This window comes from Actinomyces respiraculi, assembly GCF_014595995.2.
Taxonomy (GTDB): Bacteria; Actinomycetota; Actinomycetes; order Actinomycetales; family Actinomycetaceae; genus Actinomyces; species Actinomyces respiraculi.
The window spans coordinates 861,804-919,474 of sequence record NZ_CP063989.1 but is presented as its reverse complement, the minus strand read 5'-3'; the positions used below and the strand labels follow the sequence as shown (position 1 = coordinate 919,474).

The following is a 57,671-nucleotide window of genomic DNA, read 5'->3' as shown; positions in this document are numbered from 1 at the left end:
GCGGAAAGCACGTTCAGACGCCAGGACCGCAGGAGGCATCACCTCACAACCTCCACCAGCGGCAGCCAAGAGCGCCGCTCTGCGGTTAAGGGCCAGGGGGCTGGCACAGTACTCCTGCACCGGCTGCACCCCCACCTGCTTAAGCAGCTGCCGCAACCTGGAAACCACCCACGCGCGCCCGTCATCGTCCAGACCCCGCGCAACAAAACGCAGTCCTCGATCCGCGTCAGTGACCTCCACCAGCTGGCGCAGCACCAGCTGCCACACCCACGACCGCACCTGCCCCCCACCGCATTGCCGGGCTGCCGCCAGCCAGGACGGCACATCTGACGCCAAGGTCTGCTGGTAGTCCTCAAAGCGGGAGAAAGGCCTAGGTTCCCCGGGGAAACGCAGGACCACGCCAGGGCCGTCATGGAGCAGCAGCCGGTCACGGTGCGCAGCCAAGTGACGGATCAGCAGGCTAGAACCCGCCGAGTCAGCAGGGTCCCAGGCTGGCAGTCCAGCGTTGGGAACAACGAGCACCGCCCCAGCCAGACCAGAGGTGAACAGGTGCGGCTCAGCGCGCAGGTTAGTGGCGCGACTGCCGTGCATGAAACGCGCTGCCAGCGGGTGGTCGTCAGTTGCCTGGCCGCCACGGCCCGGCTCCGGGGCCCGTAGAAGACGCGTGAACACGGTCCCGGCCCGGCCTGAGCTGGAAAGGGACACCGCAAAACCTGGCTCCAGCTGGTCCCCGGCACGCAGCACCAGCAACCTGCCGCCACGCAACTGAGAGACCACCGAAGGCACCTCCGCAGGCGTCAATACCAGCGCCGTTTCCTGGGCGCCCTCGGCCGCCAGCGAAGCCCTGGTGGCGTCCAGATCCCCGCCGCCGTCGTCAACAACGAGCACCTGCAGGCGAGCGCTGCTCACAGCGACTCCCCAGGCAGCTCACCCTCACCAGGCCCACCCCAGTGCGCAATGCGCCCCGTGGCCAGTACCTCTGCGGAGGAGATACCCCAGGTGTGCCCACCACGGGCCTCACGGCGTTGCACAAAACCAAAGCGTGAAGCCGAGTAAATGCGCCCACCAGCATCAGCCACCGAACGCAGGAAGCCAGTGTCCTCACCGGTGGTGGTCTCCGGGAAACCCACCTGCCGCGCGATGTCCGTGCGGGCCACGATCGTCGGGCCAGCCACGAAAGCCGTGTAGCGGTGCTCCCACTCGGGAAAGCGCAGCACCATCAGATCCCCCGCCTCCAGGTGCATGAAACAGGCGTGCTTGCCCACCACCTCTGCCCGCGAATACTGCGCAGCAACCAGGGAATCAAACAAGTACCAGCGAGAGTAGAGGTCATCGTCATCCATCTTGGCGATGTACTCCGCCTCCGCCCGCTCCAGCATGCGGTTGTAGTTACGCCCCAGCCGGTCTCCCAAATTAGCGCACATCCATTCCACATCCAGGCCCAGATCACGGGCCCGGGCACGCGCCACATCATCCGCCTCAAAGCCATGCGTGAGGATCACCGGGCGCTGCTCCACCTCCTGCTGCATGGCCAAAGTCTCCAGCACCCCCAGCAGCCGCTCCGGGCGGATAGTAGACACCAGCGGCGCCACGGTGGGCCGCTTAGCCGCCTTCTCCCCCATGCCGACGGCGTGCAGCACCTGGTCCACCCGCTCAGAGTAGGTGTGATGGAGCCAGATCTCCCGTTGCGCCAGGAAAACCATGCGGTCACGCAGGTCCGTATTCCCCACTAAAGCCCGTAGAGTGTGCCCGGCCTCCTCACGATCGTTGACCACTGCTAGCGTCCCAGGAGGCAAGAAACGGCTGGTCGCGGGCGAAGGCATGGTGACCACCGGAGTGCCGCAGGCAGTGATCTCAAAGATCCGGCGGGCGAACATGGAAGGGTTGTCCACCACCGAGTTCACGTTCAAGAACACCCGGTAGCCGCGGTAGGCAGCCAGCATCTGCGGGTAGCTGAGTGAGCCGCGCACGTGGCCAGCATAGGGTTCTGGGAACTGGTAGTTCGGATCCGCCCCCAGGTACCGGGAGAAAATGTCAAGGCCCGTGTCCAGCTTGGGCTCAACATCAATAGCTGCTCCCAGCAGTGTTTCCATCTGCTCCCGGCGCTGCGGGTACTTGTGGGCGAAGTACATGCCCGCAAACGCCACATCCCGCAGCTCCTCCGGCTTACCGTCCTCCCCCAGCAGCCGGATCGGGTTGTGGATCGTGGGCTGGGCCGCGAAAGGCAGGCACGCCACGCGGTCATGGCCCAGGTCCTGACGGTAACGGGGCAGGAGGGTCTCGTCAGTGGTGAAGACCCAGTCGAACAGGCGCGCCGCCTCAATGGCCTCCTCATAGTGGGCTGGGTCCTCCTTGTTCCAGAAGACCGTGGGCACTCCCGCAACGCGCAGGCCTTCCACCAGCTCACGCAGGTGGGAGGAGGGGCCCTTGGCCCCAACCACCTGATAGCGCCAGGAATCGCCGTTGCCGTGCCAGGCCGACTCCACGAAAAGCAGATCGATAGGCTGCTCCACCACCTGCTCCCGCCACTGCCCCGGAAGTAAAGGGATCGTCCGCCACTCGTACTGCAGCGCGAGCATAGTGAACTCATCGGCGATGATCCCGACAGTCAGGTCGTGCCGGGGCGCGACTACTGCAGGATCTGGAAGCAGCCAGGGCGGGAAGACGACCTCCCCCTTGCGCCCCCGCCTGCGGCTACCAGGACGCGCCCAAGCCGTAGCACGACGCCTACGCTGGAACTCACGGAGCCCATCTAAGCCACCATGGCGCATATGCCACAGTGCCTTACGCACCGTCACTGCACGTTTGGAGAGTGAGCCGGCCACAATGCCGCCTTTCCACCGGGACGCCGGCTGGGAAATGGGGAGGGGAACCTCAGTGATCATATCGAGTGGCGCAGAATCCGCCACTGGTCAATCACTGGTCACTCAAGCCCCAGTGCCTCGGTGATCCACTCGCGAACCTGCTTAAGCGTCTGCTGGACGGGTTCAGGGTCCGGCACCTGGGCCGGAACTGGAGCCGCCAGGGCCGCCAGCACAGCGTCGGTCAACTCCGCCTGGTTCCGGGAGACAGGCAGTCCCGAATCGTCAGGCCAGCTCCCGTACAGGCCCCGCTCTTGCCGGTACTCCTCCAGGTCCGGCACATGCAGAACGCAGGGCTTGCCAGTCAACGCCCAGTCAAAAACAATGCTTGAGTAATCAGAGACGAGCACGTCCGCCGCCAGCATGAGGCCCTCAGCATTGGGATACTGGCTGACGTCCACCACTCCTACGCCGTCGGCCCTCAGCTCATTCATGTGGTGGCTACGCACCAGCACCGTGACTCCCGTGCTGGCCGCGAGCGCCACCGGATTAAACAAGCTTGGAGCCGAACGAGGCCCATCCCGCAGGGCCTCTCGCCAGGTAGGGGCGTAGAGCACCACCTTGGTGGCGGCATCAATACCCAACGCACGGCGGGCCTGGAGGCGGACCTTCTCGCCACCAAGCAGGCCCACGTTCCGGGGGTACTCCCCCACGAGCACCTTGCCCTCGTAACCCATCGCGGAGCACAGCCGCTGGCCCGCCTGCTCGGTTTGTGCCAGCAGCAGGTCCCACTGGGACACCTGCCTGGCCATCAGGTGCCGGTACGGCAGCGACACAGTTTGACCAGGTGCATCACGGAGCAGGTGCTTAACCGTACTGCCGTGCCAGGTTTGGAGCACATGCTGCCCCGGTTGCTTGCGGAACCAGTAGGGCAGGTTGTCATTAGTGACGATCACGCGCGCCGTACGCAGCGCCCGGAACCATTGGCACGATCCGGTCACCACCGGCACGCTCCCTCGGGGCGCCGCTCCATCCTCCACAGACCACCACAGCGGCACATTCACGCCGTATTCCTTGAAATCCTGGAAGATCGCGCCCGGGTTGTCTGCCGTGGACCTACCCCTGAAGGACTCGAAAAGCACCGCGTCCACCAGTGGGCCAAAAATCTCCTGGACGAGTTGCTGGCGCCCGTAAGCGGACTGCTCAAAGACGGTCAACGGCGCCGTCAAAGTCAGCACCGCCTCGCCGCCTATTGCCGCACGCAGGCGGGCCCCGTGGGTAGTACCCAGCAGTTTGAGCGTAGCCACCTCCAGGTCTGGAGCCGCCTGGCACCAGCCCTGCTGGTCCGCAGTAAGCCAGCGCAAGCGGTGCCCACCACGTGCCAGCCCAGATTCCTGCAGGTCGACAACAGCGCTTAGCGTGCCGCCCTCCTCAGTGAGGGTGAACGGCACCGTGCCTTGAGACGAGACCGCCTCAAGGCCTGTGAGCTGGCCACCATTCGTCTGCAGCATCAGACGTAGCTTGCAACCTAAGAGGCTGGCTCCTGCCACTATGACGCTCAACTCCGCAAGATCTGAGGGCTGTGGCGCCTCAGAGAGGCTGATACAGGTCTCGCCGTCTTCTCCGGGCCACCAGGTCCAGGCAGTCCCGGAGCAAGCCCCAGGGCACCGGCCCACGGCCTGCGGTGGTGCTGGGAGCCAGGTGCTCAGCTCATGGTCTGCTGCTCGCAGCCGCACCCTGATCTGTGCCTCACCCGCGAGGGCATCAACTGGAATCACCGCACGGAACCCAGATTCGGCGTATGAGGTCCAAGGATCGTTCGCATACAGGTCAGCCTGCGGTGCACCACATGGCGACCAATCGAGCACCTGGGCGTCTCCGTGGCCTGAAACAAGTTCCAGTTGCAGCTCAGTGTCCTGTGGTCTCACACCGTACAGGTAGGCCCTACCAGTGACCTCCAAGCCGTCCTCCACAACCCGCAGGCCGTGGGTGGCGGCGAAGGCACACGAGTCCGCCGCCTGCGGTGTCAGGAGAGAGCCGGGCAGCCCCTCAAGGCGCTCAAGCACCGGCAAAGTAACGCGCAGGCGATCTCCGTAAAACCGGAGCGGGACACTGGTGCCTTCCCTGGCGCGAGCAACCAACAACTCTTCCAGATCTACGCGTTCCCGATGGGCCAAGGCGTGCAGCAGCACTCGATCCACCAGGGGCAGCGAGGACAAGGGCTCCTCCGCGCTCGGCGGCACCAGACTCGCCGCCAAGCCTTGTGCTTCTGCCACTAGCTCACTCGGGAGCGAGCCACAGAGCAAAGCCAACTTGATCAAAGGTCCCGCCAGGGTGCGGCCCAGCACCTCTGTTCGATCGGCCTCAGGCAGGAGCTTCAGCACCCTGGCACGATGGCGCAAGCTCCGCAGCAGCTCCTGTGCCTGGGCTTCCTCCTTGGGCTGGGGCCGCTTGCGCGTCTGACAGAGCTCGCGTCCCAGGCGCTCTGGGTGCCGGGCTCGTGCCAGCAGGTCCAGTGAGAGGTCAGGCAGGTATACCCTCTTCCCGCCGGAACTGAAAGTCTGCTCCCATAAGGCCTTTGACGCGATCACCGTAGCTGGGCTCAAATCGTCAAAGGCCGTGCGAGCACTGCCATTGGCGTCACCCACCGCTGTGCCTCGCCGTGCGCCGACGACGGCGTCGCCAATATTGAGCACGACGCGCCCGTCCTTGAGCACGCCACTACTTAACTGGTCCACGGCACCGTCAAGAAGCATGACAGCGTTCGAGCGAGCCCGCTGCAGCACCTCCAACAGTGCAGAGGCCGACACTGAAAGCGCAACCCCGCGCCGGGGTGCGCGCTCCCCATCAAGCGCGAGCACCTGGATCCTGCGATCTCGCGCAGCTAGCGCTTGGCACCCTGCGGCAGCCTGGCTCTGGGACGGCGCCACCACAATGACCTCAAGGTCACGCTCCGGCTGGTTGAGGACCGAACGGACGGTTGGCTCAACCTGATCCGCACCAGCAGCGATCACAATCACGGTGAACGCTGGCCTAACCATGCGTCTGCTTACCCTTGTGAGAAAACCGCGCGCCCCCATCAGCTCAACGCCAGATACCGCGAGTATCGACCGTTTGCTTGCCTTCCAGCAATGAGCGGTCCAGGTTCTTAAACTCCTTGTGGTCCACCAGCAGAACTACCACATCAGCAGCAGCAATCGCACCCATCACAGAGTCCAAGCGCACATTAGGTAATTCAGCCAGTGCGGCTGGTAGCTCCTCAACGTTGGGCTCAACCGCAAGAATCTGCCCCTGCGGCAATGCCTGTGCAAGACGCTTGGTGATCCCCACAGCCGGCGACTCGCGCAAGTCATCAATATCCGCCTTGAAGGCCAGCCCCAGGCAGGCGACCACCGGCTCCTCCGTTCCCGCCACTGTGTCCAAGACGGCACTGAGCACGTGCTCCGGCTTGGAGTCGTTGACCTCTCGTGCCGCCCGGATCAGGCGTGCCTCCTGCGGCAACGCGGACACAATGAACCAAGGATCAACGGCAATGCAGTGCCCACCAACTCCGGGTCCGGGCTGCAGAATGTTGACCCGTGGATGGCGGTTGGCCAAGCCAATGAGCTCCCACACGTCAATACCCAGACGCTCGCACAGGATGGAGAGCTCGTTTGCGAACGCTATGTTCACGTCCCGAAACGAGTTCTCCACCAACTTCGTCATCTCTGCGGTTCGGGCATCCGTGAGCACAAGCTCACCCTCACAGAACAAGGCATACACCTCGCGGGCGAGCTCGCTGGCTCTGGGCGTCAGACCACCAATGATCCTGTCATTGGACACTATCTCCACCATGATCTGGCCAGGCAGCACCCGCTCGGGGCAGTGCGCAAAGTGCACAACCGGCCGACCTCCGCTGCCATCGACAGAGAGGTCTGGACGCTCCTCCAGGACCACCTGGGCCATGCGCTCGGTGGTCCCGGGAGGAGACGTTGACTCCAGCACCACCAGTTCGTCCCCGTTCAACTGCGGTGCGATGCTGCGCGCCGCTGCCTCAATGAAGGACGGGTCTGCCTGGTGGCCCGCGCCTTTGAAGGGGGTGGGCACTGCGACGATGTACACCGAGGCCGGGGGCGTCTGCTGCTGTGCTCGCAAACGACCGCCACGCACGGCGTCAGCAACTACCTCCCCTAGACCAGCCTCCACGAAGGGAAGCTCGCCGCGATTAACCGCCGCCACATGCCGCTCGGACACGTCAACACCCACAACCTCTGCACCAGCACGGGCGAGCACTGCGGCCGTGGGCAGCCCGATATAGCCCAGTCCAATGACTGCAATCTTCATGAAGCACTCATCGCCTTCCTTGGGGAACTAGGGATGCGGCGGGGAGGCCGCACATTAGAACCCTAGCGGTGACCGTGGGTTCCTTCGAGTCCATCACAACGCTCTCAAAAGGACGGATGACCGCCCGCGTATCGTCGGCCCCGGCCGAGTGCTGGGACACCTGCTGAGCCAGGCCTGACAGGAGCATCGCGGTAGCGCTGCCGCGCTCAGGGTTCAGTTCACCGTCGCCGGCAGCAGGCTCACGGCATCGGGGTTGGCGGCGAGGTACTCCTCGACCGTGTCGTTCTGATACGCCTCGAAGAGCGGCGCGGCCGCGACCTCGTCAATGAGAACGATCGACTGGCCGTCCGCACTCGTGCCCGTGCCCGCCGTCGGCACCGTCATGAAGGTGATGTCGGTGGAGTGAATCCCCGACAGGCTCAGCGCCAGTGACTGCATCTCATCGATGGTGAAACCCTCATCGACCGCGAGCGTCCGGGTGACAGTCGTGAGGAAGTCGTAGAGCCGGCCGGGGTCGGACAGCACCCCGTTGTTGAGGACGGATGCCACCATCGCCCGCATCCACGCCTGCTGGCGCTTGACCCGGTCGAAGTCGCCGTTGGGCAGGGACTTGCGCTCACGGGCGAAGGCGAGGGCCTGCTCACCGTTGAGCTGCTGACTTCCGGCCTCGACGTACGTCCCGGCCAGAGTCGTCGGCTCCTTGAGGTTGATGATGACGCCCCCGATGGCGTCCGTGATGTCACTGAAGGACTCGAAGTCCGCGACGACGACGTGGTCGATGCGCACCCCGGTGAGAGTCTCAACCGTCTGGATGGTGAGGCTCGGGCCCCCGAAGGAGAAGGCCGCGTTGATCTTGTTCTCGCCGTAGCCGGGGATCTCCACCCAGGAGTCGCGCGGGATGGACATGACTGACACGTCCTCGCGGTCCCCGCTGATCTGGATGAGCATCATCGCGTCCGTGCGCTGAGCGCCGACCTCCCACTGGCTGGGGTCACCGGCGCTGATCCGCGAGTCAGAGCCGAGGACGAGGACGTTCGTCGCCGGATCCTCACCGGGGGCGACGACCTGGGCGGGAGCGCGGTCCACCTCAGCAATCGGGCTGAAGGGGTCAGCCAGGGTCTCGATGTTGGACGCGAGACGGTGACGTACCCACAGTCCAGCCGCGGCGGTCCCCGCCACGAGGACGAGGGCGATGACCACGACCGACACGAGCGCCACGCGCCACCGACGCCCGCTCCGCCGACCGCCAGACGGCTCCTCAGCCGCAAGCAGGTCGTCTAACAGGGGGGCACGCTCGTCGCTCATAGCCGCATCACAGCATATGAGGCGCAGGGCTGGGGCCGGGTTTCTACAGGGGAAGGGTCACAGTTGCGCCGCTGCCCTCTCCCAGCACCCTCACACGAGGCGGTACATCCACCCGTAGGGGTCCTCAAGTCGGCCGTACTGGATGCCGGTGAGGCGGTCGTGAATCTCGCGGGTGACCTCGGAGCCGGTGATCGCGACGTCGAAGTCCCTGCCCATGAGCCGCCCGAGGGGGACGACGACGGCGGCGGTGCCGCAGGCGAAGACCTCGGTGACCTTGCCGGAACGGATGTCCTGCACGAGGCCGTCAAGGCTGATGGTCTCCTCGACGACGCGGCGGCCGGCGTCGGTCAGCAGGCGGATGATGGCGGAGCGGGTGCCACCCTCGAGAATGGTGCCGGTCAGGCGCGGGGTGCGCACGGTGCCGTCGGCGTCGACAACCATGACGTTCATGCCGCCGAGCTCCTCGAGGTTGGTCTGGGTGACGTCGTCGAGGAAGCACACCTGGTCGCAGCCCTTGGCGGCCGCCTCCTGCTGCGGCAGCAGGGAGGAGGCGTAGTTGCCCCCGGTCTTGGCGAAGCCGGTGCCGCCACGGCCGGCACGGTGGTAGTCCTGGGTGACCCAGATGCTGATCGGGGTCAGGCCGTGGGTGAAGTAGGCGCCGGACGGGGAGGCGATGACGTAGTAGTCGACGACGTCGGCGGCGTGCACGCCCAGGAAGGCCTCGGAGGCGAACATGAAGGGTCGCAGGTAGAGGGACTCCCCCTCACCCGAGGGCACCCAGGCCTCGTCGGCGCGCACGAGGTCAACCAGGGAGGCGACGACGTCCTCCTCGGCCAGCTCGGGCAGGGCCAGGCGCCGTGCGGAGACCTTGAGACGGGCGGCGTTGTAGCGGGGACGGAAGGTCCACACGGAACCGTCGGCGTGGCGGTAGGCCTTGATGCCCTCGAAGACCTCCTGGCCGTAGTGGAGGACGGCTGCGGCCGGGGAGAGGGCGAGGTCGCCGTAGGGCATGACCTGGTGGCCCGACCAGCCCTCGCCACGCGTCCAACGGGTGTGGACCATGTGGTCGGTGAAGACGGAGCCGAAGTGGAGGTCGCTCAGGACCTGGGCGCGCTCATCGTCGGAGGCGGGCCGGGGGCTGCGGGTCAGGGGGAAACGTCCCGCGAGCGCGTCGGCGTCGGGGAGCGGGACCGCGGCTGCCTGTGACAGGGGCGTGGCGAGGGAGTCGGGGGTGGGGGCTGCAGTCTCAGGCATGCGGGCATGCTACCGCCGGGCTTCGCCGGCGGGCCGCGGGTTCTCGCATTGCGACCCCTGAGGAGGGCCGCGGTAGCCTCAGGCCATGCACGCCAGCGGGCCCACCCTCCAGGTCTTCCGGTCGAACGCGCCAGACGGGCGCCGGACCGCGGCCCCCGGGCGCCATCCCGGTGCCAGCAGCGCACCGGTCAGGACGCGCTGGCGTACCGCCATCATGGGGGCTGTCGCAGCCGCCCTGCTGCTGTCGGCGGGATGCGCCGAGGTTGACCTTGACGGGCTCCTCGCCTCCGACCCGACGGCGACCCCCACCGCCATCGCCGTCCCCAGCGGCATGGTGATGCCCTCGGTCCCCCCGACCGCTCAGCCCACGACGCCGAGTGCGGTGACCGTGTCCTTCCCGGATCTGCCCGGCTACGAGATCCAACCTGAGACGGTCGTCTCGCGCTCGGCCGACTCGGACCTTGCCGGGACATCGACCGTCAGGACCTGGGTCTCACGGCAGACCATGTGTACCGTGCGCGCCGAGGTCACCGCGAGTGCTGCCCTGCTCCTGGCCGGCGGGGACGACCGTTTCATCTCCGGGTCCTGGGCCGATGCCGCCGCTGACTCCTACTCCAGTTATGAGCAGACGTCCCGTCGCCGTCTCGAGGCCACCAACGGCGACACGCCGTTCCGCGGCATCGAAACCGCTTTCACCGCACGAGTGGCCGGTTCCCAGGTGACGGGAAGCTCCTTTGTCCGCGTCTGGTCAGCCGACGGCGTCGTCGTCTCCCTCACCGAGTTGTGCCAGTTCGGTCAGTTCGACCAGGACACGTGGATGACCCTGCGCCACGGAGTGAGGATCGAAGGGCTGACGGGTGCCTCGGCGTGGCCGAGCGGCGAGTCTGAGCCGACCGGTGAGCCGACGCCGACGGGTGAGCCGACGCCGACGGCCACAGCCTCTTCCACTACGGCGTGACGAGCGCCTGACGCTCGGCTGGCCTCACGGCGTCGTGCCCTCGCCTCCCTCACCGGGAACCTGCAGGGGCTCAGTAACGACCGGATCGGCAGGCGACTCAGCAGGCGGGTCGGCGGGCGGCTCCTCCGGCGGCGCGGGCGGGGCACCGCCGTCGGCAGGCGGCACGGGCGGGGCACCGCCGCCGGCAGGCGGCCCAAAGAACTGAGTCTCGCCCTCAACGCCCCCTGGTTGCCCAGCGGCGGGCCGGTCCTGCGGCGCTGCCGGCACCTGACCGGGCGCCTCATGCTCCGTCCCCTCCGTGGCGGCGACCTGCCGGGCGGCGACGTGTGTCTCAGCGGTCACGACGGCCAAGGTGTAGGCGATCAGCGCCTTCTTCAGGTCCTCAACGCTTGTGCCCTTCATGGCCTTGTCGTACGCGGCGCGCGCGGTGGCGATCTCGGACAGGTCATCCGCGGTCGCTGAAGCCCTCACGGCATCGGTGCGCCTGCGGAGGTCCTGAGCGGTGGTCTCGGCGTCGGCCTTGGCCTGGGCAAGTCTTTCAGCGGCATCCAGGGAGGCGCGTGACAAGACGATGGCGTCGCGCTGCAGGGATGCCGTCTGCGAGGCGACGGCCAAGGACGCCTCGTCGGCAGCAGCCGACACCTCGGTCGCACCCGTGAGAAAGGCCGAGACCTCGGAGTCGGTGAGCGGGTTGTCCGTCAGGCCGTCCACGCACCCGGTGAGAGACATACTCACCGCGCCGACGACCAGTAGCACGCGCGCGCCACCGATGCTCAGAGGATTCCTCGCCATACCGGCAATGTAGCGGCCAGCGTGGGCGGGGTGAACAGCATCGAGGTGCGATATCCCTCTCCCCCCGCCCCACCTCCTCGGTTTGCGCTCGAGAGTGCGGTGTTGTGCTGTTGTGGTGTCTCAGGGCATCGGTGGCAGTTCTGCCTCAAGGGCATCGGTGACAGTTCCGGGGTTTGTGGGGGGTGGGGTTTCTGGCCGGTCGTGGCGGTGTGCTCCGGCACACCCCGCCGCGCTGAGCCCGTGACGGTTTGAGCCTGGCGCCGGCATCCGTTGTCGGTCGGCTGCTGGCGGGGCTCGGGGCGTGCCCCGCCGGCTGCCGACAGGGGGGCTCGCACGCTCATGTGACAGGTGTTAACGGTTGCACTGGGGTTTGCCGTGGTGGCCCAAGCTCCCATGTGCACGGGCAACCTCCGTGCACATGGGAGCCGACGCACTGGAGAGCACCAGTCGACGAACCCTAGCAATGGCGCTGTTCTCGACGGCTGCCGAAAAGTGTGAGCGTGCAAGCCCCACCGACGTCCTGAGACACCACAACGGCACAACACCGTGACTCTCGAGAACAAACCGAAGAGTTCGAGGGCAGTTGAGCGCGCGGTGCCTCAGAGGGCTGCGGCGATGGCGTCACCGACCTCGCTGGTCGAGCGCACGAGGGGGGCGCCGGCCTGGGCGGCAGTCGCGCGCGCGGCCATGTCGGCGTCGACGGCGGCGGACACGCGGGCGGCAGCCTCCTCGCGGCCCAGGTGGGTCAGGAGCAGGGCGACGGCGGAGATCGTCGCCGTCGGGTCGGCCAGCCCCTGGCCGGCGATGTCCGGGGCGGAGCCGTGGACCGGCTCGAACATCGAGGGGTACTCCCCCGACGGGTTGAGGTTGCCGGAGGCGGACAGGCCGATGCCGCCGGTGACGGCTCCGGCCTCATCGGTGAGGATGTCGCCGAAGAGGTTGTCGGTGACGATGACGTCGAAACGGTCGGGGTCGGTGACCATGTAGATGGTGGCGGCGTCGATGTGGCAGTAGTCGACGCTCACCTCGGGGTATTCCGCCCCGACGGCCTCGACGATGCGGCGCCACATGTGGCCGGCGTGGACAAGGACGTTGTGCTTGTGCACGAGCGTCAGGTGCTTCTTGCGCGAGTTGGCCTGCTCGAAGGCGTAGCGCACGACCCGCTCGACGCCGTAAGCGGTGTTGACGCTCACCTCGGTGGCGATCTCGTGGGGGGTCCCCTGGCGTACGGCGCCGCCGTTGCCGCAGTACAGGCCCTCGGTGCCCTCACGCACGACGACGAAGTCGATGTCGCCGGGCTCGGCGAGCGGGGTGGGCACGCCCGGGTAGTACCGCGAGGGGCGCAGGTTGACGTAGTGGTCGAGCTCGAAGCGCAGCCGCAGCAGCAGCCCGCGCTCGAGGACGCCGGAGGGGACGCTGGGATCACCGACGGCGCCAAGGAGGATGGCGTCGTGCTCCTTGAGGGCGGCAAGGTCCTCGTCGGTGAGGGTCTCGCCGGTGCGGTGCCAGCGCTCGGCGCCGAGGTCGAAGACGGTAGTCTTAACGGTGGTGCCAGTGCCGGCGAGGGCGGCGTCAAGGACCTTGAGCCCCTCGGGGACGACCTCCTTGCCGATGCCGTCTCCGGGGATCACCGCGAGCTTGAGGGTGTGGGGCGCCTGAGTCATGGGCACAGGCTAGGCCCTAGCCACGATGCGAGACACGCAGTCCACATCCTGGCCACGCCGTCGGACAGCCAACGGGGCGGAGGCAGCCAACCGAGGGCGGGCGGAACCACGCCGTCGGACGGCCAATGAGGGCCGCCGGGCGCGGGTCCGAGTGATGAGCGCCCGGCCCACGCCCATGCCCCTGCCCACGCCCCGTGTTCTAGCATGTCTTCAGCACGGCAAACCCATCGTCGTCCAGATCAGGAGTCCACAGATGCAGAACCCTCCCGTCCCCGAGCCGAGCAGCCCCTACCCCGCCGGGGGCTATGACGCCTACCCGTCGGCTCCCGCCGCCGGTGCCCCGGCCCAGCCCTACGCCCCGTCGGCCCCCGCCGCAGGCGCTCCGCCCCAGTCCTACGCCCCGTCGGCCCCCGCCGCGGGCGCCCCGGCCCAGCCCTACGCCCCGGCGGCCTACGGTCAGCCGACGCCCCCGCCGTACGCCTCGGCCCAGTCGCAGGGGGCCGGATTCTTCAAGGCCCTCTTCGACTTCTCCTTCTCCAACTTCATCACCCTGTCCTTCGCCAAGTTCGTCTACATCGCCTTCATCGCGCTGTCCGTCCTCTTCTGGCTGTTCATCGTGATCTCCGGCTTCTCGCAGGACGTCACCGTCGGATTCATCGCCCTCCTCTTCGGCTGGATCCCGGCCTTCATCTACATCATCCTCATCCGGCTGAGCCTCGAGGTCTCCGTCGCCCTGATCCGCACCGCGCAGAACACCTCTGAGCTGGTCTCCCAGGGCAAGTGACGCCGGCGCACCGAGGCGCGCCCCCCTGCACGAACGTCCCCGTGCGGCCACTGATCAGCCGCACGGGGACGTCGTCGTTCGGGGGGGGGTGCTGGGCGCTCAGTCCAGGCCGAGCTTCTGGCGGGCCATCGCGACAAGCGGCTCGATCTGCTCGCGCGAGGAGTGGTCGTAGCCCTCGGCGATGGAGTCCGCGACCGCCACGGCCCACTCGCCGCGGTGGCGGTATCGCTGCACCCGCTTGGAGAACAGCCGCAGCAGCTTCTCCTCCACCAGGTTCAGTCCCTCGTAGCGCACCCCGCCCTCAACGTAGACGAAGGGGTAGCGCTCCTGAGCCAGTTCGACCTTCGTGAAGGTGGCCGCGGGGACCCTCCAGTCCCGGTCGGGATGCTGCGGGGTCCCGCCATTGGCCCACACGAGCACCTTGCCCGACTGCGCCAGCCCCTCCTTCTCCAGCCGACGGCGGAAGGCCGAGAAGCCGCGGATCCGGCTCATGCGCACGCCCGCGCCGTAAATGATGAGGTCATAGCCGTCCAGGGGCATCGTCCGGGCGCGCTCCCAGGGCACGAGATCGGCGCCGATCGCCTCAGCAACCCATCCCCCGTAGGTGTTGGCGAAGCCGGTGACGGAGTTGTAGATGACGATGGCGCGCGGCGCCGAGGAGTGCTCGGCGTCCTTCTTTGGTGACATGGAGTGCTGTCCTTCGCGGTTGTCGGGCTCTGGGCGCCCGACAACGTAGACAGGCCCGACGACGTCGTCCAGGAAGGCAAGCCTACGCAGGCCGTGGGTGCCGAGCCGGACAGGGCCGCGTGGCGCCCGAGCCCGGCAGACCCACGGAGCCCGACGGCCCCGGGTGGACACAGGCCCACACGACGGCGAGGGCGCCGCCTCCCGAAGGAGACGGCGCCCTGGTCCGACAGGAGCGGCTGAGCGGTGCGCTCAGCGGGCCGGGCCGGCTGACCGGCTCAGCGAGCGACAGAGCCCTCGACATAGTCCTTGTCGAGGTCCGCACGCCAGGAGAACATCGAGCGGACCTCACGGCCGACCTTCTCGATCGGGTGGCCCTCGCCCTTGGCCCGCAGCTCTTTGAACTCGGGGCCGCCGGCGGCCTGGTCACCCATGAAGCGCTGGGCGAAGGAGCCGTTCTGGATGTCCGCGAGGACCTCCTTCATGTGCTCCTTGACATCCGGGGTGATGACGCGCGGGCCGGAGACGTAGTCGCCGTACTCGGCGGTGTCGGAGATGGACCAGCGCTGCTTGGAGATGCCGCCCTCGACGATGAGGTCGACGATGAGCTTGAGCTCGTGCAGGACCTCGAAGTAGGCCATCTCCGGCTGGTAGCCGGCCTCGACCAGCGTCTCGAAGCCGTACTGGATGAGCTGGGAGGTGCCTCCGCACAGGACGGCCTGCTCGCCGAAGAGGTCCGTCTCGGTCTCCTCGCGGAACGTGGTCTTGATGGCGCCCGCGCGGGTACCGCCGATGGCCTTGGCGTAGGACAGCGCGGTCTGCCAGGCCTGGCCGCTGGCGTCCTGCTCGACGCACACGAGCACCGGGACACCGCGCCCGCCCTCGAACTCACGGCGCACCGTGTGGCCGGGGCCCTTCGGGGCGACCATGACGACGTCGATGTCCGCGGCCGGCTTGATGTAGCCGAAGTGGATGTTGAACCCGTGGGAGAAGAGCAGGGCCGAGCCGGGCTTGATGTTCGGCTCGATCTGCTCGGTGTACAGCGTCGCCTGGACCTGGTCCGGGGCGAGCACGACGATGACGTCACCCCAGGCGACGGCCTCAGCGACGGGCTTGACCGGCAGTCCGGCCTCCTGCGCCTTGGCGATCGAGGCGGATCCCTCACGCAGGCCGACGACGACCTCGACGCCCGAGTCGCGCAGGTTGAGCGCGTGGGCGTGTCCCTGGGAGCCGTAGCCGATGACCGCGACCTTCTTGGACTGGATGACGGACAGGTCGGCGTCGTCGTCGTAGAACTTCTCAGCTGCCATGGTGGATTCTCACTTTTCCTTGAGTTGATCTGTGATGGAACGGGGGCCACGCGTGATGGCGACGGCGCCGGACTGGACGATCTCCTTGACCCCGTAGGGCCCCAGGGCGTCCAGCAGCGCCCTGACCTTGGACTCCGAGCCCACGGTCTCGATGACCACGGAGGTCGGGCTGACGTCGACGACGTGCGCCCTGAACAGGTCCACGATCTGCAGCACCGCGGTGCGGTTGCCGTCGTCGGCACGGACCTTGATGAGGTAGAGCTCGCGGCCGACGGAGGTCTCGGGGTCGAGCTCGACAATCTTGAGCACGTTGACGAGCTTGTTGAGCTGCTTCGTCACCTGTTCCATGGCCAGGCCCTCGGCGTCGGCGATCACCGTGATGCGCGAGATGTCCTCGTGCTCGGTGGGGCCCACGGCCAGGGAGTGGATGTTGAAGCCGCGTCGGGTGAACAGGGCCGACACGCGCGTGAGCACGCCGGGCTTGTTCTCCACCAGGACAGACAGCGTGCGCTTCTCGCTCACGTCTCTCACTCCTCTTCCCATGTGGGGCTCATGCCCCGGGCGATCTGGATCTCGTCGTTGGACACACCGGCCGCGACCATCGGCCAGACCTGGGAGTCCGCAGACACGATGAAGTCGATGACGACGGGGCGGTCGTTGATCGCGTTGGCCTGGGCGATGACGTCGTCGACGTCCTCCAGGCGTTCGCAGCGCAGTCCGACGGCGCCGTACGCTTCCGCGAGCGTGACGAAGTCGGGGACCCTGACCGTGCCGGCCCCGGTGTGCAGGTCCGTGTTGGAGTAGCGCTGCCCGTAGAAGAGCGTCTGCCACTGGCGCACCATGCCCAGGGACGAGTTGTTGATGATGGCAACCTTGATCGGGATGTCGTTGAGCGCGGCCGTGGCCAGCTCCTGGTTGGTCATCTGGAAGCAGCCGTCGCCGTCGATGAGCCACACCGGCCGCTCGGGCGCCCCGACCTTGGCGCCCATCGCCGCGGGGACGCCGTAGCCCATGGTGCCGGCGCCGGCGGAGGTGAGCCAGGAGCGCGAGCGGTTGAACTTCAGGTAGTGGGCGGACCACATCTGGTGCTGGCCGACGCCGGTGACCCAGATCGTGTCCTCGGGCGCCTTGGCGGCCAGGTGGTTGATGACCTCCTGCGGCTGGAGGAGACCGTCGTCGGTGTCCGTCCACTCGGTGGGGTAGGTCATGCGGATGTGGGTGACCTCGGTGAGCCACTGGTCGACGTCGGCGCGCGGCTCCGCGGCGAACTGCTCGCGGCAGGCGGCGGTCAGGGCCGGGATGACGTCCTTGAGGTCGCCGACGATGGGGACGTCGGCGGTGCGGATCTTGGAGATCTCCGCCGGGTCGACGTCGACGTGAATGACGCTGGCACGTCGGGCGAAGGTGTCGACCTTGCCGGTGACGCGGTCGTCGAAGCGGGCCCCAAGACACACGAGCAGGTCCGCTCGCTGCAGGGCGCCGACGGCGGCGACGGTGCCGTGCATACCCGGCATGCCCAGGTTGAGCGGGTGGTCGGTGGGCATCGCGTCCAGCGCCGTGAGGGTCGTGGTGAAGGGCACGCCGATGAGGTCGACGAGCTCGGTGAGCGCCTCGGTGGAGACCCCGGAGCGGTTGAGGCCGCCGCCCAGGTAGAGCACGGGGCGCTCGGCGCTGGCGATGGCCTCCGCGGCCTGCTGGATGCGGCGCTGGTTGGGCCTGCCGGGCAGGGTGTAGCCGCGAAGGTCGAGCTTCTTGGGAACCCGGTACTCGATGAGGCCCTCCTGGGCGTTCTTCGAGACGTCGATGAGCACGGGGCCCGGGCGGCCGGTGGCGGCGAGGTGGAAGGCCTCGGCAACACGGGCGGGGATCTCCTCGGCGTCGGTGACGAGGTAGGAGTGCTTGACGAAGGGCATCGTCGCGCCGACGATGTCCGCTTCCTGGAAGGCGTCGGTCCCGATCGCACGGGCGCTGACCTGCCCGGTGATGGCCACCATGGGCACCGAGTCCATGTGGGCGTCACCGATGGCGGTGATGAGGTTGGTGGCGCCGGGGCCGGAGGTGGCCACGCACACGCCCACACGCCCGGTGACCATCGCGTAGCCCTGGGCCGCATGGCCTGCACCCTGCTCGTGGCGCACGAGGATGTGGCGGATCTTCTCGCTGGCGAGCAGTGGGTCGTAGAAGGGGAGGATGGCGCCTCCGGGCATGCCGAAGATGTCCGTCACCCCGACGTCCTCAAGAGCGCGTACCAGCGCGGCCGCTCCTGTCATCACCTGCCGGCCGTCGGCCGACGGTGCGTCTGCGCGTGCCATCATGCCCTCCTGTGTGCTGGGGTCGGCGGCCCACCGCTCTCGCTCGGGCCCGTGCCGCCAACGTTATGCCGTCCCACGATCCGAGTCATACCGCGGGCCTCATGTCTCATATCGTGGGACCACGGAGTGTGTGGGGGTGTGCTCGAGCGGCCGCCCGCACAACCGTTCACACCGATGTGTGCGACAGCACGAGCAGCACACCCCGAGGCGGACCGAAGTCCAGTCTCCGCGCACCCGTGCCAATGAGACAATCCCTGCGGTCACCGCACCATTCTCTACCCATGCCCGGATCCACCGTCTGGGCGAACGAAAGGCTGGCGCACCACCGTGGTCCCCGTCCTCAACCACCTGGCGGACAACCCCGTCCTTGTGCTGTTCCTTCTCATCGGTCTCGGCATGCTCGTGGGGCACATCAAAGTCAAGGGCGTGAGCCTCGGCGCGGCGGCCGTACTCTTCGCCGGCATCGCCCTGGCCGCATGGGGCGTGTCCCAGGGCGTCACCATCGAGGTCCCCTCCCCCCTGGGCATTCTCGGCCTGGCGGTCTTCACCTTCGCCATCGGCGTCCAGTCCGGCCCCAACTTCTTCCACGTCATCCGCACCGCGGTCGGGCCCCTGGCGCTCATGCTTCTCGTCTTCATCGCCGCAGCCGCCGCGGGCGTCGGCGTCGGCCGTCTGCTGGGCATGAACTCCGCTCTTATCGCGGGAACCTTCGCCGGGGCGATCACCAACACCCCGTCCCTGGCGGCCGCGGGCAACGCCGCCACGCTGGCGGGCAACCCCAACGGCGCCGCCATCGCCACCGTCGGCTACGCCGTCGCCTACCTCTACGGCGTCATCGGGATGCTCTTCTTCACCCTGCTGGCGCTGCGCTACCGGCGCTCGGACAAGGACAAGCCCTCGCCGCTGACGAACCGCACGATCCGCGTTGAGCGCGACGACTCCCCCATGATCGGCGACATCCTCACCACGGTGTCGGGCGAGCTGCGCTTCTCCCGCCTGCGCCGCGGCGAGACGGGGCCGATCACTCGCCCCGTGGCGGAGGACCGCGTCAACCGCGACGACCTCGTCACGGTCGTCGGGACCCAGGAGGCCGTTGCCCAGGTCATCAAGGCGCTGGGGCACGGCTCCTCCCACTCCCTCATCGAGGACCGCCGCTACCTCGACTTCCGCCGCATCACGGTCTCCGACCCGAAGATCGCGGGCCGCACGATCGCCGACCTCGCCGTCGACCACACCTTCGGCGCGACGATCTCGCGCGTGCGCCGCGGTGACACCGACATGGTCGGCACCCCCGACCTCGTCCTCCAGCTCGGCGACCGCGTGCGCGTCGTCGCCCCGACGGGCCGGATGAAGGACATCTCGGCGTTCTTCGGGGACTCCGCCCGTGGCCTGTCCTCCATCAACCCCGTCGCCCTCGGCCTGGGCATGGCCCTGGGCGTCTTCATCGGTGAGTGGAAGTTCCTGACCCCCACCGGCGCGACCTTCTCCATCGGCTCGGCGGCGGGCACGCTGCTCGTCGGCCTCGTCTTCGGCAAGATCGGCAGGATCAAGGGGCTCGTCACCGCTCTGCCCTTCACGGCGACCGCGGTGCTCTCCGAGCTCGGCCTGCTCATCTTCCTCGCACAGGCCGGCACGAAGGCCGGTGGGCAGATCGCCAACGCCTTCACCGGTGGTGACTGGTGGAAGATCCTGATCACCGGCATCGTCATCACGACCATTGCCGGCCTGGGGATCTATGCCTCCATGCGGTGGATCGTCAAGATGGGCGGCACGCGCCTGTCGGGTCTCCTGGGCGGTGCCCAGACTCAGCCCGCGGTCCTGGCCTTCGCCAACGAGCGCACCGGCGCCGACCCGCGCGTCGCCCTCGGCTACGCCATGGTCTACCCCGTGGCCATGATCGCCAAGATCTTCATCGCCCAGATCCTCGGCGGCCTGTAAGCACCGTCGTCCACCGTCGTCGGCATCACGCGCGCGCACCGCGGCGCCTCGGCCCCCGCGAGTTCGGCAACTGGCCCCAGGTGCTGGCCATTATCGAGCCGTCCTGACGGATCCCCACCCCCGCCCTCGCCGAACTCCTGTCGGATATGTCGTGGGCACCGGCGTCGCGTAGCCCCCACCCCCGCCTCCGCCGAACTCCTCGGTTCGCTCTCGAACGTACGGTGTTGTGCCGTACGTTCGAGAGCAGAGCGAGTGCTTGGGGGCCAGCGGCCCGCTGTAGGCCCGCCGATGGACGAGCTGTGCGCACCAGGACGGGTGTATTCCAGCCCCGCCACACTAGCAGCGCCGCCTGGACGAGCTGTGCGCACCAGGACGGGTGCGTCCCGTCGCGGCGCCCAGAGGACTCGACGACTGGCGTCGATCTCGTTCCCCGGAAGTCGATCTCGTTGCGCAGGTTTTGATCTCGTTGCCCAGGAGTTGATCTCGTTCCTCCAACGAACGAGGTGGAACGCCGGGGAACGAGATGGATGGGCGAGGAACGAGGTGGAGCGCTGGGGAACGAGATGGATGGGCTCGACGTCCTCCAAGCCACCCAGGCCCCAGGCCCGGGCCTAGCCACGATCACGCCAGGCGATCACCGTCGTACGCACCCCCTACCCGCCTAGCGATCTCCTGGGTTGCTCAGGAGTTGATCTCGTTGCGCAGGTTTTGATCTCGTTGCCCAGGTTTTGATCTCGTTCCTCCAACGAACGAGATGGAACGCCGGGGAACGAGATGGATGGACGAGGAACGAGATGGATGGGCGAGGAACGAGATGGATGGGCGAGGAACGAGATGGAACGCTGAGGAACGAGATGGATGGGCTCGACGTCCTCCAAGCCACCCAGGCCCCAGGCCCGGGCCTAGCCACGATCACGCCAGGCGATCACCGTCGTACGCACCCCCTACCCGCCTAGCGATCTCCTGGGTTGCTCAGGAGTTGATCTCGTTGCGCAGGTTTTGATCTCGTTGCCCAGGTTTTGATCTCGTTCCTCCAACGAACGAGATGGAACGCCGGGGAACGAGATGGATGGACGAGGAACGAGATGGATGGGCTCTCTCGTCCTCCAAGCCGCCCAGGCCCCGGGCCTGGCCACGATCACGTCCGGCGATCACCGTCGTACACGGCACCCCCACCCGCCTAGCGATCTTCTGGGTTGCTCAGAAATCGATCTCGTTGCGCAGGTTTTGATCTCGTTGCCCAGGAGTTGATCTCGTTCCTCCAACGAACGAGATGGAACGCTGGGGAACGAGATGGATGGGCGAGGAACGCGATGGAACGCCGGGGAACGAGATGGATGGGCTCGACGTCCTCCAAGCCACCCAGGCCCCAGGCCTGGTCACGCACACGTCCGGCGATCACCGTCGTACACACCCCCACCCGCCTGGCGATCTCCTGGTTCGTCAGTCCCTCGGCAGCCAGCAGCGTGATCCGCCCCCGCCGGGCAAGGCCAGGAGCAGGATGATTGGCCGCAACCCAACGATCCAACCCACGCAACCGTTGAGAAACCAACGACACGCACCAAGACAAGCAATGACATGTTCTCGCGGCGGGGTGTCCACACGGCGGACATGAGCGGCACCCACGCTCAACCTGCCAGGAGGAAACGCCGTGATTCCGGGAAACCCGGCGGCGTCGCCGTCGGGAATCAGCGCCCATGTCCGCCGTGTGGACACGACCACGGCCCACAACCGACGACCGAGCCTGCCGGACTCACCCGAAGAGGACATCCGCGGCCACCCGCATGTGCTGAGACCTGAGGCGAAGAATCAGGCGTCAGCGTGAAAGGTCGGGCCTCAGCGGAGAGGGCTGGGTTCAGGGGCTCAGCGGGCGGGGACGACAAGGGGCACGGAGGTCGGCACGTCGTGCCGCCAGTTGCGGTCGGTGAGGATACGAGCCATCGCCAGCCCAACGCCGATCGCCGTGATGACGAAGAACACCTCCGTGAGGTTGGTGGCGGCGGCGCCGATGGCGACGTGCGCGTCCACCGTCTGGTCGTTGAGGGCCGAGACCGCACGGTAGAAGGGGACCCCGGGGATCATGATGACGACTGCGGGCACCGACAGCGCCACACGTGACAGGGAGGCACGCGACACAAAGGCCTGGGACAACAGGCCAATCGTCACCGCCGCCAGACCGACCGCGAGCTGCCACGGCACACCCATCTCATCGATGAGGACAAGACGGCCAGTGTTAGCGATGGCGCCGACGATGGCCGCCAGGCCGGCCGCCCGGGGGGTGGCGTTGAAGAGGATCGCGAAGCCGTAGGCCGCGACGAAGGAGCACAGCGCTCGCAGCGCGTACAGGAGCAGGCCCTCGGGGACGTAGCTGTAGGTTGCCTCCACCTCCCAGTCGAAGATGAAGGTCACCGTCCACACGGAGACGCCTGCGGCCGCCATGACGAGCAGGACGTAGGAGGCGCGCGAGACGGCGGAGGAGAAGTCCTGACGGGCGAGGTCGAGCATGGCCGTCACCAGCGGGAAGCCGGGGATGAGGAACAGGATCGAGGAGATGATGCCACCCTGGTGGTTGCCGGAGGCCAATCCAACAAGGTCGATGAGGCTGGCGACGCCCATGTAGAGCCCTGAGGCGACGACGCCGCACACGATCCAGGTGAAGAAGTGCTGGAAGTGGCGCTCGAGCATCTGGCGGCGCACCGCCTGGCCAACGGTGGCGGCCAGGAGCACGGCCAGGCACTCGACCCAGCCGCCCTGGTTGAGGAAGCAGAAGCCTGCACAAGCGACGCCGGAGGCCACGGCGTTGGCGACGTCGCCATACAGGGGACGCATCGCCACGATCTCGTCGAGCCGCTCGTCGAGGTGCTCCACGGTCTCGTGCGCACGCAGGTCATGGACGAGGCGGCGAAGAGCCTCGAGGCGTGCAACGTTGACGCCGACCCGGCGAACCTCGGCGGCCTCAGTGCGGAAACGGTCCCCCACGTACGAGGAGGTGACGATCTCCGTCATCGTCACGGTGGCCTCATGCCGATCGAGGCCGACGGCGGCCGCGGCCTTCGCCATCGAGGACTTCACGCGGTACGAGCCGGCACCAGAGGCGAGCATGAGCTTGCCCAGGCGCAAGACGACGCCCGATTGATGCATGAGCCTGTCGGCGTCGAGCGGAGGTTCAGAAACGGCTGGGGAGGCTGGGTCAGGAGTATGTGTCACGTGCCCATGCTGCCCGAGCACCGCCGAAAGCACCCCTTGGCAAGGCGGGTGAGGCGGGTGGTGGTCGCCACTGCCGCCGGTGTGTGTGCTTGTGGCCTGGAGTTTCTTGGTGTGGTCTCGAAGGTGGGGCAGCTCGAAGGTGGGGCAGATGGTCGTGTTTTTGGGGGCTGGGGTGGGCCGGGGGCTGGGGTGGGCCGGGGGCTGGGGTTGGGTGTTGGGTGGTGTGTGCCTGGGGTTTCTGGGGCTTGTGTGGTTGGGTGTGTCGCGCGGGCCGCCCTGCCACCGCGTCCCCCTGGGTGTGTGGGGGACGGTGGCAGGGCGGCGTGTGTGGTGTGTGTCCGGCGGTGTCCTGCTCTCCCGCACCCTGGCGGGTGCAGTACCATCGGCGCTGGGGGTCTTAGCTTCCGGGTTCGGTATGGGGCCGGGCGTGGCTCCCCCGCTGTGACCACCGGGACGTCTATGGGGTTGTGTGTGTGCCGCACCCTGGCGCGCCGGCCTGGTGCCGGGCTGCCCCTCCTGGCTGGTGCGCGCACAGTGACTTGTGCGTGTGCGTGTGTGGGGGGGGGGTGGGTGTGTTGTGGCGGCCTGCCCACACGTGCCCACAGTGTTTGTGGGTGTGTGTGGGTGTGTGGTGGGGTGGGTTGGTCCTGAGACCGTACAGTGGACGCGGGCTCTGGTGCCCTGGTTGCGGTCCCCCCTCTCGAAGTGTGTTGGGGGGTGTGTGTTGTTTGTGTCGGCCTGTTAGTACCGGTCGGCTTGCAGGTCCTTGCGGGCCTTCCACGTCCGGCCTATCGACCCAGTGGTCTGCTGGGGGCCTTCCAACCACCCCCGGGGGGGGTGGTTGTGGATACCTTGTCTTGAGGGTGGTTTCCCGCTTAGATGCTTTCAGCGGTTACCCGTGCCGAACGTGGCCAACCAGCCGTGCCCCGGGCGGGACAACTGGCACACCAGAGGTTCGTCCGTCCCGGTCCTCTCGTACTGGGGACAGGTCCTCTCAAGTATCCTGCGCGCGCAGAGGATAGGGACCGAACTGTCTCACGACGTTCTGAACCCAGCTCGCGTACCGCTTTAATGGGCGAACAGCCCAACCCTTGGGACCTGCTCCAGCCCCAGGATGCGACGAGCCGACATCGAGGTGCCAAACCATGCCGTCGATATGGACTCTTGGGCAGGATCAGCCTGTTATCCCCGGGGTACCTTTTATCCGTTGAGCGACGACCCACCCACTCGGGATCGCCGGATCACTAGTTCCTGCTTTCGCACCTGCCCGACCTGTCGGTCTCGCAGTCAAGCCCCCTTGTGCACTTGCACTCGACACCTGGTTGCCGACCAGGCTGAGGGGACCTTTGAGCGCCTCCGTTACTCTTTAGGAGGCAACCGCCCCAGTTAAACTACCCACCAGGCACTGTCCCTGGCCCGGCTCACGGGCCGAGGTTCAGGCGCACGCCACGGCCAGAGTGGTATCTCAACGACGACTCCACGACCGCTGGCGCGGCCGTCTCGCGGTCTCCCACCTATCCTGCACAAGCCGTGGCGGGCGCCAATACCAAGCTGTAGTAAAGGTCCCGGGGTCTTTCCGTCCTTCTGCGCGTAACGAGCATCTTTACTCGTAGTGCAATTTCGCCGAGCTCATGGTGGAGACAGCGGGGAAGTCGTTACGCCATTCGTGCAGGTCGGAACTTACCCGACAAGGAATTTCGCTACCTTAGGATGGTTATAGTTACCACCGCCGTTTACTGGGGCTTGAACTCGCCGCTTCACCCCTGGGGGTTGACGGCTCCTCTTGACCTTCCAGCACCGGGCAGGCGTCAGTCCGTATACATCGCCTTGCGGCTTCGCACGGACCTGTGTTTTTGATAAACAGTCGCTCCCCCCTGGTCTCTGCGGCCCTCACCCCCAGCCCGCTGCGGGCCTCAGGGCTCGGGCCCCCCTTCTCCCGAAGTTACGGGGGCATTTTGCCGAGTTCCTTCACCATGATTCTCTCGTGCGCCTAGGCATGCTCTGCCCGACCACCTGTGTCGGTTTAGGGTACGGGCGGCTGGCACCATCGCGTCGAGGCTTTTCTCGGCACCCCAGGATCACCCTGCTTCCCAGCACAACCGTGCCGGTCACCATCACGCCTCACCCTCGTCATCAAAGACAGCCGCCCGGATTTGCCTGGGCGGCGGGCCGCGCGCTTGGACGGGCCAAGCCATCAGGCCCGCGGAGGCTACCACTGTGCGTCACCCCTGTTAACACGCTTGCCTACCTGCACGGAGGGTCCCCAGACCCCGGCCCACCACCACCACCAGCCGGCCGAGGCCGGACCCGGTGGCAGCAATAACGTGGGACCCGGGGCGTGGGTCAGCACCCGCGCGTCAGCATGGGCGGTGCTTCGCCGGTACGGGAATATCAACCCGTCGTCCATCGACTACGCCTGTCGGCCTCGCCTTAGGTCCCGACTCACCCAGGGCGGACTAGCCTGGCCCTGGAACCCTTGGTCATTCGGCGCTAGGGCTTCCCACCCTAGTATCGCTACTCATGCCTGCATTCTCACTCCCGCACCGTCCACCCCTGGGTCACCCCGGGGCTTCACCCGGTGCAGGACGCTCCCCTACCACCCACCACCCCTGACAACCACCCCCAAGGAGGGGGGCCGGTCGTGGGGACCGTGTGGCAGGCCCGCGGCTTCGGCGGTGCGCTTGAGCCCCGCTACATTGTCGGCGCACGACCACTTGACCAGTGAGCTATTACGCACTCTTTCAAGGATGGCTGCTTCTAAGCCAACCTCCTGGTTGTCCACGCGGCCGCACATCCTTTCCCACTTAGCACACGCTTAGGGGCCTTAGCCGACGGTCTGGGCTGTTTCCCTCTCGACCACGGAGCTTATCCCCCGCGGTCTCACTGCCCCGCTCCCACCCGACCGGCATTCGGAGTTTGGCTGACGTCAGTAACCCTGTGGGGCCCATCAGCCACCCAGTAGCTCTACCTCCGGCGGGAAGCACGGGACGCTGCACCTAAATGCATTTCGGGGGAGAACCAGCTATCACGGAGTTTGATTGGCCTTTCACCCCTACCCACAGCTCATCCCCCCAGTTTTCAACCTAGGTGGGTCCGGTCCTCCACACGCTCTTACACGCGCCTCAACCTGGCCATGGGTAGATCACCCCGCTTCGGGTCTAGACCGCGCCACTACAAACGCCCTGTTCGGACTCGCTCTCGCTACGGCTCCCCCAGGCGGGTTAACCTCGCGACACGGCACTAACTCGCAGGCTCATTCTTCAATAGGCACGCCATCACCCCCCACCCCCCGGCAAAGGGAGGCCAGCAAGGGCTCTGACGGCTTGCAAGCGCCCGGTTTCAGGTACTGTTTCACTCCCCTCCCGGGGTACTTTTCACCATTCCCTCACGGTACTCATCCGCTATCGGTCACCAGGAGGTATTCAGGCAGCCAAGTGGTCTTGGCAGATTCACACAGGATTCCACGGGCCCCGTGCTACTCGGGAGCACGCGCACACAGCCGGCACGGTTTCACCTACGGGGCTCTCACCCACTACGGCCCCCCATCCCAGAGGGTTCGGCTACCACACCAGTTTCTCACTGCGCCCAGCACCGGCAGGCACTGGAGACACGCGTCCCACAACCCCGCGGCGGCAACCCCTGCCGGGTGATCACACCACCACGGTTTAACCATCCTCCGCTTTCGCTCGCCACTACTCACGGAATATCTTCTCCTACGGGTACTAAGATGTTTCACTTCCCCGCGTCACCCCCCACACCCTATGAAATTCAGGCGCAGGTGACACGACATAACTCGTGCCGGGTCCCCCCATTCGGACACCCTCGGATCACAGCCCGTCAGCCGGCTCCCCGAGGCTTATCGCAGGCCACCACGTCCTTCATCGGCCCCTGATGCCAAGGCATCCACCGAACGCTCAAAAAAACAAACAAAACACACGCACCCACCACACAAGGCAGCGGGCACGCGTCCACAAAGAACAAAGATGCTCGCGTCCACTATACAGTTCACAACCAACCCACCCACAACCCCCCAAACCACCAACCAGCCCCCCAAGCAACAACAAGGGAGGACCCGGCCAGCAGCCACAGGAGGGCCCGGGCCACCAGGGCGCACTGCCCCAGACCCCGACAGCGTGCCACCCCCACCACAACCCCCCACACCGGGGGGCCGCACGCGGGGCGGCCACCACACCCACCCCGGCCCCCCCCCAAGCAAAAAGGGAGGGCGACAGGGCCCGGGCACAGCAGCCGGTCCTCCATGCACACAGCGCTTCCAGCACCCACCAGACCAGCACCCCGCACCACCGGTCGGCAGCACGAGCACCAGCCAGCAGGCCACAGCTCCTTAGAAAGGAGGTGATCCAGCCGCACCTTCCGGTACGGCTACCTTGTTACGACTTCGTCCCAATCACCAGCCCCACCTTCGACCGCTCCCCGTAGGGCCACGGGCTTCGGGTGTCGCCGACTTTCATGACGTGACGGGCGGTGTGTACAAGGCCCGAGAACGTATTCACCGCAGCGTTGCTGATCTGCGATTACTAGCGACTCCAGCTTCACGGTGTCGAGTTGCAGACACCGATCCGAACTGAGACCGGCTTTAAGGGATTCGCCCCGCCTCACGGCATCGCAACCCTCTGTACCGGCCATTGTAGCATGCGTGAAGCCCAAGACATCAGGGGCATGATGATTTGACGTCATCCCCACCTTCCTCCGAGTTCACCCCGGCAGTCTCCCGCGAGTCCCCACCACGACGTGCTGGCAACACGGGACAAGGGTTGCGCTCGTTGCGGGACTTAACCCAACATCTCACGACACGAGCTGACGACAACCATGCACCACCTGTGAGGACGCCCAAAAAAAGGGAGGGCACGTCTCCGCGCCGGCCGCCCACATGTCAAGCCTTGGTAAGGTTCTTCGCGTCGCATCGAATTAATCCGCATGCTCCGCCGCTTGTGCGGGCCCCCGTCAATTCCTTTGAGTTTTAGCCTTGCGGCCGTACTCCCCAGGCGGGGCACTTAATGCGTTAGCTACGGCGCGGAGACCCCGGAAAGAGCCCCCACACCTAGTGCCCAACGTTTACGGCGTGGACTACCAGGGTATCTAATCCTGTTCGCTCCCCACGCTCTCGCTCCTCAGCGTCAGTAACGGCCCAGAGACCCGCCTTCGCCACCGGTGTTCCTCCTGATATCTGCGCATTCCACCGCTACACCAGGAATTCCAGCCTCCCCTGCCGCACTCAAGCCGGCCCGTACCCACCGCAAGCCCCCAGTTAAGCCAGAGGATTTCACGACAGACGCGACCAGCCGCCTACAAGCCCTTTACGCCCAATAATTCCGGACAACGCTCGCGCCCTACGTATTACCGCGGCTGCTGGCACGTAGTTAGCCGGCGCTTCTTAACCCAGCTACCGTCACCACCCCCAAGAAGAAGGCGGCTGCTTCACTGGCGAAAGAGGTTCACAACCCGAAGGCCTCCATCCCTCACGCGGCGTCGCTGCATCAGGCTTGCGCCCATTGTGCAATATTCCCCACTGCTGCCTCCCGCAGGAGTCTGGGCCGTGTCTCAGTCCCAGTGTGGCCGTCCACCCTCTCAGGCCGGCTACCCGTCAAAGCCTTGGTAGGCCATCACCCCACCAACAAGCTGATAGGCCGCGAGCCCATCCCCCACCAAAACCAGCCAAAAGACCAGAATCTTTCCCAACCCACCCATGCGAGCAGGCCAGAATACCCCGTATTAGCCCCACTTTCATGAGGTTATCCAGAAGAAGAGGGCAGGTTACTCACGTGTTACTCACCCGTTCGCCACTCACCACCCACAAACACAAAGCCCGCAGGCAGCCCGTTCGACTTGCATGTGTTAAGCACGCCGCCAGCGTTCGTCCTGAGCCAGGATCAAACTCTCCAAACAAAACAAACACCCAAACACGCACACACGCAACAAGCACGCGCACACGCACCCAGGCAAAAACAAGAGAAAAAACTCTCACCAGGCCCACACCCACACCCACCCCCACAAACACAGAGGCAGGCACAGGCAAAACCAAAAACAAAACAAAGCACACCCACCAAACCCACAACAAAGCAGGCCCAGCAGACACACCCACTATGGCATAAAAAACATGACACACTATCGAGTTCTCAAACAACACACCCACCACGCAAGACCCGCCACAAAAGCAAGCCCCACCTGGAAGCATCAAACGAACCTTAACGAGCCGATCAAACCGCGTCAAATCGATTCCCCGTGATCCGGGTCTCCACGACTCCAGCCCTTTTCAGTTCATACCCTCACACCCCCGGTCAAAACCGGGGCCGTTCGGGCCGGGGAAAACGATACGCAGCCCTCCCCCAGCCGGTCAAACTGGCTCGGCATGATCCGAGCCACAACACGCACGTGCCCCACACACGCCGATGCGCGCGCATCCAGCCTCAGGCGAGGTCTCTCAGACCTGGCCCGGTCACGCTCGTCCCCCCGCGCGCATCCAGCCTCAGGTTTCAGCCCCTGGGCGAGGCCCCAGGTTTCTGCCCTGGCCCCCAGGACCCTGGCCCGAGGCCGCAGTCTCAGGCGTTCGCGAACTGGCGCACGGCCTCCGCCACCGCTCCGGCCACACGCGTGTCGAAGGCGCCGGGGATGATGTAGACGGGGCTCAGCTCGGCCTCAGCGATGACGCCCGCAATCCCGGTGGCCGCCGCGCGCATGAGGTTCATCGAGATGTCGGTCAGCCCCGTGTCGAGCAGACCACGGAACAGGCCCGGGAAGACCAGCACGTTATTGATCTGGTTGGGGAAGTCCGAGCGCCCCGTGGCCAGCACCGCCGCACGCCCGGCCGTACCCACCGGGTCCACCTCGGGGACGGGGTTCGCCATCGCGAAGACGATCGGATTGTCCGCCATGACGTCGAGGTCCTCGGGCTGGAGCAGGTTGCCGGAGGACACACCGATGAAGACGTCCGCTCCAACCAGCCCCTCCTTGAGAGAACCCGTGACGTGACGCGGGTTGGTGTTCTCAGCGAGCCACCTGCGGTGCTGGTTCATGCCCTCCGTGTTGTGCCCGTCAAGGGCGCCGTCGCGGCCGTAGCCGACGATGTCGCGCGCGCCGTGAGCCATGAGCAGCTTGGCGATGGCGGTGCCCGCGGCCCCCACGCCCGACAGGACGATGCGCACGTCCTCGATCCTCTTGTCGACGATCTTCAGGGCGTTGATGAGCGCGGCAAGGGTGACGATGGCGGTGCCGTGCTGGTCGTCGTGGAAGACGGGGATGCCGAGCTCGGCCTTGAGCCGCTCCTCAATGTCGAAGCACTTAGGGGCGGCGATGTCCTCGAGGTTGATGCCGCCGTAGGCCGGGGCAATGGCCTTGACGATGCTGACGATCTCGTCGGGATCCTTGGTGTCCAGCGCCACCGGCCAGGCATCGACGTCGCCGAACTGCTTGAACAGGACGGCCTTGCCCTCCATGACGGGCATCGCGGCCGCGGGGCCGATGTCTCCCAGCCCGAGGACGGCGGTGCCGTCCGTGACGACGGCGACCGTGTTCTTCTTGATCGTCAGGTGCCGGGCCCTCTCGGGGTGGTCGTGGATCGCCTTGCACACGCGGGCAACGCCGGGGGTGTAGACCCGGGCGAGGTCGCGTCGGTTGCGGATCGCGGTGCGCGGGGCGATCTCCAGCTTGCCGCCGACATGAGCGAGGAAGGTGGAGTCGCCAACGTTGTGGACCGTCACCCCCTCCAGGCTGCGCAGCGCCTCGACGAGCTCCTGACGGTGCGCGGAGTCGCGGGTGTCCGCCGTCAGATCGACGATGAGGACGTCGCCGTCGGCGTCGGCCACGTCCACGCCGTTGACGATGGCCCCCGTCGAGGAGGCCCTGTCCACCAGGGTGGCAATCGCCTTCTGGGACGCGGGGACCTCCAGGTGGAGGGCGACGGTGTAACTGGGTCCGGGCTGAGCCATGTGTCTTCCTGGTTCTGTGGTGTCCTGATGAACGTTCTCAGCGTAATGGGAGGTGTCCCGACGGCGACCGGGAAGTCTTCATCCGAGACAGAAGGAACACCGTGCACCAGTTCGGCACCGGCCCGGTCCCGGCACCTGGGGCGAAAGGGTGGGTGGGGACGAGCACCTCGACGTCGGCACCGGCCCGGCCCCGACACCTGGGATAGAAGACCAGGACGACGTGCTGGGACACAAGACTGTGCGCCCGTCCGGTACATGTACCGGACGGGCGCACAGCCCTCGTACACGGTGCCGGACCCAGGCGCGAGCCTCAGGCCCCCACGCGCTCCATGACGAGCTCACGCACCCGCTTGGCATCGGCCTGCCCCCGGGTCGCCTTCATCACCGCACCGACGATCGCACCGGCGGCCTGGACCTTGCCGCCACGGATCTTGTCCGCGACGTCAGGGTTGGCGGCCAGGGCCTCGTCCACCGCGGCCAGCAGGGCGGAGTCGTCGGAAACGACCTCAAGCCCACGGGCCTCGACCACCTGCTGGGGATCACCCTCGCCGTCGAGAACGCCCTCAAGGACCTGGCGGGCCAGCTTGTCCGTCAGCCGGCCCTCATCGACCAGCGCCTGCAGCTGGGCCACCTGCCCCGGCGTCACCGGCAGCTCCTCGAGCGCGATCTCACGATCCTTGGCGGCACGGGCCAGCTCACCCATCCACCACTTGCGGGCCGCCTGCCCGGAGCAGCCGGCCAGGGCCGTGGCCTCGATGAGGTCGAGCGCACCGGCGTTGACGACGTCGCGCATCTCCTCATCCGCCAGACCCCACTCGCCCTTGAGACGACGGCGCTTGGCGGCCGGCATCTCCGGCAGCGCCGCACGGATCTGCTCGACCCACTCGCGGCTGGGAGCCACGGGCACGAGATCGGGCTCGGGGAAGTAGCGGTAGTCGTCGGCGTCGGACTTCACACGACCGGGGCGGGTGGTGCCGTCGGCCTGGCCGTGACGCGTCTCCTGCAGGACCGCTCCCCCGGCGGCGAGGATCGCGGCCTGCCGCTGGATCTCGTAGCGCACGTGCTGCTCGATGGAACGGAAGGTGTTGACGTTCTTCGTCTCGGTGCGCGTGCCCAGCGGGGCGTCGGAGGACTCGCGCAGTGAGACGTTGACATCGGCGCGCACGTTGCCGCGCTCCATGCGGGCCTCCGAGACGCCCAGGGCCCTAAAGATGTCACGCAGGGTCCGCACGTAGGTCGCGGCGATCTGAGGTGCGCGCGCACCCGTGCCCTCGATCGGGCGCGAGACAATCTCGATGAGCGGCACGCCCGCGCGGTTGTAATCCACGAGCGAGTAGTCGGCGCCCTCGATGCGGCCGTCGGCACCACCCACGTGGGTGTTCTTGCCGGCGTCCTCCTCCATGTGGGCGCGCTCGATCGGGACCGTGAAGAACGTGCCGTCCTCCAGCTCGATCTCGAGGGCACCGTCGAAGGCGATCGGCTCGTCGGACTGCGAGGTCTGGAAGTCCTTGGCGAGGTCCGGGTAGAAGTAGTTCTTCCGGGCGAAGCGCGAGTGCTCGCTGATCTGGCAGCCCAGCGCCAGGCCGATGCGGATGGCGTACTCGACGCCCTTCTTGTTGACCACCGGCAGGGAGCCGGGCAGCCCCACGCTCGTCGGGGTCACACGGGAGTTCGGCTCGCCACCGAAGGCGACCGGGGCGGCGTCGAACATCTTCGTTGCCGTGCCCAACTCGACATGCACCTCGAGGCCGATGACCGGGTCATAGCGGCGCACAGCCTCGTCGAAGTCCATGAGCTCTTCAGCCATCTCAGGCCTCCTTCTTGTTGCGCACGCCCGCGACGGCGGCCTCGTTCAGGACCGGAGCGTGATCCAGCAGGCGCCCGCCCCAGCGCTCCTCGAGCGCGGCCTCCAGGACGGCGCCCACGCGGTAGAGACGGTCGTCGGCCCGCTGGGGGGCCAGGATCTGGAAGCCGACGGGCAGGGCGTCGTCGGACAGCCCGGAGGGCAGGCTCATGCCCGGAATCCCGGCCAGGTTGGCGGGGATGGTGGTGACGTCGAGGGCGTACATCGCCATCGGGTCGTCCTTCTCACCGAAGCGGTAGGCCGTGACCGGCGAGGTCGGCGAGACCAGGACGTCGAAGTCGGCGAAGGCGGCATTGAGGTCGCGCTGGACGAGGGTGCGCACCTTCTGGGCGCTGCCGTAGTAGGCGTCGTAGTAGCCTGCGCTGAGCACGTGGGTGCCCAGGATGATGCGACGCTTAGCCTCGTCCCCGAAGCCGGCGCCGCGGGTGGCGGCCATGACCGTCTCGGCGGTGACCGGCCCCTCGGTGGGCTCCACGCGCAGGCCGTAGCGCATGCCGTCGTAGCGGGCGAGGTTGGAGGAGACCTCGGCGGGCATGATGAGGTAGTAGGCGTCGAGGGCGTACTCGAGGTTCGGCAGGCTGACCGTCTCGATGCTCGCGCCCGCCTCCTCGAGCAGGGCCAGGGCGGCGTGGAAGGAGTCCATGACGCCGGCCTGGTAGGCGTGGCCGCCGTCGAGCTCGGCGATGACACCAACCCGGGTGCCGGTAAGGTCGCGCCCCTGCTGGGCAGCACGCACAACAGCCGCCATGCCGCGCGGGGCATCGGTCAGCGACGTCGAGTCGAGCGGGTCGTAAGAGGCGATGACATCGTGCAGCAGGGCCGTGTCCAGGACGGTGCGGGCCATGGGGCCGGGCGTGTCCAGCGAGGAGGCCATGGCGATAACGCCGAAGCGCGAGACCGTGCCGTAGGTGGGCTTGACGCCGACGGTGCCGGTGACGGCGGCGGGCTGGCGGATCGAGCCGCCGGTGTCCGTGCCCAGTGCCAGGGGGGCCTCGTAGGCGCCGACGGCGGCCGCGGAGCCGCCGGATGAGCCACCCGGGATGCGCCCCAGATCCCACGGGTTCGCCGTGCGCCCGAAGGCGGAGTGCTCGGTGGAACCGCCCATGGCGAACTCGTCGAGGTTGGTCTTGCCCAGGATCGGCAGGTGCGCGCCGCGCAGGTTCGTGACCGCGGTGGCGTCGTAGGGGGGCACCCAGCCCTCAAGGATCCGTGAGGCGGCGGTCGTGACCTGGCCGCGGGTGACGAAGAGGTCCTTGACGGCCACCGGCACACCGGTGAGCTCGCTCGTGGCGGTACCGTCACGGCGGGCGGCGTCGGCGGCGTCCGCGTCGGCCAGGGCACGGTCGGCGTCGACGTCGAGGAAGGCGTTGACGGCGCCGTCGACGACGGCGATGCGCTCGAGGTGGGCCTGGGTCAGCTCGCGCGAGGAGACCTCTCCAGCGGCGAGCGCCGCGGCCTGCTCGGCCGCGGTGGCGGTGATGAGGGCGGTCATGAGGCGGAGTCCTCCCCGAGGATCTGCGGAACGAGGAACATGGAGTCCTGGGCCGCGGGGGCGCCGGCGAGGAGCTCGTCGACGTCGAGGGTAGGGCCGGGCACGTCCTCGCGCAGCACGTTGGTGAGCGGGACCGGGTGGGAGGTGGCGGGCAGGTCGGGCGTGACGACGCTCGTGACCCGGGCGAAGGAGGAGGCGACGGCGTCCAGCTCACCGGCCAGGCGCGTCACCTCCTCATCCGTCAGAGCCACGCGTGCGAGGGCGGCGACGCGGGCGACCTCGTCCTTGGAGATGGCAGACATGAGGGTGAGTCTAGCCACGAGTCCCCCGTGCTCCCGCCGTGGCCGGTGAGGTCCGACGGCGATCCCCGGCGCCGCCCGCCGCCACGAGCGTGCCACCCCACCCGGCAGGCCGATGGACAATCCACGTGCGCCAGAACAACCGTCGGTCCTGTGGGTACGGGACTACCCGGTGTGGGGACAACCCACGTGCACCAGGACAACCGAGGTGAAGCACACGGGTTGTTCTGGGGACAACGCGTTGTCCAGAGACATCACCGAGCGACATCACAAGCGTATCCGGACACATATCGTTGACATTGCGGGGTCGGCCCGGTCTCATGGGACCAAGTGCCCGGCGGCGATCGTGCTGGGCCTCAGTCAGGAGCGCTGCCCCACCGCGGTGCTGCGCGTCCGGAAGGATAGGCATGCGAGACGAAGAACTCCGCGCCGACGGGACCAAGCAGGCCCTTGAGGGCGTCGAGACCGCCGTCATGAGTACCCCTTACGGAACGACGACGGCGACCGTACCTCGCGCCCCCGTCCTGCCCGCCCCCGAGGAGGCTGCCCCGGCGCAGCCCGCACCCGAGGAGCCCGCCGCTGAGACTCCCGCCGAGGAGACCACCGTCCTCGCTGCCACCCAGGAGGCTCCCACCGAGGCGGCCACCGTCCTCGTTGCCGCCGAGGAACCCGCCGCTGAGACTCCCGCCGAGGAGACCACAGTCCTCACCACCGCCCAGGTGGCCGCTGCCGAGCCCACCCCGGAGACGACCGGCGCTCAGGCCGCCACTCAGGTCGCCGCCGTCCTCGCCGTCGCCCAGAAGGCCGACGCTCAGACCTCCCCCGCCGCTGCCCCCGACCGCAGGACCCGCCGCCGCTGGCCCCTGTGGGTCGCCGCCGCCTGCCTGCTGGTGCTCGTCGGCGTCGGTACCAGCGGCTACGCCTACGCCGCGTACTACGCCGACAAGGCGGTGCCCGGCACCACCGTCGTCGGGCGGGACGTCGCGGGCATGACCCGCGCCCAGATCTCCGAGCTCGTCTCCGGTCTCGCCCAGCAGACCACCGTCTCGGTCACCGGGGACGTCGAGGCCACCGCCTCGCTCAGCGACCTCGGTACCACCGTCGACGCCGACGCCACCGCGGACGCCGCCTTGGCCGCCAGCTCCGACGTCGTCGGCCGCTTCCGGGCCTTGTTCGAGGACAACCCCATCGACGTCGTCACCACCTCTGACCCCACGGCAGCCGAGGCCTACACCACCGCCCTCATCCCCAGCAACGAGTCCGTGGCCACCAACGCCACGGTCAGGCTCGGACCGGACGGACTCACCTTCATCACGACCCCCGCCGTCGAGGGCGTGAGCCTGGACTCCGCCGAGGCCGCCAGGGCGGCGCAGGAGGCGGCGAGCACCCTCACCTCCCAGAGCGTGACCCTCACCTACTCTTCCCAGGTCCCCGAGATCACCGACGACGAGGCCGCCCGGGCCGCTGAGCAGGCCGGTGTCCTCGCCTCCCAGCCCGTGGCCATCACCGACAGCACCGACCCCCGGGGCCAGACGTGGACCCCGGACGCCACCACCCAGGCCTCCTGGGTCACCGTCACGCCCACCGCAGACGGCACCGCCCTGACTGCCCGCGTCGACGCCACCAAGGTCTCGCAGTGGGTCACCGCCTCCAGCGATGCCGCCGGGGACGCACCCACGGATGGCGTGCGCAACGTCAACTCCCGCGGTGACGTCGTCGCCACCAGCGTCGAGGCCGTCGACGGCAACAAGGTGACGAACGCCGAGGCGATCACCACCGCACTCGTCGAGGCCCTCAACGCCGGCCGACCCTACACGGGCGACTTCACCACCGAGGTCGTCAAGGCCTCCTGGACCGACCGCCTCATCGCCGACGGCGCGGAGAACCTCGTCTACCAGGCAGCCCCCGGCGAGAAGTGGGTGGACGTCAACCTCTCCAACAAGACCGTGACGGCCTATGAGGGCGCCACCGTCGTGCGCGGACCGATCTCCATGGTCGACGGCGCCGCCGAGACCCCGACGGTCACGGGCACCTACCACGTCTACCTGCAGTACACCTCGCAGACGATGGAGGGCGACAACGTCGACGGCACCCGCTACCGCTCGGAGGACGTGCCGTGGGTCAGCTACTTCTACAGTGGCTACGCCTTCCACGGCGCCCCCTGGCGCTCCAGCTTCGGCTACTCGGCATCTCACGGGTGCGTCAACATGCCCGTGAGCGAGGCCTACTGGATCTACAACTGGGCCGAGATCGGCACCACGGTCGTCAGCCACTACTGAGCGGCCCCAACCGGCCCCTCGGTGAGGACGGCGACCCTCTCGACGCCCTGGGCCACTACTGAGCGGCCCCGACCGGCCCACTAGGGCCACTATGGCCCGGCCGCAGCGACTGACCGGCCTGTTGACGGACCAGCCCCGTCCGGCCCCGTCACCGGCACGGCAGCCTGAGCTAGCCGACCTCGCCCTGCGCGTCCAGTGCCTGCGGTCCAGCGGCCAGCAGCCGCTCGAAAGCCTCCTCGTTGAGCACGGGCACGCCCAGCTCGAGGGCCTTGGCCTCCTTCGACCCGGCATTCTCCCCGACGACGACGTAGCTCGTTCGCTTCGAGACGCTGCCCGCCGCCTTGCCCCCGCGCGAGACGATGGCCTCCTTCGCGCTCTCGCGGGTCAAGCGCTCAAGCGTGCCAGTGACGACGATCGTCAGCCCGCTCAGCGTCGCGGGAACCTCCTCCTCGGGCGCGTCGTCGGCGGTGCGCACCCCGGCCGCGGCCCAGCGCTCAAGGATCTCGGTGTGCCAGTCCACCTCCAGCCAGGACCGCCAGGCGTCGGCGATGGTCGGCCCGACGCCGTCGACCTCGCTCAGCTCCTCGGCGCTCGCCTCCCGCAGGGCCTCCAGGGACCTGAAACGGGCCGCGAGGGCACGCGCCGCCGTCGGGCCGACGTGACGCACGGACAGGGCCACGAGCACCCGCCACAGAGGCTGCGCCTTGGCACTGTCAAGCTGGGCGAGCATCGCGGTGGCGTTCTTGCCCGGGGCCGTCTCCTTCCTCACCGCCCCGTCCTTGTCGTAGGTCTCCTTGGACCAGAAGAAGCGGGCCAGGCGCCAGTCGCCGGTCGGCTCACCGCGCCGCCTGACCGGCTGGTAGACGAAGACGTCGCGCAGGTCCTCGGCCGTGAGGTCGAACAGGCCGGCCTCGCCCGTGAGCACCGGCACTTGCTCGCCCACACCGGCGGCCACGAGTGCCGCCCGGGCCACCTCCAGATGCTCGGCGGTGGGCAGGCCCGTGAGCGCCTGTGCGTCCAGGCGGACCCTGCCGCGCTCGGTCTCCAGGACACGGCCGGCCGCCAGAGCCGCCAGCGCCTCCTCGCGTCCGGCATCCGGCTGGGTGAGGGCGACGGCGGCCTCGTCGCCCAGGCCCTCGACGTCGAAGGCCCCGCGTGAGCCGATATGGGCGATCCTCTCGGTCACCTGGGCGGGGCAGGAGCGGGTGTTGGGGCACCGCAGGTCGACGTCGCCCTCCTTGGCGGGAGCAAGCGGCGTGCCACAGGAGGGGCAGTGCTGCGGCATGACGAAGGGGCGCTCGGTACCGTCGCGCTCCTCGAGGACGGGGCCGACGATCTCAGGGATGATCTCGCCGGCCTTGCGCAGGACGACCATGTCACCGATGAGCACGCCCTTGCGGGCGACCTCGGTGGCATTGTGGAGGGTGGCACGCGAGACGGTCGAGCCGGAGACCAGAACGGGCTCCATAAGCCCGAAGGGAGTGACCCGCCCGGTGCGCCCGACCTGGACGTCAATGTCGAGCAGGCGGGTGCGCACCTCCTCCGGCGGGTACTTGTACGCACTCGCCCAGCGCGGCACGCGGGAGGTGTGGCCGAGCCGGGCCTGCTGCGAGCGCGAGTCCACCTTGAAGACGATGCCGTCGATCTCGTGAAGCAGGTCGTGGCGGTGGTCGGCGTAGCGGGCGATGTAGTCCTCCCGCTCGGTGCGCCCGTGCACAAGCGCGTTGTAGGGCGACACCGGCAGCCCCCACTCGGTGAGCAGCGAGTACCACTCGTGCTGGGAGTCCGGCAGGGGGGCGCCCTCGGCCAGCTCGATGGCGCCCACGCCGTGAGCGATGAAGGCCAGGGGGCGCTCGGCGGTGACCGCGGGGTCCTTCTGGCGCAGGGAGCCGGCAGCGGCGTTGCGGGGGTTGGCGAACAGGGGCAGCAACGCCTCCTTGCGCCGACTGCCCTGCGGCTGGGCCTGGAGGGCGGCGTTGCGCGCCTCGCGGGCGGTGTTCTCCTCCATGCGTCGACGGTTGACCTCGGTGAAGGCCTCGACCGGCAGGTAGATCTCCCCGCGGACCTCGACGACCCGCGGTGGCGCGCCCGTGGTGGTCAGGCGCTGCGGGACGGTGGCGATGGTGCGGACATTGGCGGTGACGTCCTCGCCCGTGACCCCGTCACCGCGGGTCGCGGCCCGGGTGAGGACGCCGTGCTCGTAGGTGAGGGTGACGGCGACGCCGTCGATCTTGACCTCTGCGGTCATGGTCAGTTGCGCATCCTCGACCCCGAGGTCGGCGGTCATGCGCTGGGCCCACTCCTCGACCTCCTCGAGGCTGAAGACGTCCTGGAGGGAGTACATGCGCTCGCGGTGGGTCACCGGGGAGAAGGCCTCCGTCGCGGCCTCGCCGCCCACCGTGCGGGTGGGGCTCTGGGCCAGGACGAGGTCCGGGTACCTGGCCTCAAGATCCTCAAGCGCGCGGTACCAGCGGTCGTACTGCGCGTCGGAGACGGGCGACTGGGTGTCGACGGCGTCATAGTAGGCGTGGCGGGCGCGCTCGATCTGGCTCCTGAGCACCACCATGTCCGCCCTCAGGGCCGCGTGGCGGAGCCGACGGTGCAGCGTGACGGTCTCGGTGACCTCGGCGGGGGTCAGGCGGGTGGTCTGCGCGGCGTCGGCCGGGGCCTCGGCGGGACCGGGGGCCGGGCGGGAGGTCTGGGTGCTCACGGGCACATCCTCCCCCATGCGTGCGACACGCATCATCGCACCGGGGGCGGTCACAGCCGGGTGACCGGGCTCCACAGGCCCCCTCCGTGCTATCCCCGTGCCCATGTGTCCACAGGTGCCGTGCGGACGATCGGAAGGGGAGGGGAACTCGCGGCACAGTGCCGGTATGCCTCACGACCTCCTGACGGACAGAGCCGACGCCGGTGCAGCCGCCGGTGCCGAGGCCCGTGCCGCCCTGGCCGGCACCTGGCACCTGGCGGTGCTGCGCGGTCCCGACGCCGGCGTCGTGCTCGCCCTGCCCGATGGCGGCGAGCGCGTCGTCGGCCGCGGCGGTGCGCTCATGGACCCTTACGTCTCACGCGAGCACCTGCGGCTGCGTGCCACCGCACGAGGCGTGAGCGTCCTCGACGCACCGGGGGCGAACGGGGCCAGATGGTACGGCCTGCGCTCGCTCCTGCGGGCCTCGGGACGCCGCGCCCTACGTCCGCCGCAGCGGTGGCCGCCGGGCAGCCGGCTCCGGGTGGGCGACACCCTGCTGGAGCTGCGCAGGCGACCGGAGGACCTGACGGTGCCGCGTCCTTTGGGCCCTCGCGCCGGACGCGGCAGGGCCCGGCTCGGCGCGCTGCTCGTCCTCCTGGCTCTCCTGGTGGCGGTGGGAGTCGTTGTCGCCTCCCATCGCGCGGGCTACGGGGGACGCTCCCTCATGCTGTTGCCCCTGCTCCTCATGGGTCTCATGAGGCTGAGCACGGTGGGCCTGCCCGTGGGCAAGGGCACGGGCAGGTGCGGGTGGCGACGACGGCGCCCGGACCCGGCCGGGCTGCTGCTGGCGGTGGCCCGACGCGCCCACGCCGTCGTGCCCGCAGCTCAGGCGGAGGACGGCCCCCGGGCCTGGTGCGGACGCAGAGGCCGACGCACTGCTGTCTCCCTCGAGGCGGGGGATGCACTCGCCCTCACCGGCTCTGGGGCGCTCGAGGCCCTGAGGTGGTGGACGGCCCAGGTCGCCGCCTGCGGGGGTGTGGGCCTGCACGTGGAGGACGCCGGCGTGCACCTGGTCTGGGGCACCGGCGCCACCAAGAGCGAGGCACTGCTGGCCTCCTCCGGCGCCTGCGGCCCGCCGGTGGCAGCCTCGCGAGTGCGCGCCGTCCCGGGCTCGCGCGGTTGGAGGCGTGACGCCCGCCGACTGTCCTTCACGTGGTGGCAGGCGGTGACCCACATGGCCGGCGTGGGCCGGCCGGGCGCGACGGCCGCGGACCGGGCAGACAACGGGCGCGCCCTGCCCCGCCGCGCAGGGCTGGAGGAGGTTCTGTGCGAGATCGACCGCGAGCGCGTGCGCAGGGCCTGGCGCCGGCCCGCACCGGGCCTGAAGGCTGTGCTCGGGGTCGGCGCCAACGGCCCGGTGAGCACCGACCTCGTGGCTGACGGACCCCACGCCCTCCTGGCGGGCACGACCGGCTCGGGCAAGTCGGAACTGCTGACCTCGTGGCTCCTGCAGCTGGCGGCCGGGCACCCGCCGCACCGGCTCTCGCTCGTCCTCATCGACTACAAGGGAGGCGCCGCCTTCGGGCGCCTCACCCGGCTGCCTCATACCGCCGGCGTCCTGACCGACCTCGACCACGCGATGACCTCGCGGGCCCTGTCCTCACTCAGCGCAGAGGTGCGCCGCCGCGAGCGGGTCCTGGCCCGCCACGGCGCGGCGGATGTCGCGGCCGTTGCCGAGGAGGAGCGCCCGTCCCGTCTGCTCATCGTCGTCGACGAGTTCGCGGCGCTGGCCACCAGCCACCCGGAGGTCCTGGACGCGCTCATCCGGGTCGCGGCCCAGGGACGCAGCCTGGGCATCCACCTGGTGCTCGCCACGCAGCGGCCGGCGGGGGTCGTCAGCGCCGCCGTCCGGGCGAACACGGCGCTGAGGGTGTGCCTGCGGGTGCTCGACGGCGCGGACTCGCGCGACGTGCTCGGGCACGAGGAGGCCGCCAGGCTCGATCCCGCGCCCGGGCGCCTGCTCGTGGCCGGCTCCCGGCGTGAGGGGCCGCTCCAGGCCCTGTACGCGGGCGAGGCCGGGCAGGTGGCGAGGCTCGTGGAGGAGCTGCGGGCAGCCGCCACCGGGTCCCCGGGGGCCTGGTGCCCCTGGGCACCGCCGCTGCCGGCACGGGTGACCCGTGCCGAGGCTCGCGCGCGCGGCGCAACCCAGAATGATGCCGTCCTTGTCGGTGGACCACACGCTGAGGCTCGCGCGCGCGGCGCAACCGGGCCGGAGGCAGGGCCGGGGGTGCTGCTGGCCGTCACGGACCTGCCGGAGGAGCAGGCGCAGGGCACCTGGTCCTGGGATCCCGGCGAGGCCCTGCTCGTCCTGGGGACCGCGGGCTCCGGGCGCAGCACCACGGTGACAAGCGCCGCCGTTGGCGCGCTGGCAGCCGGGCTGGAGGTGCACGTGTGCGGGTCACCCGGGCCCTGGGTGGGGCAGGCCTGGACGGGGCTGGGCACCGTCGTCGGCACTGAGGACCCGCGGCGGCTGGTGCGCTTGTGGTCCCTCGCGGCGGCGGGAGCGCTGGGCGGAGTGCTCGTCCTGGACGGGGCGGAAGAGCTCGTCGCGGCCGTGGAGGAGGTTCTCGGCCCGGCCGAGGGCGCCGCACTGCTCGACGCGGTGCGGCGTGGATGCGCCCTGTCCGGCGCGGGCCTGGTGGTCTCGGCCTCGCTCGGCTCCTCAGGGGCCAGGTGGGCGCTTCCCCTGCGCACACGCATCGTCCTGGGTGCCGACGACGCCGCCCGCGCGGCGATGGCCGGGGTGGAGCGGGGGCGTCTGTGCGGGCGTGGGCCGGGGCGTGGCCTGCTGGTGGTGGGCCACTCGACGCTCGACTGCCAGGTGGTTCTGGCAGATGAGGACATCGGCGCTCAGGAGATCGACAGGCAGAACACCTGCACGGCCGCGGGAGCACCCCCCGTGCGGCTGGCGCCCCTCCCGCTGTCGGCGGTCCCACGACCCGGGGCGTGGGCCGTCGGCGGTGACGACGCAACACCCCTGGGCGTGCCCGACGGGCCGGTGCTCGTCGTCGGACCCCACGGGTCGGGGCGGACGACGGCGCTGCACTCCCTGTCGCGGGCGCTGGCAGAGTCCACCGGTGAGACGCCGCTCGTCGTCGACAACCTCGACCTGGCGGGCCCACAGGAGCTCGCCTCAGTCGACGAGGCACTGGCCACGGGGGCGCGGGTGCTGGCCTCGGCGACGACGGAGCGTGCGGTGGGCGCCTACCGCGGCGCGCTGGCGGATCTGCGTGCGAGGGCCGCGGTGGTGGTGCTGTGGCCCGCTTTCGGGCCCGCGGCGCAGGTGGCGGGGATGAGTGTCCGGGCGGCCTGCGATCCCAGGCACCCCACGACGCCGGGGCGTGGGGTCCTGGTCTCGCGGGGGGAGGTGACAGCGCTCCAGGTCGCTGCGGGGCATGACCGAGGGCAGGATTCCACCCGGAAGGTCTGACCTTTGGTGAGGTGCACACCTTCAGGTGCCGAAACGTCAAGGATCCGGGGCTGTGAGCATCGCGATACGGTCTCGGCGCAGGTCTCGTCCCTCAGCCCTTGCCCCTCCCCTGACAGCGTGTGAGGGTTGGCCCAGGACGCGGTTGACTGATGTCCACCTCCGCACCGGCTCAGCCGGTCGCCGTCGAGGAGCACCGGGAGACGCCGCACGCATCACCACCCTGGAAGGGAGCCCTCATGGACTGGCGCAGCCAGGCAGCATGTCTCACGGTCGACCCCGAGCTCTTCTTCCCGGTCGGTAACACGGGTCCCGCCATCGCCCAGATCGCGGAGGCCAAGCAGGTGTGCGCGCGCTGCGAGGTTGTCGACACCTGCCTCAAGTGGGCCCTTGAGAACGGCCAGGACGCCGGCGTCTGGGGAGGCATGAGCGAGGACGAGCGACGCTCCCTCAAGCGCCGCGCCGCGCGCGCCCGCCGCTCCTCCTGAGCCCGCGTCCTGAGCCCGCGGGGCGGCGGGCCGGCGCCGGCCCGCCTCAGGACTCCTTCAGCCGCGCACGGACGATGACCTCCGTGCCGCGCCCCGACTCGCCGGGGTGCCAGTCGATGGAGCCGCGCAGCTCTCCGCGCACGAGCGTGCGCACGATCTGCGTGCCCAGGCCGGTGAGGATCGTGCCCTCCTCGAAGCCCTGACCGTCGTCGATCACCCGCACCTCCAGGTCCTCACCCTCCCGGTGGGCCCTGACCGTCACCAGCCCGTCACGGTCCTCCAGGCCGTGCTCGACCGCGTTGGCCACAAGCTCGGCCAGCACCGTTGCCAGCGCCTGGGCCGCATCCGCGTCCACCGTGCCGAAGGTGCCCTCCAGGCGCGTGGCCACGTCGCCGCGGGCACGCGCCACGGTCGCGGCGGCCCGCAGGATCGACTCGAAGACCTCGTCGAAGTCGACCTTCTCATCGACGTTGTGGCTCAGGGCCTCGTGCACCGTCGCGATCGTCGCCACGCGGCGCTCGGCCTCCGCCAGGGCCTCGCGCGTCTCGTCGTTCGTCGCCCGGCGCGCCTGCATGCGCAGCAGCGCCGAGACCGTCTGGAGGTTGTTCTTCACCCGGTGGTGCACCTCGCGGATCGTCGCGTCCTTGTTGAGCAGCACCTGCTCACGTCGTCGGATCTCCGTGACATCGCGCACGAGCAGCACCGCGCCGGCCCTGTCGCCCGCGTCCGTCAGGGGGATGGAGCGGATGGCCAGGAAGACGCCGGCGACCTCGACCTCGGTGAGCCAGGCCTGACGCCCCATGAGGACCACCGCCATCGCCTCGTCAACCGGTGTCCTCTCCGGGATGATCGAGGTGACCGCCTCGGCCAGCTGGAGGCCGTCGAGCGGGCCGACGATGCCCAGGTGCCTGAAGCAGGAGTGGGCGTTGGGGGTGGCGAAGAGGACAACGCCGTCGGTGTCCAGGCTGACGACGCCGTCACCCACCCGCGGGGTGCCATGACGCAGGACCGTCCCGGCGCCGCGGATCGGGAAGGCGCCCTCGGCGACCATCTGGCACAGCCGGTCCGCCCTCTCCCCCAGGACCGTCTCCATGTGGCGCCCGCCCCGCATAAGGCCCACCGAGGTCTCGCGCGTCATGACGGCGATGGCCGTGCCATCGCGCACCACCGGCACGTACTCCTCGCGAACGGCGTAGGAGCCGGTCCACAGGGGCGTGGCGTCCACGAGCGGCTGGCCGGAGGTGAGGGCCTCAATGGCCAAGACCTCGCGGGAGGCCGGCATGCGGTGGCCGATGACCTCCTCGAGGTGGACGGTCGAGCCTGTTGAGGGGCGTTGGTGGGCGACGGCGACGAAGCGTCCGGTCTCGGAGCGCACCCACAACACGAGGTCGGAGACGGACATGTCAGCGATGACCTGCCAGTCGGCGATGAGCTGGTGGATCCAGTCACGATCCGCGTCCGGCAGCAGGGACAGGACACGGTGTGACGCGGCGGCGAAGGAGGGCACCGTCTGATCGTACTAACGCGTGGCAGGATCGCCTTATGAGAAAGACCGTCACCATCACCTACCCCGCCGACCCGGCCACCGTGGCGACCATGCTCGCCGACCCCGCCTTCCAGCGCGGCCGAGTGGCCCGGCTGGGCCAGGACGGCCTGGATGTCGATGTCGTGACGCGCGGCGAGGGCTTCGCCGTCACCGTCCGCGGCACGGTGCCCGCCGACAGGCTGCCCTCGGCGGCCCGCCGCTTCGTGCGCGGGCCCCTGTCGCTGACCCTGACCGAGTCCTGGGGAGAGCCGGGGGACGGGGGCCGTCGCGAGGGGCGTCTGAGCGCTGAGATCAGTGGCGCCCCGGTGCACGTGGCGGCCACCGGGTCGATGAGCTCCGACGACGGCGCCCGCACCACCGTGGTGCTCGACCTCAGCCTGGACGTCACGGTCCCGCTCGTGGGACGTGCCCTGGAAGACCGGGCGATGGGCCACGTGGATGCCGTCGTCGCGGACGAGCAGGCGCGCGCCACCGCCTGGCTGGCGTCTCACTGACCGGGCTCATGCCTGGATTCCCGTCACAGGCTCGTGCCACGATCAGCCCATGAGTGACACCAGCATCATCACCCCCACCGAGACCAATTCCGTCTGGGCGGAGCGCACGGGCACCCGCCAGTACCTCGGGCACAACGCCCGCGGGGCTGAGGTGCGCGTGGGCTCGGGCCCCGGCGAGTTCTCGCCCGGTGAGCTGCTCAAGATCGCCCTGGCGACCTGCAACACGCTCTCCGCGGACCACCGCCTGGCCAAGGCCCTGGGAGAGGACTTCGAGGCCAACGTCATCTGCGCGACTCTGAAGCACGAGGAGGAGGAGCGCTACCAGGCCATGGACGTCCAGATCGTCACGGACCTGTCCGCCCTCACCGGAGACCAGCTCGCCACGCTCTCCCAGCGGGTCGACGCCGCCATCGAGCGCAGCTGTACTGTGGGCCATACCCTCACCAAGGGGGCCGAGGTCCGCCTGCACCTGCTGAACGACCACCCCGAGGACGTGGACTGAGGCGCTGCGCCTTGCCCACGACCAGCACCTGTCAAGGCACGGACCAGGAGTGAGCATGAGCAAGACGCGAGCCTCTGCCTTCGAGCGTGCCCTCGACAAGGCGATCAATGTGCCTGCCCGCAGCATTGAGGACACCGTCGCCCGGATGCGGCGCGACCGTCCCGGAGCGGACACGGCCGAGCTCGTCGAGCTCGCGGCCGAGCGCTTCCGCACCGAGTCCGCACTGACCTCGGCAGCGGTGGGCGCCAGCGCGGCCCTGCCTGCGGTCGGCACGGGCACGGCTGCCGCCCTGACCGTGGGGCAGACCACCGTCTTCCTCACCAGTGCCGTCAAGTACATCCTCACCGTCGCCGAGCTGCAGGGCCTGCGCCTGGTCACGCCCGAGAGGCGCCGCGCCCTGGTCCTGTCCGCCCTCATGGGGCGTGAAGGCGCTGAGGCGATCCAGGGCTCGCTCGGGCTGACCACCCTGTACTGGGCGGCACAGTCCCTGGCACAGATGCCGCTGCCGACGGCACGCTCCATCAACGCCCAGCTCGTCAAGCGCCTGGCCAAGAGGAGCGCGGTCAAGGGCGGGGCCCTCGCCCTGGGCCGGCTCGTCCCCTTCGGCATCGGCGCCGCCATCGGCTTCAGCGGTGGACGGGCCCTGGCCAACCAGATCATCGAGGGCGCGGGCGCCGCCCTGGGTCCCGCGCAGGACGACGTCGTGGTGTACGAGGTCATCGAGGCCTGAGGAGGACACCCGTGACCACTCACCGTTACCCCTGCCTGGCCGAGATGGGCCTGGAGGCCCCCGAGGGCGTCGATGTCGCCTACGAGGAGCTGCTGGCCGACGTCCTCCTGCACGGGGTCGCCAAGGGGGACCGCACCGGGACGGGGACCCGCTCGCTCTTCGCCCGTCAGTTGCGCTACGACCTGAGCCGGGGCTTTCCCCGCGTGACGACGAAGTTCGTGGCGATGAAGTCCGTCAAGGGTGAGCTGTTGTGGTTCCTCCAGGGCGCGACCAACGTGCGCTGGCTCCAGGAGCAGGGCATCTCCATCTGGGACGAGTGGGCCGACGACGACGGCGAGCTCGGTCCGGTCTACGGCGCGCAGTGGCGCTCCTGGCCCAGCCGCGACGGCGGCGCCATCGACCAGATCACCACGCTCGTCGAGACGCTGCGGCGGGACCCGGACTCGCGGCGCATGCTCGTCTCCGCCTGGAACGTCTCCGAGCTCGACCGCATGGCGCTGGCCCCCTGCCACGCCTTCTTCCAGTGCTACGTCGCCGACGGTCGTCTGAGCCTGCAGATCTACCAGCGCAGCGCCGACCTCTTCCTCGGAGTGCCCTTCAACATCGCCTCCTACGCGCTGCTCACGCACATGCTCGCCCAGCAGGCCGGGCTGGAGCCCGGCGAGCTCGTGTGGACCGGCGGGGACTGCCACATCTACGACAACCACGTCGAGCAGGTCCGTGAGCAGCTCTCACGCGTGCCCCAGGCCTACCCCTTCCCGACTCTGCGGCTGGAGCCGGCCAGCTCCATCGACGCCTACACGATGGACTCCATCGACGCCTCCGACGGTTACCGGCACCACCCTGCGATCAAAGCGCCGGTGGCCGTATGAGCACGCGGTCCGCGTCGCGGGCACCGGTGCGCGTCGGCGCCGTCTGGGCGCAGGACCGTGCCGGCATCATCGGTGCCGACGGCGACATGCTCTGGCACGTGCCCGCCGACTTCCGCCACTTCAAGGCGGCGACCACCGGCGGCGTCGTCCTCATGGGGCGCACCACCTGGGACTCCCTGGGTGCCAGCCTGCCGGGGCGTCTGAGCGTGGTCCTCACCCGCCGCGAGCACTGGGGGGCCGACGGCGTCGCCTGCGCCGTGCCAACGCTCGCCGAGGGGCTTGACCGCGGCGCTGAGCTCCTTGCCGGGCTGGGTGAGGACCCTCGCCAAGACGTCTATCGCGCGCTGCCGCGCCTGTGGGTCATCGGCGGCGGCTCCGTGTACCGCCAGGCCCTTGAGGCGGAGGCGCTGGACGAGCTCCTCGTCTCCGTCATCGACGTCGACGCCGCTGCGACGGTTCGTGCACGGGGCCTCAGTCCGGACGCTCTGGTGCGCGTGCCCGACGTCGCCGCCGGCGCTGGCCCGCAGGGACACTGGGTTGCGGGCGGTCCCCTCTCCGACGCCCCCGGTGCCTGGCGGCCCGTCTCCGGGGACGCCGCCTGGCGCGTGGACCACTACCGGCGTCGTTGAGGTACCCCGGTGACCTCGGCTTTACGACCCGGCAGACCCGGCAGACCCGATCTCGGCTCCGCCCGCTCCCCCATCCTCTCCAACCCCACGCTCAGGGCTCTGCTTGCCGCATGCCTGTTCGTCTACATCGGACAGAACATGCTCAACGCGTCGATCGCGCCCCTGTCGCGCGCCCTCGGCCTGGCCGAGTGGATCGTGGGCCTGGCGATCTCCTGCGCCGCCCTGTTCGTCACGGTCCTCTCACAGTTCTGGGGGCGCCGGTCCGTCGCCTGGGGTAGGCGCCGCGTCATGCTCGCATCCCTCGGCCTGGCGCTCATCGCCGGCACATTGTTCGCCCTGGCCGTCGCGCTGCGCTCGGCGGGGGTACTGGGCGCGGGGGCGGCCGCCGCCGTCATCGTCCTCGCCCGCGGTCCCTTCTTCGGCTCCGCGGTCTCCGCGATCCCGCCGACCGGTCAGACCCTCATCGCCGAGATCACCCCGGACGAGAGGAGCCGGGTGGCGGGCATGAGCGCCTTCTCGGGGGCCATCCAGCTGTCGATCGTCGTCGGCTCGCTGCTGTCGAGCCTGCTGGGAAGCTGGTCGATCCTCGCCCCCGTCTGGGCCACCCCCGTCTGCGTCGCCCTCGCCTTCATCATCGGATGGGTGGGGATCCCACGCGAGGAGCCCCGTCCTTCTCCTCATCGAGGTGGGGATCACTCAGGCCTGCGAGGAACCAGCCCACTGACCTGCCCCACGTCTCGATCAGCTTGCCGAACAGGCCGTCCGGTGCAGCGTCGTCGCCGAGCAACCACAGGGCGTCGACGACACCGTCGACGGGCCGATAGGGCAACCACAGTTTGCGCTGGATGTTGTGATGTCTCAGGACGTCGGTGGCAGTTCTGTGTCAGGACATCGGTGACGCTTGGGGTCGGGGGTGTGGGTGGACATGTGCGTGGTGACGGGTTCGGGCTGGGTGTGTGTTCGGTCAGGGCCTTGGCCGTCTGAGCGAAGTCTCGACGCTTCTGGGGTGCCGGTGGCCGTGTGGACACCGCGGTGCGCGAGTGGCGGCCCGGGCCCGTGCGCACCCGCGAGACGACCGGGGGCCGGGCGCGAGAGGGGGCCGAGCCCCGGCCCCGCGGGTGTCCACGGCGCGGACATGACCAGCCTGGGCGTTCGACCGCGGGGAGGAGTACGGGGTGATCGCGCGCCTGTGGGCCGGGGCGTCGCCAGCGACCACGGTTGATGTCCGCCGCGTGGACACCAGCGGTGCGCGAGCGGCGGCCGGGCCCGTGCGCACCTGTGGGACAACGAGCTGGTGGCAGCGCGGGGGCCTCCAGGCCGGCGACTGCCACGGGCCCAGTGGACGAGAAGCCGGAGGACACCGCCCCCGAGGCCACCCGGACGTGTCACCTACGCAGATACCCCAGGTGTCACCGACGTCCTGAGACACAACAACGGCGATTCACCGTGCTTTCGAGAGCAGACCGAGCAGCTGGAGGGTGGCAGCGCGGCGTGCGCCCGCCGAGGGGCCACGAGCACGCGCCAGGATGGGCGCGTCTGGTCGCGGCGCCCGGAGGACCCGACGACGACCGGCGTCGACCTCGTTGCCCAGGTCCTGCTCTCGTCCCTCACACGTCGACCTCGCTCCTCACACGTTGACCTCGTTGCGTGAACGAACGAGATGGAAGACCGACGAACGAGATGGAAGGTAGAGGGACGAGATGGAGGGCTGAGGCTCGTTCCTGGCACGTCGATCTCGTTGCCCAGGTCTTGATCTCGCTTCTCGTACGTCGATCCCGTTCCGCACACGTTGATCTCGTTGCGTGAACGAACGAGATGGAGGGCCGACGAACGAGATGGAAGGCCGAGGAACGAGATGGACGGGCTCGGCGCGCGCCGTCCAGGCCCCTGCCCTGAAGACCATGACGTCAGGCCATGAGCCGGGGTGCCGCCGGGGAGCTGACGCCCGTGTTCGCAGTGTGGTCACCAGCGGCGCGCGCGAGCGGCGGCCCGGGCCCGTCCACACCTGAGCGGCGACGGGGGCAGGGCACGAGGCGACCGAGCCCCTGGCACCAGGAGAGCCCACGGCGCGCAGGGCGGGCTCATGGCCTGCTCGCGACCGCGCCCTGGCCCCGCGGGTGTCCACGCGGCGGACATGACCGGCCCACACGCCCGACCCGCCGGGAGGAGTACGGCATAATCGCACGCCTCCGGGCCGGGGCGTCAACGGCATCCCCGGCTCATGCCCGCCGCGTGGACACCAACGGCGCGCGAGCCGCACCTGAGCCCGCCCACGGACAACGAGCCGGCAGGAGCACCAGGGCCTCCAGGCCGACAACTTCCACGGGCCCGGTGGGCGGCCGGCCGGCCGGAGAAGACCATCCCCAACACCAACCCGAAGTGTCACCCCCACAAACACCCGAACTGTCACCGATGCCCTGAGACATCACAGTTTGCGCTGGATGTCACGAACCACGAAAGCCCCGTCCCACGGGAAGTCGGCTGGATAGAACTCGGCGTAGTCATGCTTGGCGTTGTCGATCATGTCACAACCATTCTGGTGCTGTAAGTGCGCCTGTGGGTCGAGCGTCAGGACCAGTGGAACGCTGTCCTCGGACAAGTAGGGGTGACCGGGGTAGTGCTCGACATGCATTCCCACATACTCTCGGCCGTCGTCCAGCAGGAACTGGACCGTGTCCACGAGCCAAGACCGAGTTTTTTCTGGCCCCTTGAGACAGAGCGTTTCATCACGGACCTCGACGATCAGTTTGTCGAACGATGCTGAACGCCACGCCAGCGCGTATATCGGAGGAAAGTCCCCCTGTGTCGTGGGGTTGCATCGAAGTTTGTCGACAGGATTGCTCAGCCAGTCCAGCATTTCCAAGAAGCTTTCACGATCTCCGTCGATGAGTACCTGGGGGAACGTGGATTCCTGGGTGAGGGCAAGCTGGCTCTTCGTGCGTCTCTCAGTGGTCACGAGCATTGTCCGACGTGAATTGGGAATTGCCGTCAGGTGTATTGCTCACCTCGGCACTGCACGCCCATGTCATGGCCATTCGGGTACGGTGTATCCGGTGCTGGAATCTCCTTGTCATCTCGACTGTCCTGTAGTTGTGTCGTCGCTCGGTGGGTGGGTGCGTGTGGTGCAAGATGATGGAATTGGGGTTTTTCCAGCATGTCGACGAAGAAGTTTCGCATGGTCATTCGCAACTCTCCGTCCGGCCAGACACCAAGGCAGGCAACGCGAACTCGTTCCCCCGGTTGTGGCCAGTATTCCTCGTCGCACAGCTCGGGGTCGTTGTTCACCAAGTCGGCACGAACCATTCCCGTGTCTCCCGAATCTTCCAGCCGAACTTGGATCTCCTTGGCTCGATGCTCTGTCACCACGCCCCATTCCGGCGCCGAAAGACCTTGCGGACGCGAGTTTCGCCCCGAGAGCACTTCAGGCACACCGCGCTCCAAAGCAGCGAATGAAAGCTGCCCCTCTTTCCACGAAGGAAATCGCTTGACCAAGATGCTCTGCCCCAGATCAGGCCAGTACTCCTGATTGCGATACAGCATCACCTCGCTTGCCGCCCCAATCCCACCAGCCCAACGGCTCCAGAGCCATCAAGCTGGACTTCATAGCCCCACGGATGATAGGCGAGGACGACCCCACGCTCAATCCCCTTGTCCATGTGTGCTGCCTTTCGGGGACAGGGGCCACAGCTCTGCCGACTCCTTCGGCCACGGCACCGAGATCGCCAACAGGGCCCCATCTCGCCCGATCGTGACCGCGACGTCCTCTGTGGTCAAGTTGGCCTCAGGCTGCCCCTCACCAATCCAGACGGTGAGGCAGTTGTCGTCCACCGAGCTCGCGAGCGAGAGGGACATGTCCACGTTACGCTTGGCAGGCTCCCGATAGTCGGGAGTCACCTTACAAGGCCACATGTCCCGGTCAACAACGGGCGTGCCCGCCTTGGCGGGAACCCCGTGCAGGGTCCGCCCTCGGCCATCCTCCTGCGGCAGGTCAATGATCACGAACCCGATCAGCGCCCCAGTGTCGGGATCGATCTTCAGCTCGACGAAGCCGTCAGCAGGTTCCCTGATGAACAGGTACAGGGGTGCGTCGGAGATGACGCTGTCCCATTCCATCATCAGCGGAACCCACCGGTCGGTCTCGATCAGGGTTCCCGTGGATGGCGCCACCCCTACGGTCCGCACCACGACACCCGTCTCCACGTTCATGCACTTCAACGCTACAGGGTGGCGAGCCAACCTGCGCGGTGCTGAAGCATGACGACCTCCTCGCCCTGACTCTCCCGGATTCCACCCACCGACGACGCCGCCTCCTGGATCGCCTCTGGGGTGCCGAAGATCACCACACCGCTGACCGGATGATTGTTCAGCGGCACCACGGACATCAGGCCGATCTGCGGCAGCAGCCCAAGCAGGGCTTCCTTGACTGATCTGCCGACGACCTCATGGTTCGCTCCGTCATATGGCAGGTAGTTCCGCGTTGCCCACCACAGCAGGCCAGTGGTTGCCTTGACGAACCGCTGACCTGCGTCAGCATCAGCTGAGGCCGCCAACCACCAGCCCGAACGTGGGCCATACAGCGGACCTTGCAACAAGTGGTGGAGTTCCTCGGTGCTGAGAGTGATCTGCCACCACTCCATGCATCGGTGGAACTTGGAGTCGTCCTCATAGATCAAGCGTCCCAGCCGCGCCATGGTTGACGCCTTGTACTGGCTGGTCCAACTCGATGGCTCCGTTGGGCCTTGTCCCTGGTTGTTGGACACGCTGATTCCGGCCCTTGGGGCTGGGGAGAGCGGGATGATCTGGTGATGGCCAGGAAGACCTGCACCGGGGAGTTCCGGCGTCAGGGCGTGGACTTGTACGAGTCGACGCCGGGGGCCACGCTGCGCTGCATCGCCGAGGATCTGGGCGTCACCCGCGCGATGCTGCGCCAGTGGCTGGCGTTGCACGGCACGGGACGCAAGACCGGCGCTGACGGGGCGCCCGCCGCCAGCCCTCTGAGGCCGGGCGCCGGCGGTCGGGCCACCGGCCCGGCCCCGGGTGCCAAGGAGAGCCCGGCCGAGACGATCGCGCGTCTGGAGGCCGAGAACAGGGACCTGCGGGCCCAGACGGCCAGGCTGAGGACCGAGCGTCAGATCCTGCGTCAGGCGGCCAAGTATTTCGCGGGGGAGATGGGCTGGTGAACCGCTTCCAGTTCGTCGAGGACCACAAGAGCGCCTGGGGCGTCAAGCGGTTGTGCCAGGTCATCGGGATCGCCCGCTCCTCGTTCTACGCCTGGCGGGCAGGCGCACCCAGGCGGGCGGCACGGGCCCAGGCGGACGCGGCCCTGGCCGCGCGCATCCAGGCCCTGCAGGACCCCGCCCGGGGCGGGGACCGCGCCTACGGCGCCCCCAGGATCACCGCTGACCTCAACGAGGGCGCACCGCCAGACCAGCGGGTCAACCACAAGCGAGTAGCCCGGGTCATGGCCGCCTTCAACCTGGCGGGCACCTGCCTGCGCCGCCGGGTCAGGACCACGCGCAGCGACCAGGCAGGGCGCCGCTTCGATGACCTCATCGGCCGGGACTTTCGCACCGGGCAGCCCAACCGCAGGTACGTCGGCGACATCACCTACCTGCCGGTCCGCGACGGCCCCACCCTGTACTTCGCCTCGGTCATCGACCTGGGCTCACGCAAGCTCGCCGGCTGGGCGCTGGGCGAGCACATGCGCACCGGGCTGGTCGAGGAGGCCCTCAAGGCCGCCTGCGCCCAGCGAGGCGGCCTGGCCGGGGCGGTGTTCCACTCCGACCACGGCTCGGTCTACACCTCCAAGGCCTACACCGCCCTGTGCGAGCGCCTGGGCCTGACCCAGTCCATGGGCGCTGTCGGCTCCTCCGCCGACAACGCCTTGGCCGAGTCCTTCAACGCCGCCCTCAAGCGAGAGCTCCTCGCCGGCCGCAAGACCTTCCCCGACGCCACAACGGCCTACAGGAGCGTGTTCCACTGGGCCAACCGCTACAACACCCGCAGACGCCACAGCGCGATCGGCAACGTCCCTCCCAACACCCACGAGACCGCTACACTGACAACCGCCGCATGAAACACACCCCGTGTCCACACAACGGGGTCAAAGCCCGTTCCAGCCTTGTATCGGCTCGTTCCCGCGATGAACCAGCCCAGCTCCTTGCCCCATTCCGCCATCAAACGACCGAACAGGCCCTCCGGTACGGCGTCGTCGCCCAGCAAACCACAGCGCATCAACAACGCCGTCAACGGGGCGGTAGGGCCACCAGTCCTTGCACTGGATGTCGCGGATGACGAAGGCCCCGTTGAAGGGGAAGCCTTCGGGGAAGAAGCCTTCGGAGTAGTCGGTGTTGTTGTCGATCACGTCACAGCCATTCTGGCGCGGTGGGGGCACCGGTGAAGGTGCCCGCCGCAATCCGCATGGACCACGGACGGAAAGGATCACCCGAGAAGGCCTCTACACACCGACCATCAGACAAGTGCAGCACGGGATCACAGTTCGTGATGGCACTCTGTGATGTCACCTCCTGCACGCTCAGATCCACCAGATCATCCACGCGCTCCCCCACGCCCGGAGTGGACCACGCATAGGCAAGCGTTCCATCAGAGTTCAGCACACGCCACCCGGGAGCCGTGATGAAGACCCACTCCTCACCTGACAGGCGTAATCCCTCGGAAGCTGACACGGCTTCACCGATCTCCAACGGACCAACTTCTTGAACCCGCTCAGCAAGCTGCACCACCATAGGAGACCCTGGCCGCGGACCCGCAGCGGCATCCTCAAGCACCTGCGGGTATGCCGCCGTCATCTGCTCGAAGGTCACATCCAATGCCCACGTTGTGTCTGATGGCCACCCCATCAGCGACCCCAACCCACGCAACCAGTCCGCGAACTCATGGAACTCAGCCTCATTGTCAGGCGTCAGCCCGAACGCACCACCAGAAGAGTCCGCATGCGAATCGTCCAGCCTCCTGACGATGTCAACGAACTCCTCGCGATGCTTCGTGAGGTGCTCCATGGGCATCGCCCGGAGTGCCCGCATCGCAGCCAACTCGGCCGAAGCGTCCATCACCGTCGGCATGTCTTGGAACATGCGAAGTTTTTTCATGCTGATCTCCGCTGTCTCATGTGTGCTCGTGGTCTTCAACACCCTGCAGAAGTGTGCGCACGTCGTTGTCGTCAAGGATGAAGGGGCGCAGTAGGTCACGTAGCACCTGCCCGCCATCCTCCCGTGCCAGCTGGATGAGTGCCGGATCCTGGACGAGTCTACGTGTCACGACCCCCTGCTCCGGCCGGTTCCGCCACAGCAGCCAAGCCTGGGGGTCGGATTTTCCGGCTCGCTGTCGTTCTGCCCTTCGTTGCTGTTGCTCGGCGATGGCTTGGACGTGCAGATCAATCACGATGGGGGACTGCCACAGCAGTGGGTCGTTGGGCTCGTCGGCGAATCTTGCTTCATGCAGAGCCTTCACCAACGCAGTCACTTCCGCGTCCGAGCATTCTTCCCAAACGATCATGCGAGTCACCCCGAGAACAACCGAGACAGCGTCTTGAACTTCGAGATCGTCACGGAACCAGTTCCATCGTGTTCATCACTACAGAGTGGCGAGCCAGCCAGCTCGGTGCCAAAGTTTGACGACCTCCTCACCTTGGCTCTCCCGGATTCCTCCCACCGACGCTGCTGCCTCTTGGATCGCCTCAGGGATCCCGAAGAACACAACGCCGTTGACTGGATGGTTGTTGAGGGGGACAACGGACATCAACCCGATCTGCGGGAGGAGTCCGAGGAAGGCTTCGATGACAGATTCGTCAACAACTTCATGGGTTCGCCCTTGGTAAGGTAGATAGTTCCTGGTCCCCCACCACAGGAGGCCGGTGGTTGCCTTCATGAAGCGTGGTCCAGCGTCTGCTTCCGTTGAGGCTGCCAGCCACCAGCCGGTGCGTGGATGGCGTAGTGGGCCCTGAAGCAGTGCGTGAAGTTCCGTTGCGTTCGGAGTGATCTGCCACCATTCCATGCTGCGGTAGAACGGGAAGACGTCCTGACGGGGCTGATAGTTCAGCTTGCCCAACAGTTTGGCTGTCGAAACGTCGTTTTCTCTGGTCCAGCTCAGCGGTTCGCGATCAACCTGGTAGTACGTCTCTCCCGCGACGAACCAGTCCAGCGCCTCGCCCCATTCGGTCATCAGACGGCCGAACAAGCCATCGGGTAGGGAGTCGTCGCCGAGTAGCCACAGGGCATCGACCTGGCCGTCGATGGGCCGGTAGGGCCACCAGTCCTTGCGTTGGATGTCGCGGACCACGAAAGCTCCATCCCAAGGGAACCCCTCAGGGTATCCATCACGCTCGTCCATCATCCTCCTGCTGGGTAATAGTAGTGGCCATAACCTTCCGGGCCATGGTAGTGCGGTGGAGCCACCTCAGGTGGCGTTCTGTCATTGAATCTGTGCCCACTCGCATGGTGTGCGATGTCGCGCGCCTGGCCTAGGGACCCGTCAGGGTTTTGCCACATGACATCCACCTGCTCCCACGGTTCGCCCTTGGGACCGATGAGGTTCGGGTTGTTGCCGTACTGCGGCTTCGCATGGACCGCCATTTCATCTAGCGGGATATCCGCAGGAGCACCATGAGCCACCGCAGCGGCGTGAAGTGCTTCCTCTCTAGTGTCGAAGTCGAAGTCACGTCCTGGCTTCCGTGGGACGGGGACGCAGTCGTCGTTGTTGTGCACCAGGATCCACGTCTGGTGCTCGGTGGCCACGTGGTAGTTGTGGTGGCCGTCGACCTCGATGTTGTACACCGTTTGGCGGCGGCCTGTGGACTGGATGCTCTGTGCCTCGACGGTGTCGCCGTCGGGGGTGCGGAGCTGATCGCCCTCGTGGAGTTCCCCTGCCGGGGATCCCGGCACGGCCCACGTGGGAGCGGTGCCGCAGGCGGTCCTGGACCAGGGCGCGGACGCCGCGCTGCCGCCACGGCGGCTGGTGCGGGTAGGGGTGAGCACAGGCCTCGTCTTCCTCGTGGTCCTGTCGC

The 57,671-nt window shown here is 68.1% G+C and carries 41 protein-coding genes, 3 rRNA genes and 1 pseudogene (2 of these 45 cut by a window edge); 14 read left to right on the top strand and 31 right to left on the bottom strand.

Annotated elements, in window-relative coordinates:
* The 6 genes from ID810_RS03760 to ID810_RS03735 form a co-directional block, all read right to left on the bottom strand.
* Nucleotides 1–909, bottom strand: partial view of a CDP-glycerol glycerophosphotransferase family protein gene (locus ID810_RS03760; RefSeq protein WP_166855698.1) — the beginning only. It extends 1,440 nt beyond the left edge of the window; only the first 909 of its 2,349 coding nucleotides appear in the window; it begins with the start codon at nt 907–909; the stop codon falls past the left edge of the window.
* Nucleotides 906–2,579 (bottom strand): glycosyltransferase family protein, encoded by a 1,674-nt coding sequence (locus ID810_RS03755; protein ID WP_328703761.1) that lies wholly within the window; start codon nt 2,577–2,579, stop codon nt 906–908. Before ID810_RS03755 ends, ID810_RS03760 begins: the two co-directional genes overlap by 4 nt.
* 344 nt (nt 2,580–2,923) lie before the next feature.
* The gene (locus ID810_RS03750; protein ID WP_166855702.1) at nt 2,924–5,662 is read right to left on the bottom strand and encodes a CDP-glycerol glycerophosphotransferase family protein; all 2,739 of its coding nucleotides are present in this window, start codon (nt 5,660–5,662) and stop codon (nt 2,924–2,926) included.
* 223 nt (nt 5,663–5,885) lie between these two features.
* Nucleotides 5,886–7,124 (bottom strand): UDP-N-acetyl-D-mannosamine dehydrogenase, encoded by a 1,239-nt coding sequence (wecC, locus tag ID810_RS03745; RefSeq protein WP_166855704.1) that lies wholly within the window; start codon nt 7,122–7,124, stop codon nt 5,886–5,888.
* 213 nt (nt 7,125–7,337) lie between these two features.
* Complete coding sequence (locus tag ID810_RS03740; protein ID WP_166855706.1) at nt 7,338–8,429, bottom strand: LCP family protein; 1,092 nt, start codon at nt 8,427–8,429, stop codon at nt 7,338–7,340.
* Between the two features lie 90 nt (nt 8,430–8,519).
* Nucleotides 8,520–9,683, bottom strand: coding sequence for a branched-chain amino acid aminotransferase (locus tag ID810_RS03735; protein ID WP_166855708.1), 1,164 nt, complete (start codon nt 9,681–9,683; stop codon nt 8,520–8,522).
* A gap of 85 nt (nt 9,684–9,768) precedes the next feature.
* Between ID810_RS03735 and ID810_RS03730 the strand changes: the two genes are divergently transcribed.
* Nucleotides 9,769–10,641, top strand: coding sequence for a gametogenetin (locus tag ID810_RS03730; RefSeq protein WP_166855710.1), 873 nt, complete (start codon nt 9,769–9,771; stop codon nt 10,639–10,641).
* Nucleotides 10,642–10,665: 24 nt separating this feature from the next.
* Here ID810_RS03730 and ID810_RS03725 read toward each other — a convergent pair whose 3' ends face one another.
* Together ID810_RS03725 and ID810_RS03720 are read right to left on the bottom strand one after the other, a co-directional pair.
* On the bottom strand, nt 10,666–11,433 hold the full coding sequence (locus ID810_RS03725; protein ID WP_166855712.1) for a hypothetical protein: 768 nt from the start codon (nt 11,431–11,433) through the stop codon (nt 10,666–10,668).
* Between the two features lie 599 nt (nt 11,434–12,032).
* On the bottom strand, nt 12,033–13,097 hold the full coding sequence (locus ID810_RS03720; protein WP_166855714.1) for a 3-isopropylmalate dehydrogenase: 1,065 nt from the start codon (nt 13,095–13,097) through the stop codon (nt 12,033–12,035).
* A 253-nt stretch (nt 13,098–13,350) separates the two neighbouring features.
* On the opposite strand from ID810_RS03720, the gene ID810_RS03715 reads away from it, so the two are divergent.
* Nucleotides 13,351–13,881: a DUF4282 domain-containing protein gene (locus ID810_RS03715; RefSeq protein WP_166855716.1), complete on the top strand. Its 531-nt coding sequence runs from the start codon at nt 13,351–13,353 to the stop codon at nt 13,879–13,881.
* 99 nt (nt 13,882–13,980) lie between these two features.
* Here ID810_RS03715 and ID810_RS03710 read toward each other — a convergent pair whose 3' ends face one another.
* The 4 genes from ID810_RS03710 to ID810_RS03695 all read right to left on the bottom strand — a co-directional run bounded on the left by ID810_RS03710 (nt 13,981) and on the right by ID810_RS03695 (nt 18,187).
* Entirely contained in the window at nt 13,981–14,568 is a 588-nt protein-coding gene (locus tag ID810_RS03710) for a flavodoxin domain-containing protein (RefSeq protein ID WP_166855718.1), read from the bottom strand.
* A gap of 275 nt (nt 14,569–14,843) precedes the next feature.
* The gene (ilvC, locus tag ID810_RS03705; RefSeq protein ID WP_166855719.1) at nt 14,844–15,875 is read right to left on the bottom strand and encodes a ketol-acid reductoisomerase; all 1,032 of its coding nucleotides are present in this window, start codon (nt 15,873–15,875) and stop codon (nt 14,844–14,846) included.
* 9 nt (nt 15,876–15,884) lie between these two features.
* Nucleotides 15,885–16,397 (bottom strand): acetolactate synthase small subunit, encoded by a 513-nt coding sequence (gene ilvN, locus ID810_RS03700; RefSeq protein WP_166855721.1) that lies wholly within the window; start codon nt 16,395–16,397, stop codon nt 15,885–15,887.
* Nucleotides 16,398–16,402: 5 nt separating this feature from the next.
* The gene (locus ID810_RS03695; protein ID WP_166855723.1) at nt 16,403–18,187 is read right to left on the bottom strand and encodes an acetolactate synthase large subunit; all 1,785 of its coding nucleotides are present in this window, start codon (nt 18,185–18,187) and stop codon (nt 16,403–16,405) included.
* 327 nt (nt 18,188–18,514) lie between these two features.
* Between ID810_RS03695 and ID810_RS03690 the strand changes: the two genes are divergently transcribed.
* Nucleotides 18,515–20,125, top strand: a complete 1,611-nt coding sequence (locus ID810_RS03690) for an aspartate:alanine exchanger family transporter (RefSeq protein ID WP_166855725.1) — start codon at nt 18,515–18,517, stop codon at nt 20,123–20,125.
* A gap of 1,863 nt (nt 20,126–21,988) precedes the next feature.
* Here the strand turns inward: ID810_RS03690 and ID810_RS03685 are convergent.
* From ID810_RS03685 to gatC, 8 genes are all read right to left on the bottom strand, one after another.
* Nucleotides 21,989–23,266 carry a threonine/serine exporter family protein gene (locus ID810_RS03685; protein WP_188232581.1) on the bottom strand — a complete coding sequence of 426 codons (1,278 nt, stop codon included), beginning with the start codon at nt 23,264–23,266 and terminating at the stop codon, nt 21,989–21,991.
* A 402-nt stretch (nt 23,267–23,668) separates the two neighbouring features.
* A 5S ribosomal RNA gene (gene rrf / locus ID810_RS03680) occupies nt 23,669–23,785 on the bottom strand.
* A gap of 269 nt (nt 23,786–24,054) precedes the next feature.
* Nucleotides 24,055–27,262 (bottom strand): 23S ribosomal RNA (locus ID810_RS03675).
* Between the two features lie 419 nt (nt 27,263–27,681).
* Nucleotides 27,682–29,239, bottom strand: a 16S ribosomal RNA gene (locus ID810_RS03670).
* Together the 16S, 23S and 5S rRNA genes form the textbook arrangement of a ribosomal RNA operon.
* A 653-nt stretch (nt 29,240–29,892) precedes the next feature.
* Nucleotides 29,893–31,278 carry an NAD-dependent malic enzyme gene (locus ID810_RS03665; protein WP_166855114.1) on the bottom strand — a complete coding sequence of 462 codons (1,386 nt, stop codon included), beginning with the start codon at nt 31,276–31,278 and terminating at the stop codon, nt 29,893–29,895.
* 310 nt (nt 31,279–31,588) lie between these two features.
* On the bottom strand, nt 31,589–33,085 hold the full coding sequence (gene gatB, locus ID810_RS03660; RefSeq protein ID WP_166855115.1) for an Asp-tRNA(Asn)/Glu-tRNA(Gln) amidotransferase subunit GatB: 1,497 nt from the start codon (nt 33,083–33,085) through the stop codon (nt 31,589–31,591).
* A 1-nt stretch (nt 33,086) separates the two neighbouring features.
* The gene (gatA, locus tag ID810_RS03655; protein ID WP_166855116.1) at nt 33,087–34,634 is read right to left on the bottom strand and encodes an Asp-tRNA(Asn)/Glu-tRNA(Gln) amidotransferase subunit GatA; all 1,548 of its coding nucleotides are present in this window, start codon (nt 34,632–34,634) and stop codon (nt 33,087–33,089) included.
* Nucleotides 34,631–34,936, bottom strand: a complete 306-nt coding sequence (gatC, locus tag ID810_RS03650; RefSeq protein WP_166855117.1) for an Asp-tRNA(Asn)/Glu-tRNA(Gln) amidotransferase subunit GatC — start codon at nt 34,934–34,936, stop codon at nt 34,631–34,633. Before gatC ends, gatA begins: the two co-directional genes overlap by 4 nt.
* Before the next feature lie 404 nt (nt 34,937–35,340).
* Here gatC and ID810_RS03645 point away from each other — a divergent pair, with 404 nt between their 5' ends.
* Entirely contained in the window at nt 35,341–37,212 is a 1,872-nt protein-coding gene (locus ID810_RS03645; protein ID WP_243856501.1) for a L,D-transpeptidase, read from the top strand.
* A 169-nt stretch (nt 37,213–37,381) separates the two neighbouring features.
* On the opposite strand, the gene ligA is transcribed toward ID810_RS03645, so the two are convergent.
* Entirely contained in the window at nt 37,382–39,790 is a 2,409-nt protein-coding gene (ligA, locus tag ID810_RS03640; protein ID WP_413227900.1) for an NAD-dependent DNA ligase LigA, read from the bottom strand.
* 298 nt (nt 39,791–40,088) lie between these two features.
* Between ligA and ID810_RS03635 the strand changes: the two genes are divergently transcribed.
* Together ID810_RS03635 and ID810_RS03630 are read left to right on the top strand one after the other, a co-directional pair.
* Complete coding sequence (locus ID810_RS03635) at nt 40,089–43,391, top strand: type VII secretion EssC family protein (RefSeq protein ID WP_166855118.1); 3,303 nt, start codon at nt 40,089–40,091, stop codon at nt 43,389–43,391.
* A 236-nt stretch (nt 43,392–43,627) separates the two neighbouring features.
* A complete protein-coding gene (locus ID810_RS03630; RefSeq protein ID WP_166855329.1) occupies nt 43,628–43,876 on the top strand; it encodes a WhiB family transcriptional regulator in 249 nt (82 codons plus the stop codon).
* A gap of 46 nt (nt 43,877–43,922) precedes the next feature.
* Here the strand turns inward: ID810_RS03630 and ID810_RS03625 are convergent, their stop codons facing one another.
* Entirely contained in the window at nt 43,923–45,383 is a 1,461-nt protein-coding gene (locus tag ID810_RS03625) for a sensor histidine kinase (protein ID WP_235931739.1), read from the bottom strand.
* A 35-nt stretch (nt 45,384–45,418) separates the two neighbouring features.
* Between ID810_RS03625 and ID810_RS03620 the strand changes: the two genes are divergently transcribed.
* From ID810_RS03620 to ID810_RS12785, 6 genes and pseudogenes are all read left to right on the top strand, one after another.
* Nucleotides 45,419–45,916 (top strand): DUF2505 domain-containing protein, encoded by a 498-nt coding sequence (locus tag ID810_RS03620; protein WP_166855119.1) that lies wholly within the window; start codon nt 45,419–45,421, stop codon nt 45,914–45,916.
* A gap of 49 nt (nt 45,917–45,965) precedes the next feature.
* The gene (locus ID810_RS03615) at nt 45,966–46,418 is read left to right on the top strand and encodes an OsmC family protein (protein ID WP_166855120.1); all 453 of its coding nucleotides are present in this window, start codon (nt 45,966–45,968) and stop codon (nt 46,416–46,418) included.
* 55 nt (nt 46,419–46,473) lie between these two features.
* On the top strand, nt 46,474–47,148 hold the full coding sequence (locus tag ID810_RS03610) for a hypothetical protein (protein WP_188232566.1): 675 nt from the start codon (nt 46,474–46,476) through the stop codon (nt 47,146–47,148).
* Between the two features lie 44 nt (nt 47,149–47,192).
* A complete protein-coding gene (locus ID810_RS03605) occupies nt 47,193–48,020 on the top strand; it encodes a thymidylate synthase (RefSeq protein ID WP_166855331.1) in 828 nt (275 codons plus the stop codon).
* The gene (locus ID810_RS03600) at nt 48,017–48,649 is read left to right on the top strand and encodes a dihydrofolate reductase (protein WP_166855122.1); all 633 of its coding nucleotides are present in this window, start codon (nt 48,017–48,019) and stop codon (nt 48,647–48,649) included. The genes ID810_RS03605 and ID810_RS03600 overlap by 4 nt, the downstream gene beginning before the upstream one ends.
* Before the next feature lie 72 nt (nt 48,650–48,721).
* Nucleotides 48,722–49,309, top strand: a pseudogene (locus tag ID810_RS12785) (MFS transporter); the annotation flags it as partial.
* A gap of 1,765 nt (nt 49,310–51,074) precedes the next feature.
* Here the strand turns inward: ID810_RS12785 and ID810_RS03590 are convergent.
* From ID810_RS03590 to ID810_RS03575, 4 genes are all read right to left on the bottom strand, one after another.
* Nucleotides 51,075–51,605: a hypothetical protein gene (locus ID810_RS03590; RefSeq protein WP_166855123.1), complete on the bottom strand. Its 531-nt coding sequence runs from the start codon at nt 51,603–51,605 to the stop codon at nt 51,075–51,077.
* 32 nt (nt 51,606–51,637) lie between these two features.
* Nucleotides 51,638–52,192 carry a hypothetical protein gene (locus tag ID810_RS03585; protein ID WP_188232567.1) on the bottom strand — a complete coding sequence of 185 codons (555 nt, stop codon included), beginning with the start codon at nt 52,190–52,192 and terminating at the stop codon, nt 51,638–51,640.
* A gap of 96 nt (nt 52,193–52,288) precedes the next feature.
* Nucleotides 52,289–52,855: a hypothetical protein gene (locus ID810_RS03580; protein WP_166855125.1), complete on the bottom strand. Its 567-nt coding sequence runs from the start codon at nt 52,853–52,855 to the stop codon at nt 52,289–52,291.
* Nucleotides 52,856–52,866: 11 nt separating this feature from the next.
* Nucleotides 52,867–53,409 carry a hypothetical protein gene (locus tag ID810_RS03575; protein WP_166855126.1) on the bottom strand — a complete coding sequence of 181 codons (543 nt, stop codon included), beginning with the start codon at nt 53,407–53,409 and terminating at the stop codon, nt 52,867–52,869.
* Nucleotides 53,410–53,454: 45 nt separating this feature from the next.
* On the opposite strand from ID810_RS03575, the gene ID810_RS03570 reads away from it, so the two are divergent.
* Nucleotides 53,455–54,725, top strand: a protein-coding gene (locus ID810_RS03570; RefSeq protein ID WP_166855127.1) for an IS3 family transposase whose coding sequence is annotated in 2 segments (ribosomal slippage) — nt 53,455–53,812 and nt 53,812–54,725 — 1,272 coding nt in all. Because the reading frame shifts where the segments join, the coding sequence is not laid out codon by codon here.
* Between the two features lie 27 nt (nt 54,726–54,752).
* Here ID810_RS03570 and ID810_RS03565 read toward each other — a convergent pair.
* The 5 genes from ID810_RS03565 to ID810_RS03545 form a co-directional block, all read right to left on the bottom strand.
* The gene (locus ID810_RS03565) at nt 54,753–55,013 is read right to left on the bottom strand and encodes a hypothetical protein (RefSeq protein ID WP_166855128.1); all 261 of its coding nucleotides are present in this window, start codon (nt 55,011–55,013) and stop codon (nt 54,753–54,755) included.
* 1 nt (nt 55,014) lies between these two features.
* Complete coding sequence (locus ID810_RS03560; RefSeq protein ID WP_166855129.1) at nt 55,015–55,758, bottom strand: hypothetical protein; 744 nt, start codon at nt 55,756–55,758, stop codon at nt 55,015–55,017.
* A 16-nt stretch (nt 55,759–55,774) separates the two neighbouring features.
* Complete coding sequence (locus ID810_RS03555; protein ID WP_166855130.1) at nt 55,775–56,164, bottom strand: hypothetical protein; 390 nt, start codon at nt 56,162–56,164, stop codon at nt 55,775–55,777.
* A gap of 78 nt (nt 56,165–56,242) precedes the next feature.
* Complete coding sequence (locus tag ID810_RS03550) at nt 56,243–56,998, bottom strand: hypothetical protein (protein WP_166855131.1); 756 nt, start codon at nt 56,996–56,998, stop codon at nt 56,243–56,245.
* The gene (locus ID810_RS03545) at nt 56,998–57,441 is read right to left on the bottom strand and encodes a hypothetical protein (RefSeq protein WP_166855132.1); all 444 of its coding nucleotides are present in this window, start codon (nt 57,439–57,441) and stop codon (nt 56,998–57,000) included. The genes ID810_RS03550 and ID810_RS03545 overlap by 1 nt, the downstream gene beginning before the upstream one ends.
* A 115-nt stretch (nt 57,442–57,556) precedes the next feature.
* Between ID810_RS03545 and ID810_RS03540 the strand changes: the two genes are divergently transcribed.
* Nucleotides 57,557–57,671, top strand: partial view of an MFS transporter gene (locus ID810_RS03540; protein WP_342355780.1) — the 5' end (the start) only. 332 nt of this gene lie beyond the right edge of the window; 115 of the gene's 447 nt are visible here — the first part of the coding sequence; the start codon lies at nt 57,557–57,559; the stop codon falls past the right edge of the window.

What these genes read in the sequence shown, in the direction of transcription:
- ID810_RS03755 (WP_328703761.1), bottom strand. Translation starts at nt 2,579, where the DNA reads ATGCTCGCGCTGCAGTACGAGTGGCGGACGATCCCTTTACTTCCGGGG.
- wecC (WP_166855704.1), bottom strand. Translation starts at nt 7,124, where the DNA reads ATGAAGATTGCAGTCATTGGACTGGGCTATATCGGGCTGCCCACGGCC.
- ID810_RS03740 (WP_166855706.1), bottom strand. Translation starts at nt 8,429, where the DNA reads ATGAGCGACGAGCGTGCCCCCCTGTTAGACGACCTGCTTGCGGCTGAG.
- ID810_RS03735 (WP_166855708.1), bottom strand. Translation starts at nt 9,683, where the DNA reads ATGCCTGAGACTGCAGCCCCCACCCCCGACTCCCTCGCCACGCCCCTG.
- ID810_RS03730 (WP_166855710.1), top strand. Translation starts at nt 9,769, where the DNA reads ATGCACGCCAGCGGGCCCACCCTCCAGGTCTTCCGGTCGAACGCGCCA.
- ID810_RS03725 (WP_166855712.1), bottom strand. Translation starts at nt 11,433, where the DNA reads ATGGCGAGGAATCCTCTGAGCATCGGTGGCGCGCGCGTGCTACTGGTC.
- ID810_RS03720 (WP_166855714.1), bottom strand. Translation starts at nt 13,097, where the DNA reads ATGACTCAGGCGCCCCACACCCTCAAGCTCGCGGTGATCCCCGGAGAC.
- ID810_RS03715 (WP_166855716.1), top strand. Translation starts at nt 13,351, where the DNA reads ATGCAGAACCCTCCCGTCCCCGAGCCGAGCAGCCCCTACCCCGCCGGG.
- ID810_RS03710 (WP_166855718.1), bottom strand. Translation starts at nt 14,568, where the DNA reads ATGTCACCAAAGAAGGACGCCGAGCACTCCTCGGCGCCGCGCGCCATC.
- ilvC (WP_166855719.1), bottom strand. Translation starts at nt 15,875, where the DNA reads ATGGCAGCTGAGAAGTTCTACGACGACGACGCCGACCTGTCCGTCATC.
- ID810_RS03695 (WP_166855723.1), bottom strand. Translation starts at nt 18,187, where the DNA reads ATGGCACGCGCAGACGCACCGTCGGCCGACGGCCGGCAGGTGATGACA.
- ID810_RS03685 (WP_188232581.1), bottom strand. Translation starts at nt 23,266, where the DNA reads ATGCATCAATCGGGCGTCGTCTTGCGCCTGGGCAAGCTCATGCTCGCC.
- ID810_RS03665 (WP_166855114.1), bottom strand. Translation starts at nt 31,278, where the DNA reads ATGGCTCAGCCCGGACCCAGTTACACCGTCGCCCTCCACCTGGAGGTC.
- gatB (WP_166855115.1), bottom strand. Translation starts at nt 33,085, where the DNA reads ATGGCTGAAGAGCTCATGGACTTCGACGAGGCTGTGCGCCGCTATGAC.
- gatA (WP_166855116.1), bottom strand. Translation starts at nt 34,634, where the DNA reads ATGACCGCCCTCATCACCGCCACCGCGGCCGAGCAGGCCGCGGCGCTC.
- gatC (WP_166855117.1), bottom strand. Translation starts at nt 34,936, where the DNA reads ATGTCTGCCATCTCCAAGGACGAGGTCGCCCGCGTCGCCGCCCTCGCA.
- ID810_RS03645 (WP_243856501.1), top strand. Translation starts at nt 35,341, where the DNA reads ATGCGAGACGAAGAACTCCGCGCCGACGGGACCAAGCAGGCCCTTGAG.
- ID810_RS03635 (WP_166855118.1), top strand. Translation starts at nt 40,089, where the DNA reads ATGCCTCACGACCTCCTGACGGACAGAGCCGACGCCGGTGCAGCCGCC.
- ID810_RS03630 (WP_166855329.1), top strand. Translation starts at nt 43,628, where the DNA reads ATGGACTGGCGCAGCCAGGCAGCATGTCTCACGGTCGACCCCGAGCTC.
- ID810_RS03620 (WP_166855119.1), top strand. Translation starts at nt 45,419, where the DNA reads ATGAGAAAGACCGTCACCATCACCTACCCCGCCGACCCGGCCACCGTG.
- ID810_RS03615 (WP_166855120.1), top strand. Translation starts at nt 45,966, where the DNA reads ATGAGTGACACCAGCATCATCACCCCCACCGAGACCAATTCCGTCTGG.
- ID810_RS03610 (WP_188232566.1), top strand. Translation starts at nt 46,474, where the DNA reads ATGAGCAAGACGCGAGCCTCTGCCTTCGAGCGTGCCCTCGACAAGGCG.
- ID810_RS03605 (WP_166855331.1), top strand. Translation starts at nt 47,193, where the DNA reads ATGGGCCTGGAGGCCCCCGAGGGCGTCGATGTCGCCTACGAGGAGCTG.
- ID810_RS03600 (WP_166855122.1), top strand. Translation starts at nt 48,017, where the DNA reads ATGAGCACGCGGTCCGCGTCGCGGGCACCGGTGCGCGTCGGCGCCGTC.
- ID810_RS03580 (WP_166855125.1), bottom strand. Translation starts at nt 52,855, where the DNA reads ATGAACGTGGAGACGGGTGTCGTGGTGCGGACCGTAGGGGTGGCGCCA.
- ID810_RS03560 (WP_166855129.1), bottom strand. Translation starts at nt 55,758, where the DNA reads ATGAAAAAACTTCGCATGTTCCAAGACATGCCGACGGTGATGGACGCT.
- ID810_RS03555 (WP_166855130.1), bottom strand. Translation starts at nt 56,164, where the DNA reads ATGATCGTTTGGGAAGAATGCTCGGACGCGGAAGTGACTGCGTTGGTG.
- ID810_RS03550 (WP_166855131.1), bottom strand. Translation starts at nt 56,998, where the DNA reads ATGGACGAGCGTGATGGATACCCTGAGGGGTTCCCTTGGGATGGAGCT.